This window comes from Sphingomonas sp. (assembly GCF_048595155.1).
Taxonomy (GTDB): Bacteria; Pseudomonadota; Alphaproteobacteria; order Sphingomonadales; family Sphingomonadaceae; genus Sphingomonas_I.
Genome location: NZ_JBMDXN010000005.1, coordinates 1 through 56,346 on the forward strand (window position 1 = coordinate 1; position 56,346 = coordinate 56,346).

General features: G+C 63.1%; 52 protein-coding genes and 2 tRNA genes (1 of these 54 only partly in view). 31 read left to right on the top strand and 23 right to left on the bottom strand.

Annotated features, from left to right (window positions below; genetic code table 11):
* On the top strand, positions 1-652 hold a 652-nt coding region (locus tag ACOJSI_RS00570; protein WP_420136303.1), incomplete at its 5' end, for an FAD-binding oxidoreductase.
* A gap of 121 nt (positions 653-773) precedes the next feature.
* Positions 774-1,556 carry a SapC family protein gene (locus ACOJSI_RS00575; protein WP_420136304.1) on the top strand — a complete coding sequence of 261 codons (783 nt, stop codon included), beginning with the start codon at positions 774-776 and terminating at the stop codon, positions 1,554-1,556.
* 258 nt (positions 1,557-1,814) lie between these two features.
* Here ACOJSI_RS00575 and ACOJSI_RS00580 read toward each other — a convergent pair whose 3' ends face one another.
* Positions 1,815-2,672 carry an N-formylglutamate amidohydrolase gene (locus ACOJSI_RS00580; RefSeq protein ID WP_420136305.1) on the bottom strand — a complete coding sequence of 286 codons (858 nt, stop codon included), beginning with the start codon at positions 2,670-2,672 and terminating at the stop codon, positions 1,815-1,817.
* Positions 2,673-2,867: 195 nt separating this feature from the next.
* Between ACOJSI_RS00580 and ACOJSI_RS00585 the strand changes: the two genes are divergently transcribed.
* Positions 2,868-2,942, top strand: a tRNA-Val gene (locus tag ACOJSI_RS00585).
* Positions 2,943-3,044: 102 nt separating this feature from the next.
* Here the strand turns inward: ACOJSI_RS00585 and ACOJSI_RS00590 are convergent.
* The 3 genes from ACOJSI_RS00590 to ACOJSI_RS00600 all read right to left on the bottom strand — a co-directional run bounded on the left by ACOJSI_RS00590 (position 3,045) and on the right by ACOJSI_RS00600 (position 6,401).
* Positions 3,045-4,061, bottom strand: a complete 1,017-nt coding sequence (locus tag ACOJSI_RS00590) for an LLM class flavin-dependent oxidoreductase (RefSeq protein WP_420136306.1) — start codon at positions 4,059-4,061, stop codon at positions 3,045-3,047.
* The gene (locus ACOJSI_RS00595; RefSeq protein ID WP_420136307.1) at positions 4,061-4,963 is read right to left on the bottom strand and encodes an ATP-grasp domain-containing protein; all 903 of its coding nucleotides are present in this window, start codon (positions 4,961-4,963) and stop codon (positions 4,061-4,063) included. The genes ACOJSI_RS00590 and ACOJSI_RS00595 overlap by 1 nt, the downstream gene beginning before the upstream one ends.
* A gap of 121 nt (positions 4,964-5,084) precedes the next feature.
* A complete protein-coding gene (locus ACOJSI_RS00600) occupies positions 5,085-6,401 on the bottom strand; it encodes a gluconate:H+ symporter (protein WP_420136308.1) in 1,317 nt (438 codons plus the stop codon).
* A 152-nt stretch (positions 6,402-6,553) separates the two neighbouring features.
* Between ACOJSI_RS00600 and ACOJSI_RS00605 the strand changes: the two genes are divergently transcribed.
* Positions 6,554-7,141, top strand: coding sequence for an NADPH-dependent FMN reductase (locus ACOJSI_RS00605; RefSeq protein WP_420136309.1), 588 nt, complete (start codon positions 6,554-6,556; stop codon positions 7,139-7,141).
* Here the strand turns inward: ACOJSI_RS00605 and ACOJSI_RS00610 are convergent.
* The 3 genes from ACOJSI_RS00610 to cysD are packed head-to-tail and all read right to left on the bottom strand — an operon-like array spanning position 7,130 to position 11,418.
* Positions 7,130-8,566, bottom strand: a complete 1,437-nt coding sequence (locus tag ACOJSI_RS00610) for a methyltransferase regulatory domain-containing protein (RefSeq protein WP_420136310.1) — start codon at positions 8,564-8,566, stop codon at positions 7,130-7,132. The two genes, ACOJSI_RS00605 and ACOJSI_RS00610, sit on opposite strands and share 12 nt — an antisense overlap.
* Positions 8,567-8,605: 39 nt before the next feature.
* The gene (gene cysN, locus ACOJSI_RS00615) at positions 8,606-10,513 is read right to left on the bottom strand and encodes a sulfate adenylyltransferase subunit CysN (protein WP_420136311.1); all 1,908 of its coding nucleotides are present in this window, start codon (positions 10,511-10,513) and stop codon (positions 8,606-8,608) included.
* Positions 10,513-11,418: a sulfate adenylyltransferase subunit CysD gene (gene cysD, locus ACOJSI_RS00620; protein ID WP_420136312.1), complete on the bottom strand. Its 906-nt coding sequence runs from the start codon at positions 11,416-11,418 to the stop codon at positions 10,513-10,515. The genes cysN and cysD overlap by 1 nt, the downstream gene beginning before the upstream one ends.
* An 88-nt stretch (positions 11,419-11,506) precedes the next feature.
* Here cysD and cysQ point away from each other — a divergent pair, with 88 nt between their 5' ends.
* Positions 11,507-12,337: a 3'(2'),5'-bisphosphate nucleotidase CysQ gene (gene cysQ, locus ACOJSI_RS00625; protein WP_420136313.1), complete on the top strand. Its 831-nt coding sequence runs from the start codon at positions 11,507-11,509 to the stop codon at positions 12,335-12,337.
* An 86-nt stretch (positions 12,338-12,423) separates the two neighbouring features.
* Positions 12,424-14,595, top strand: a complete 2,172-nt coding sequence (locus tag ACOJSI_RS00630; protein ID WP_420136314.1) for a histidine kinase dimerization/phosphoacceptor domain -containing protein — start codon at positions 12,424-12,426, stop codon at positions 14,593-14,595.
* On the opposite strand, the gene ACOJSI_RS00635 is transcribed toward ACOJSI_RS00630, so the two are convergent.
* From ACOJSI_RS00635 to ald, 3 genes are read right to left on the bottom strand one after another with little or no spacing between them, the layout of a single operon-like run.
* Entirely contained in the window at positions 14,592-15,110 is a 519-nt protein-coding gene (locus ACOJSI_RS00635) for a biliverdin-producing heme oxygenase (RefSeq protein WP_420136315.1), read from the bottom strand. The genes ACOJSI_RS00630 and ACOJSI_RS00635 overlap by 4 nt on opposite strands.
* 19 nt (positions 15,111-15,129) lie before the next feature.
* The gene (locus ACOJSI_RS00640; protein ID WP_420136316.1) at positions 15,130-15,342 is read right to left on the bottom strand and encodes a DUF3072 domain-containing protein; all 213 of its coding nucleotides are present in this window, start codon (positions 15,340-15,342) and stop codon (positions 15,130-15,132) included.
* A 53-nt stretch (positions 15,343-15,395) separates the two neighbouring features.
* A complete protein-coding gene (gene ald, locus ACOJSI_RS00645; RefSeq protein ID WP_420136317.1) occupies positions 15,396-16,490 on the bottom strand; it encodes an alanine dehydrogenase in 1,095 nt (364 codons plus the stop codon).
* A 165-nt stretch (positions 16,491-16,655) separates the two neighbouring features.
* Here ald and ACOJSI_RS00650 point away from each other — a divergent pair, with 165 nt between their 5' ends.
* The 4 genes from ACOJSI_RS00650 to ACOJSI_RS00665 are packed head-to-tail and all read left to right on the top strand — an operon-like array spanning position 16,656 to position 20,280.
* Positions 16,656-18,605, top strand: a complete 1,950-nt coding sequence (locus ACOJSI_RS00650; protein WP_420136318.1) for a potassium transporter Kup — start codon at positions 16,656-16,658, stop codon at positions 18,603-18,605.
* Between the two features lie 7 nt (positions 18,606-18,612).
* On the top strand, positions 18,613-19,188 hold the full coding sequence (locus tag ACOJSI_RS00655) for an NTP transferase domain-containing protein (protein WP_420136319.1): 576 nt from the start codon (positions 18,613-18,615) through the stop codon (positions 19,186-19,188).
* Between the two features lie 2 nt (positions 19,189-19,190).
* Positions 19,191-19,778, top strand: coding sequence for a PRC-barrel domain-containing protein (locus ACOJSI_RS00660; RefSeq protein ID WP_420136320.1), 588 nt, complete (start codon positions 19,191-19,193; stop codon positions 19,776-19,778).
* Entirely contained in the window at positions 19,738-20,280 is a 543-nt protein-coding gene (locus tag ACOJSI_RS00665; protein ID WP_420136321.1) for a 2'-5' RNA ligase family protein, read from the top strand. Before ACOJSI_RS00660 ends, ACOJSI_RS00665 begins: the two co-directional genes overlap by 41 nt.
* 4 nt (positions 20,281-20,284) lie before the next feature.
* Here the strand turns inward: ACOJSI_RS00665 and ACOJSI_RS00670 are convergent, their stop codons facing one another.
* A complete protein-coding gene (locus tag ACOJSI_RS00670) occupies positions 20,285-20,692 on the bottom strand; it encodes a DUF3775 domain-containing protein (RefSeq protein ID WP_420136322.1) in 408 nt (135 codons plus the stop codon).
* Between the two features lie 133 nt (positions 20,693-20,825).
* On the opposite strand from ACOJSI_RS00670, the gene ACOJSI_RS00675 reads away from it, so the two are divergent.
* Positions 20,826-20,902, top strand: a tRNA-Met gene (locus ACOJSI_RS00675).
* Positions 20,903-21,027: 125 nt separating this feature from the next.
* Complete coding sequence (gene trxB, locus ACOJSI_RS00680) at positions 21,028-22,011, top strand: thioredoxin-disulfide reductase (RefSeq protein WP_420136323.1); 984 nt, start codon at positions 21,028-21,030, stop codon at positions 22,009-22,011.
* A 189-nt stretch (positions 22,012-22,200) separates the two neighbouring features.
* On the opposite strand, the gene ACOJSI_RS00685 is transcribed toward trxB, so the two are convergent.
* The 3 genes from ACOJSI_RS00685 to fmt form a co-directional block, all read right to left on the bottom strand.
* Positions 22,201-22,638 (bottom strand): hypothetical protein, encoded by a 438-nt coding sequence (locus ACOJSI_RS00685; RefSeq protein ID WP_420136324.1) that lies wholly within the window; start codon positions 22,636-22,638, stop codon positions 22,201-22,203.
* 737 nt (positions 22,639-23,375) lie between these two features.
* Positions 23,376-24,113: a tRNA pseudouridine(38-40) synthase TruA gene (truA, locus tag ACOJSI_RS00690; protein ID WP_420136325.1), complete on the bottom strand. Its 738-nt coding sequence runs from the start codon at positions 24,111-24,113 to the stop codon at positions 23,376-23,378.
* A complete protein-coding gene (gene fmt, locus ACOJSI_RS00695) occupies positions 24,110-25,012 on the bottom strand; it encodes a methionyl-tRNA formyltransferase (protein ID WP_420136326.1) in 903 nt (300 codons plus the stop codon). The genes truA and fmt overlap by 4 nt, the downstream gene beginning before the upstream one ends.
* A 115-nt stretch (positions 25,013-25,127) precedes the next feature.
* On the opposite strand from fmt, the gene recR reads away from it, so the two are divergent.
* The 3 genes from recR (at position 25,128) to def (ending at position 26,725) form a co-directional block, all read left to right on the top strand.
* Positions 25,128-25,724 carry a recombination mediator RecR gene (gene recR / locus ACOJSI_RS00700; protein ID WP_420136327.1) on the top strand — a complete coding sequence of 199 codons (597 nt, stop codon included), beginning with the start codon at positions 25,128-25,130 and terminating at the stop codon, positions 25,722-25,724.
* An 83-nt stretch (positions 25,725-25,807) separates the two neighbouring features.
* A complete protein-coding gene (locus tag ACOJSI_RS00705; RefSeq protein WP_420136389.1) occupies positions 25,808-26,182 on the top strand; it encodes a VOC family protein in 375 nt (124 codons plus the stop codon).
* Between the two features lie 9 nt (positions 26,183-26,191).
* Entirely contained in the window at positions 26,192-26,725 is a 534-nt protein-coding gene (gene def, locus ACOJSI_RS00710; protein WP_420136328.1) for a peptide deformylase, read from the top strand.
* A 28-nt stretch (positions 26,726-26,753) separates the two neighbouring features.
* Here def and ACOJSI_RS00715 read toward each other — a convergent pair whose 3' ends face one another.
* The gene (locus ACOJSI_RS00715; protein ID WP_420136329.1) at positions 26,754-27,317 is read right to left on the bottom strand and encodes a phosphatase PAP2 family protein; all 564 of its coding nucleotides are present in this window, start codon (positions 27,315-27,317) and stop codon (positions 26,754-26,756) included.
* 189 nt (positions 27,318-27,506) lie between these two features.
* On the opposite strand from ACOJSI_RS00715, the gene ACOJSI_RS00720 reads away from it, so the two are divergent.
* The 3 genes from ACOJSI_RS00720 to ACOJSI_RS00730 are packed head-to-tail and all read left to right on the top strand — an operon-like array spanning position 27,507 to position 30,069.
* Positions 27,507-28,007, top strand: coding sequence for a PepSY domain-containing protein (locus ACOJSI_RS00720; RefSeq protein WP_420136330.1), 501 nt, complete (start codon positions 27,507-27,509; stop codon positions 28,005-28,007).
* A gap of 17 nt (positions 28,008-28,024) precedes the next feature.
* Complete coding sequence (locus ACOJSI_RS00725) at positions 28,025-28,702, top strand: response regulator transcription factor (RefSeq protein WP_420136331.1); 678 nt, start codon at positions 28,025-28,027, stop codon at positions 28,700-28,702.
* Positions 28,699-30,069: a sensor histidine kinase gene (locus ACOJSI_RS00730; RefSeq protein ID WP_420136332.1), complete on the top strand. Its 1,371-nt coding sequence runs from the start codon at positions 28,699-28,701 to the stop codon at positions 30,067-30,069. Before ACOJSI_RS00725 ends, ACOJSI_RS00730 begins: the two co-directional genes overlap by 4 nt.
* 4 nt (positions 30,070-30,073) lie before the next feature.
* Here ACOJSI_RS00730 and ACOJSI_RS00735 read toward each other — a convergent pair whose 3' ends face one another.
* A complete protein-coding gene (locus ACOJSI_RS00735) occupies positions 30,074-30,466 on the bottom strand; it encodes a four-helix bundle copper-binding protein (protein ID WP_420136333.1) in 393 nt (130 codons plus the stop codon).
* A gap of 140 nt (positions 30,467-30,606) precedes the next feature.
* Between ACOJSI_RS00735 and rmuC the strand changes: the two genes are divergently transcribed.
* Entirely contained in the window at positions 30,607-31,947 is a 1,341-nt protein-coding gene (rmuC, locus tag ACOJSI_RS00740; RefSeq protein ID WP_420136334.1) for a DNA recombination protein RmuC, read from the top strand.
* Between the two features lie 73 nt (positions 31,948-32,020).
* Here the strand turns inward: rmuC and ACOJSI_RS00745 are convergent, their stop codons facing one another.
* Positions 32,021-32,683 (bottom strand): O-methyltransferase, encoded by a 663-nt coding sequence (locus tag ACOJSI_RS00745; protein ID WP_420136335.1) that lies wholly within the window; start codon positions 32,681-32,683, stop codon positions 32,021-32,023.
* Positions 32,684-32,802: 119 nt separating this feature from the next.
* Between ACOJSI_RS00745 and ACOJSI_RS00750 the strand changes: the two genes are divergently transcribed.
* Entirely contained in the window at positions 32,803-33,411 is a 609-nt protein-coding gene (locus ACOJSI_RS00750; protein WP_420136336.1) for a TetR family transcriptional regulator, read from the top strand.
* Here ACOJSI_RS00750 and putA read toward each other — a convergent pair.
* Positions 33,408-36,506, bottom strand: coding sequence for a bifunctional proline dehydrogenase/L-glutamate gamma-semialdehyde dehydrogenase PutA (gene putA, locus ACOJSI_RS00755; protein ID WP_420136337.1), 3,099 nt, complete (start codon positions 36,504-36,506; stop codon positions 33,408-33,410). The two genes, ACOJSI_RS00750 and putA, sit on opposite strands and share 4 nt — an antisense overlap.
* Before the next feature lie 120 nt (positions 36,507-36,626).
* Between putA and ACOJSI_RS00760 the strand changes: the two genes are divergently transcribed.
* The 5 genes from ACOJSI_RS00760 to ACOJSI_RS00780 all read left to right on the top strand — a co-directional run bounded on the left by ACOJSI_RS00760 (position 36,627) and on the right by ACOJSI_RS00780 (position 46,605).
* Positions 36,627-37,079, top strand: a complete 453-nt coding sequence (locus ACOJSI_RS00760) for an Lrp/AsnC ligand binding domain-containing protein (protein WP_420136338.1) — start codon at positions 36,627-36,629, stop codon at positions 37,077-37,079.
* 235 nt (positions 37,080-37,314) lie between these two features.
* The gene (locus tag ACOJSI_RS00765; RefSeq protein ID WP_420136339.1) at positions 37,315-38,670 is read left to right on the top strand and encodes an efflux RND transporter periplasmic adaptor subunit; all 1,356 of its coding nucleotides are present in this window, start codon (positions 37,315-37,317) and stop codon (positions 38,668-38,670) included.
* A gap of 62 nt (positions 38,671-38,732) precedes the next feature.
* Positions 38,733-41,843 (top strand): efflux RND transporter permease subunit, encoded by a 3,111-nt coding sequence (locus ACOJSI_RS00770; protein WP_420136390.1) that lies wholly within the window; start codon positions 38,733-38,735, stop codon positions 41,841-41,843.
* On the top strand, positions 41,840-45,148 hold the full coding sequence (locus ACOJSI_RS00775; RefSeq protein ID WP_420136340.1) for an efflux RND transporter permease subunit: 3,309 nt from the start codon (positions 41,840-41,842) through the stop codon (positions 45,146-45,148). The genes ACOJSI_RS00770 and ACOJSI_RS00775 overlap by 4 nt, the downstream gene beginning before the upstream one ends.
* A complete protein-coding gene (locus ACOJSI_RS00780; RefSeq protein WP_420136341.1) occupies positions 45,145-46,605 on the top strand; it encodes an efflux transporter outer membrane subunit in 1,461 nt (486 codons plus the stop codon). The genes ACOJSI_RS00775 and ACOJSI_RS00780 overlap by 4 nt, the downstream gene beginning before the upstream one ends.
* Here ACOJSI_RS00780 and ACOJSI_RS00785 read toward each other — a convergent pair.
* Together ACOJSI_RS00785 and ACOJSI_RS00790 are read right to left on the bottom strand one after the other, a co-directional pair.
* On the bottom strand, positions 46,570-47,766 hold the full coding sequence (locus tag ACOJSI_RS00785) for a S41 family peptidase (RefSeq protein ID WP_420136342.1): 1,197 nt from the start codon (positions 47,764-47,766) through the stop codon (positions 46,570-46,572). The two genes, ACOJSI_RS00780 and ACOJSI_RS00785, sit on opposite strands and share 36 nt — an antisense overlap.
* Positions 47,763-48,719 (bottom strand): hypothetical protein, encoded by a 957-nt coding sequence (locus tag ACOJSI_RS00790; protein WP_420136343.1) that lies wholly within the window; start codon positions 48,717-48,719, stop codon positions 47,763-47,765. Before ACOJSI_RS00790 ends, ACOJSI_RS00785 begins: the two co-directional genes overlap by 4 nt.
* A gap of 7 nt (positions 48,720-48,726) precedes the next feature.
* On the opposite strand from ACOJSI_RS00790, the gene ACOJSI_RS00795 reads away from it, so the two are divergent.
* Together ACOJSI_RS00795 and ACOJSI_RS00800 are read left to right on the top strand one after the other, a co-directional pair.
* A complete protein-coding gene (locus ACOJSI_RS00795) occupies positions 48,727-49,734 on the top strand; it encodes an adenosine deaminase (protein ID WP_420136344.1) in 1,008 nt (335 codons plus the stop codon).
* Positions 49,734-50,255: a phosphoribosyltransferase gene (locus ACOJSI_RS00800; RefSeq protein ID WP_420136345.1), complete on the top strand. Its 522-nt coding sequence runs from the start codon at positions 49,734-49,736 to the stop codon at positions 50,253-50,255. The genes ACOJSI_RS00795 and ACOJSI_RS00800 overlap by 1 nt, the downstream gene beginning before the upstream one ends.
* Before the next feature lie 28 nt (positions 50,256-50,283).
* Here the strand turns inward: ACOJSI_RS00800 and ACOJSI_RS00805 are convergent, their stop codons facing one another.
* Positions 50,284-50,583: a hypothetical protein gene (locus ACOJSI_RS00805; protein ID WP_420136346.1), complete on the bottom strand. Its 300-nt coding sequence runs from the start codon at positions 50,581-50,583 to the stop codon at positions 50,284-50,286.
* Between the two features lie 202 nt (positions 50,584-50,785).
* Between ACOJSI_RS00805 and dinB the strand changes: the two genes are divergently transcribed.
* Positions 50,786-51,871: a DNA polymerase IV gene (gene dinB / locus ACOJSI_RS00810; protein ID WP_420136347.1), complete on the top strand. Its 1,086-nt coding sequence runs from the start codon at positions 50,786-50,788 to the stop codon at positions 51,869-51,871.
* On the opposite strand, the gene ACOJSI_RS00815 is transcribed toward dinB, so the two are convergent.
* The gene (locus ACOJSI_RS00815) at positions 51,795-52,325 is read right to left on the bottom strand and encodes a DoxX family protein (RefSeq protein ID WP_420136348.1); all 531 of its coding nucleotides are present in this window, start codon (positions 52,323-52,325) and stop codon (positions 51,795-51,797) included. The genes dinB and ACOJSI_RS00815 overlap by 77 nt on opposite strands.
* Complete coding sequence (locus ACOJSI_RS00820; RefSeq protein WP_420136349.1) at positions 52,322-53,560, bottom strand: flavin monoamine oxidase family protein; 1,239 nt, start codon at positions 53,558-53,560, stop codon at positions 52,322-52,324. The genes ACOJSI_RS00815 and ACOJSI_RS00820 overlap by 4 nt, the downstream gene beginning before the upstream one ends.
* Positions 53,561-53,637: 77 nt before the next feature.
* On the opposite strand from ACOJSI_RS00820, the gene ACOJSI_RS00825 reads away from it, so the two are divergent.
* The 3 genes in view from ACOJSI_RS00825 to ACOJSI_RS00835 are tightly spaced (at most 37 nt apart) and all read left to right on the top strand, a layout consistent with a single transcriptional unit that may run on beyond the window.
* Positions 53,638-55,170, top strand: coding sequence for an acyl-CoA carboxylase subunit beta (locus ACOJSI_RS00825; RefSeq protein WP_420136350.1), 1,533 nt, complete (start codon positions 53,638-53,640; stop codon positions 55,168-55,170).
* Between the two features lie 37 nt (positions 55,171-55,207).
* Positions 55,208-55,987, top strand: a complete 780-nt coding sequence (locus tag ACOJSI_RS00830) for a hypothetical protein (RefSeq protein ID WP_420136351.1) — start codon at positions 55,208-55,210, stop codon at positions 55,985-55,987.
* 31 nt (positions 55,988-56,018) lie between these two features.
* Positions 56,019-56,346 carry the 5' portion of a hypothetical protein gene (locus ACOJSI_RS00835; protein ID WP_420136352.1) on the top strand. Its footprint extends 248 nt past the window's final position, so 328 of the gene's 576 nt are visible here — the first part of the coding sequence; its start codon is at positions 56,019-56,021; its stop codon lies beyond the right edge, outside the window.

Genomic DNA, 56,346 nt, shown 5'->3' on the forward strand with positions numbered 1-56,346 from the left:
CAACGCGCTCGCGATGGTGCTGCGTCACATTCCCGGCACGCGGGCTCCTCTGCAAGGGGTGCATAGCTGGAACGTCCTGATCGAGGCGACGGCACCGGTGGGCGCCCCAGACCCGGCGGAGCGGCTGACCACGTTGCTCGCCGAGGCAGCGGAGGAGGGCCTGATCGAAGATGCCGCTATCGCCAGCAATGAGACCCAGGCCGAGGCATTCTGGAAATTGCGGGAAAGCATCGCCGAGGCAGAGCGGGTTGATGGACCCGCCGCCAAGCACGATATTTCAGTTCCGGTGTCCGCAATGCCCGCCTTCCTTCTGGAAGCGCGAGTAGCGGTCGAAGACCGTTTCGCAGGTTCGCGGGTTCTGGGCTTCGGCCATCTCGGCGATGGCAATATCCACTTCAACGTCCAGCCGCCGATCGATGCGGACGGGAAAAGCTGGCTCGCGGAGGAGGGGCCAAAGGTCAGCAGCTTCGTGCATGACCTCGTGGCCGCACGTGGCGGATCGATGTCGGCCGAACATGGCATCGGGCAGCTGAAGCTGGCCGAATTCGCCAGGACGATCGATCCGGTGCGGCTCCGTGCTTTACGCGCCATCAAGCAAGCCATGGATCCGCACGGCATCATGAACCCGGGCAAGCTCATCCCGCTCGATTAAGCGGCCCATCGCGAAGAGAGCCGGTCTCAAGGTTGCGCCAGCGCGCCCGAGACAATAGAGGGCGGCCTTTCCGCGGGGGCGGGCACGATCACCTCCGCTGCATCCTCAGGAGAGATCAAAGATGGCGAGTGCTCCCGGCAATTCGGGCCTTCCGATGCTGTACCAGGACCTGGTACCCCTTTCGAGCCAGGAACATGCGACCTGGAAGCTGCGTCCGATGCAGTCGCTTGAATTTATCGGGCAAGTTCACGCCATCCCGCTCACGGTAGACGAATTCCCCATCGCGCAGCGTTTCTTCCCGATCGTTTTCTCGATCGGCTCCGATCCTGTGCCGCTGGCGCTGATGGCGCTCAACGAAGGTGTGAACGTCTTCGTCAACGAAGACGGCAGCTATCGTGACAACACTTATCTGCCGGCGTTCGTCCGTCGCTATCCGTTCATGCTGGCGCGCCTGCGCAACGACAGCGACGAAATGTCGCTGTGCTTCGACCCCAGCCGCGGCGTGCTGGGCGATTATGAGGATGGTTTGCCGCTGTTCGAAAATGGCGAGCCGACCCAGGCGGTGAAGGATATGCTGGGTTTCTGCGAGCAGTTCGAGGTCGCTGCCCAACGCACCACCGCTTTCATGAAGGATCTCGTCGAAACCGGATTGCTGGAGGATGGGGAACTGAACATCCAGCATCAGTCGAGCCCCAATCCGTTTCTCTATCGCGGCTTCGGCATGGTGAATGAAGAAAAGCTGCGCGACCTGCGTGGCGACCAGCTGCGTAAGATGAGCCAGAACGGCATGCTGACTTTGCTATATGCGCATCTGTTCTCGCTCGGCCTCGTCAGCGAAATCTTCGGCCGCCAGATGGAATTGGGTAAGGTGCCGGCCCAGCAGCCGATCCTCCAGAACGTCTGATCAATACGCGGGGATGGCCAGCGGGTCGCGGGGCGGCCGGCTGGCCGCGACTCGGCAATGGTGCGAGGGATGCGACGGATTTCACGGTAAAAAATCGTAAGACCTTGAAACCCTTTTGCCGCTCACCTATTCTTATACCGATGCCCCGCCGTGTTCCCCTTTCGCGGCTCGGCATTAGCGCGCTTCGGCGCGCTTCCTCCCTGAACCTTGGCCACTCCGTGCGAAAGCACGGGGTGGCTTTTTTCTTATGGGGCCGGGTTATTCCGCCGCAATCGCCGACGGCGATTGGATAGCGTTCAGCGCGGCAGCAGCGAGCGAAGCTACCAGCTTTTGAGCGTCGGCTAATCCGGGGGACAGGCTGCGCATATCCCGCTCAAGATAGAGCGTCCGATCAATCTCGATCTGCAGGGCGTGGACATTGTCCGCCGGGCGTCCATGGCGGACGAGGCCATAGGCTCCCGCATATGGGGCGTTGAGGGCCGTGGGGTAGCCAAGCGCGCGCGCGATACGCGCCATGTCCGCCGCGACGCCTTTTCCGGCTGATCGCCCATGCTTGTCACCGATCACCACGCGCGCGGCGCGCGTTCCCGGCAGTGGCGGCATGGAGTGGCAATCGATCAGTACGGCGCAACCGAAACGGGCGCTGGCAGCTGCCAGCGCGTCTGCGATGGCCGCGGGATAGGGTTCGTGAATAAGCTCCAGTCGGGCGCTGGCCGCTGCTGGCGAGGGCAGCACCTGCCACAGATGGCGCTTGCCCAGCCGATCCGGCAGCAGGCCTAGACCCGATCGCGCACGCGCACTCGCCGCGCCGCCGCTTCCGGGCGGATCGCGCAATGCCGGATGCAGATCCTCTTCGCCGCGATTGAGATCGATGCAAGCCCGAGCGATCCGTGCCACGATCGCGACCGCGCCGCGTTCAACCGCGCCTTCGATCAGCAGATCGGCGTGGCGATCCTCCAACTGTTCCAACAGATGCAGCGGCACCGCGCTCGCGGCCACCAGGGTGGGAGGGTAATAACGTCCGGCATGGGGAACGGCGCAGACCAGGGGACTGGTCGGCTCATCCGGTCCCAGCCGTTCGAAGAGAGGCAGGCGGGTGAGGGCGGCCGCGGGCATGACGTTCCTGATAAAAGGAAAAGCGGCCGTCATGAAGCGAATTACGGACCTGGCCCTGCTCAACACCTGTCCGACGGTGTGGCGCGCACGAAATGATCGGAAGCTCGAATAGATGCGGATCGCGGGTTGCGCGATCCAAACCCCTCGGCTAACAGCCCCAAACCCCTTTCCGGGCGCGATTCATCCGCGTCCAGTGGGCGTGTAGCTCAGTGGTAGAGCACTGTGTTGACATCGCAGGGGTCGCAAGTTCAATCCTTGCCACGCCCACCAGAATTACCCCGCCAATCCAATGGGTTGGCGGGGTTTTTCGCATCTACGGACCTGGACTGTCGGGTCGGCGTTGTACGCTACCCAACGACGATGTCGCTTCGCCTAGGTCGTGCCCATTACCTGCTGCGCGAACCGCTGCATCTCTTCGGCTTGGGGGCTCATCTGCAGCAGGAGAAGGTTCAGCCCTGCCGCCTCATATTCCTCGATTCGCGCCTTCAGCTGTTCGGGTGTGCCCACCAGATTTGGCCGCAGCCCACGATTGGAGACGGAATATTCCTGGATCTTGAGCTCGCGTTCCAGCTGCGTTCCCGATAGCCACTGATCAAAATTCGCATAGCCAGCGGGCAATTCGCTGACGGTCGTGATCCGCTCCAGCTCCCGTTTCGCCTCTGCTTCGCTGTCCCGCACGATCGCATAGGCCGCCATGCCATACAGCATAGGCTGGCCGCCGGCGGCCTCCCGCCGTGCTGCCATGTCCGCGATTTTGGGCGCAATGGCGGACACCGGATCGCCATGCATCACATAGGCATCGCATTGAGCCGCGATCATCGTCTTGGCTTTCTCGCTCTCCCCGCCAGCATAGATGGTCGGGCGTTTGGCCGGTTTGGGGGCGCAGATGGCGTCCTGCGTCCGATAATAGTCGCCGGAGAAGCTGAACCGATCCTGCGTCCAAAGCCCGTCGACGACCTGGAGCCATTCCGATGTGCGGGCATAGCGATCGTCATGCTCATCGAATTGCAGGCCATATTGGCGGGCCTCATCCGCCCACCAGGAAGATACGACGTTGAGTGCCAGCCGTCCTCCGGCGATCCGGTCGATATTGGCGGCTGCCTTTGCGAACAAGGCGGGCTGGTGGAAGTTCGGGCGGACGGCAACCATCAGCTCGATCTGCTCCGTTACCGCGGCCAGCGCCGCGGCGGTCGACCAGGCATCCAGCGCGGGCTGATCGACGCCCTTGATGTCGTTGAGGTTGAGTTCCGCGATCAGCGTGAGGTCATAGCCCCAACGTTCCGCCTGCTGGGTCAAGCGTCTGGTATAATCCCAGCTGGCCTCCATGCCTTCGTCGGCGACGTTGCGCAGCCAGCCGCCGAACACAGGCGTCCAATATCCATAGCGCATCAGCGTGCGTCCTCGATCCGCGCGATCAGATAATCCACCAGCCGCTCGTGCGGATCCCAACCAAGAACGTCCAGCGGGTTGGCAACGAAGTTCGATAAGGCGTTGATATCGTAAAATCGCGCCGTCCCATCGCGGTCATCGATCATCACTTCGATGCCGCCCACGTCGAGATCCATTGCCGTTGCGATGCGCTCCGCCGCGTTTACCAAATTTGCAGTCGGGCGAACGGCGGTCATGCTGATCGACGAGCCAACCACGCAAGCATCCGCCGGGCAGAGATCGAACGCGCCGCCACCTGCAACGTCGATCGCATAGAGGAAGGCGCGATCCAGCGTTTCGATCCGCGTGATGATCCCGTCACGCGCGGGCACATAATCCTGCACCAGCAACACGCCGTCGACGCTGCTTGGCAGATCGCCGGCCGCAACCGTGTGGCGAAGTTCGTCCATGCTGTCGAACCGCATGATGCCGGCACCCGAACCGCCAATATTGGCCTTCACCACTAACGGAAAGCCGATGGTCGCGGCCGCGGCGGCCACGTCCTGCACGCGATGCACGACCCGTGTTGCTGGAATGGCCAGGCCAAGGGAGGCGATCAGGGCGAGCTGCCGCGCCTTGGAGGCGTCGATCGCCAGAACATCGGTCCCGTTGATCACATTGGCGCCAGCGCGGCGCCAATGATCCAGCAGGGCCATGGTATGGAAGATGGGATGTTCGCCGCTTCGCAGGAAGCTCGACATCGCGATACGATTGAAGATGAGAGGAGCCGGCACGTCGCGATCGGTCGGATCGAAATGGCCGTCAGGCTGCAGACGCGCATGGCGGATGCCGCGGCGGTCCAAGGCGGCGAATAGCGGCGTGAACCAGGAAGGGTGCTCATAAAGAATTGCTAATTGGGTCACGCTTTATGACTCGCGATTGAAACGGCCGCCGTGTCACGAGACGAGGACGGATGCCAGCCGAGGTCTGCTTCGCGGGCGTGAAGATAGGATTGTGGCGAGAATTGCGGGTGCGGAGGGCCTCTTATCCCACGAACAGACTGAGCATCAGCACGAATACCAGGCCGCACAGGCCGACGATGGTTTCCATCAGCGACCAGGATCGGAACGTGTCGCGCAAGCTCAGGCCGAAATATTCCTTGAACATCCAGAAGCCGGAATCATTGACGTGGCTGCACATCAAGCTGCCCGCGCCGACTGCAAGCACCATCAAATTGGGATCGACGTGGGTTGCGATCACCAGCGGGTGAACCAGGCTTGCCGCGGTCAGCCCGGCGACGGTCGCGGAGCCCAGCGCGATCCTGATTACGAAAGCTATCAACCAGCCGAGCATCAATGGCGGCAGCGGAATATCCTGCAAAAGGCCGGCAAGTTGCACGTCGGCGCCGCTGTCGATCAGCACCTGCTTGAGCGCGCCGGCGCCCCCGATGATCATCAGGATGGTGGCGATATCCCGTACCGCCGTGCCGAAGCCCTCCATGATCTCGCCGAGCGGCCGGCCGCGTGCCGTACCGAGCGCGACGGTTGCGATGACGACGGACAGTAGAAGGACGATCGTGGGATTGCCGACAAACCCGATCAGCGACTTTTGCTCCGGCGAAAGACCGGGCGAATAGGCCAGGGCGGTCGCGATGCCGATCAGGATCACCGGAAGCAGCGCGCAGACGAAGCTGTTGAACGCCCCCGGCAGATCGGTACTGCGGGTATCCGACGGCTTGAACAATGTCGAAGGCGCGCCGACGATGCCCTTCAGCGTGGTGGAAAAGAGCGGTCCTGCGATCAGCAGCGTCGGGATGCCGACAATCAGGCCGTAAATCAGCGTGGTGCCGAGATCCGCGCCGAACTGGGTGACCAGCGCCGTCGGCGAAGGGTGCGGCGGCAGAAATCCATGCGCGATGGAGAGGCCGGCGAGCAAAGGCATGCCGACATAAACGGCGGGCAATTTGGCGCGGTAGGTGATCGAGAAGATCAGCGGCACCATCAGGACGAAGCCGACATTGTAGTAAAGCGGGATGCCGACGATAAAACCGGTGAAGGTCATCGCGATCGGAAATCGTTTCTGCCCGAACAGCCGGGTCAGGCTCTCTGCAATCCGTTCGGCGGCTCCGCTATCGGCGATCAGCTTGCCGAACATGGCGCCGAGGATGATCACACCGGCAAGCGAACCGAGCAGGTCGCCGATGCCATGCTCCATGCTCGCCGGGATTTTGGCGAGCGGCATGCCCAGCATCAGGGCTGCGGCCAAGGCGGAGATGATGAACGCTACGAATGGCGGCGCCTTCAACACCGCGATCAACAGCACCAGCAGGACAACAGCGGCAATGATCGGCAGCAGGGTCATGGGGCGGGTCTATCGGCCTGGGGGAGCAGCGTCGAGGTGAGCCGGTTACGACTTTGGTCGCGATCGGGCGGAAATCAGCTGAGCCGCGCTATCTCGGCGCGGGCCGTTGCGCCGCCCGTGCCAGCTCGCTAGGCGGTCGGGAGGAGGCGCCGTTGACCCGAGACTTTTCGCCCTTGATCGTCGGAATCGGTGGGACGTCGCGTCCGCACTCCACCAGCGAGCTGGCAGTACGCTGCGCGCTGCTGGCGGCGGAGCGCTTGGGCGCACGTACGCAGTTGATCGATGGGGCGCTGATTTCCGGTTTGCCGCTCTATGTCCCGGGGCGCACCGAACGGACCGATGACGAAACCACGTTCATCAATGCCGTGCGGGAGTGCGATGGCGTAATCGTCGCCTCGGCCGGCTATCACGGCAGCATCACGGGGCCGGTCAAGAATGCGCTCGATCTACTCGAGGATTTGGCACGTGACGACCGTCCGTATCTCGACGGCTGCGCCTTTGGCGCGATCGTGAGTGCCTTTGGCTGGCTGGCGTGCGGGACAACGCTCGTCACGCTGCGGTCGATTGCGCATGCTTTGCGGGCGTGGCCAACGCCTTACGGGGCAGCCTTCGTTCCCGAAGGCAAGGTTTTTGAACAAGACGGCACCGCGCTGGATGCCAAGATCGGAGACCAGATCGGCTTGGTCGCACGGCAGGTCGTAGACTTCGCCCGCTGGCGCAAGGCCGGCTCAGGGCTCTGAGGCTGCGCGATCCGGAACAAGCAGCGCGCTGGCAGCAATCCACTGCAATGCCTTGTCCAGCGGCATCTTTCTTTCTTCGACCGCCCAGGCGCGCTTCAGCGCCTCTCGGTCGTGTGCGCCATCCAGCAGGGTGACGAGGTGCCGTAGATCCGGGTCCTGCAGCGCCATCGTCTTGTGCGCGAGCGTCGCGACCACTGGCGACCCCTGTCCAATCTGCATACGGGCCAGCGAGCTCGCTTTCGGTTTTTCGCGCAGCGAGTGTGTGAAGGTCGGCGCTGTTGTGGAGAGCGTGACGATATCCTCCAGCGCATAGTGGCGCAGAGCGGCCAGCAATTCCCGATCAAGGTTGAGGCTATCCACACGGATCACCTCCGGCTGTCTGGCGATCAGCGTTCGCAGCAAGGCGGCACGCCGGGGATCGTTGACATGAACCTTACGCTTGCCCGCCTGAAAGTCGTCGTCGCCAATGTCTTTCGTATCGGTCGTCACCCACAGCTTCGTCATGGCCTCATCCACGGCCACTCGCGAGAATTGTGCTTCTGCGTGGACGAAGAGACTCGAACGGAAGTAGCGGCCCTTGGTGTAATCCAGCGCCTGCAGACGGTCGAGCAATGCGTGCTCGCGGATTTGGGCGCGATCCGGATCAAGGAACCCCTTGTCCAAGCCACCGCCGGCGGCCTCGCCCAGATAGGCCAGGCCATGTGCCTGCGCGTCCCGCACCACCGTTAGAAACGATTGAGGAAAGTAAAAGTCGTTCATCACATCGTGGAACAGAAGCCCATCGGACGAGGCAAGGGCCGCTTCGGCTTCGCGGCGCATCGTAGCCGTGATCGGCTCGTCTCCAGGTTGCGGTGCCGCGAAGGAACGGAGCAGGGCGCGAACCGCCGCAATTTGTTGAGCGGGCGCCTCTATCGAGGCGATGTGGTGGCGGATCATCTCGCGCAATGCGATCCGGCTGTGTCCGCCGGGAAAGGTGTTATAGCTGACGAAGGCGACGCCGTTGGGCGACAATCGCCGTCGGATCAGCGGCATGACGGCGGCGCGAACGACGTCCGGAACCCAAGCATAGATGCCATGGGCACTGATATAATCGAAGGTGCCGTCGAGGCGCTCCGCCGCCTCCAAGATGTTCAGGACCAGATGACGGACATTGCTGAGGGCTGCCGCTTCGGACCAGCGGCGGCCGCGCCCAATCGGCTGTTCCGCGATATCGAAGTTGACGAACTCGGCGCGAGGATAGGCGGCCGCGAGCGCGATGGCGTCTAATCCATCGCCGCCGCCAATCTGAAGCACACGGGCCGTGTCGATCGCAGGCGGATCCAGCCCGTGCAATTTCGCGAGGACAGCCATCCGGTCGGGATGCGTCTTGCGGGATATCATCGATGGATAAGCGACCTGATCGTAAGACGTGAGGGGCGCCGTCATTCCGTGTTCCTAAAGAGGACGACAAGGCCGCGCTATGCATTAGCGGTCGAGCAGATAGTCGACGATGTGATCGGCGGCTTGCTCCGGCGATTGAGATGTCGTGTCGATCCGCAGCTCCGCCTTTTCGGGCGCTTCATACGGGCTGTCTATCCCGGTGAAGTTCTTGAGCGCGCCCGCGCGCGCCTTGGCATAGAGGCCTTTCACGTCGCGCCGTTCGGCTTCCGCTAGCGGCGTATCGATGAAGATCTCGATGAACTCGCCGTCCGGAAGCATCTGCCGCACCATTTCGCGTTCTGCCCGGAAAGGCGAGATGAAGGCAGTGATGACGATCAGGCCCGCATCGCTCATCAATCGTGCGACTTCACCGACCCGCCGTATATTCTCGATGCGGTCGGCATCGGTGAAACCCAAATCCCGATTGAGACCGTGTCGCACATTGTCGCCATCGAGCAGGAACGTATGGCGGTTCATCCGCGCCAACTTCTTCTCGACCAGATTGGCGATGGTCGATTTGCCGGCGCCTGAAAGACCGGTGAACCATAGCACGGCAGGTTTCTGACGCATCAGCGCCGCTCTGCGTTCCCGTGTGATATCCGTCGCTTGCCAATGGATGTTCTGGGCGCGACGCAGGGAGAAATGGATCATCCCGGCAGCGACGGTGGCATTCGTGAATTTGTCGATCAGAATGAAGCCACCGAGATCGCGGCTCTTCTCATAGGGCTCAAAGACCAGGGGGCGGTCGGTCGACAGGTTGGCGACGCCGATTGCGTTCAAATCCAGTGTCTTGGCAGCAAGATGCTCCAAGCTATTAACGTTGATCTGGTACTTTGGGGGCTGGACGTTTGCGGTGACGGTCTGAGTACCGAGCTTCAGCCAATATGCGCGGCCGGGAAGCATCGCTTCGTCCGCCATCCACACGATGGTGGCCTCAAACTGATCGGCGGTCTCCGGCGGGTCTCCCGCGGCCGCGATAACGTCGCCACGCGAGCAATCGATCTCATCGGCGAGCGTCAGGGTCACCGATTGGCCGGCAACCGCCCCGTCGCGATCGCCGTCAAAGGTAACGATCCGCGCGATGCGTGAGGTCCTGCCGCTCGGCAGGACACGGATCTCATCGCCGGGCGCGATGGTGCCGCCCGCGATCAGCCCGGAAAAGCCTCGAAAGTCGAGATTGGGTCGATTGACCCACTGCACTGGCATGCGGAAAGCCTTGGCGCGATCTGCGTCGGCATCCAGCGAGACGGTCTCTAGATGATCGAGCAACGTCGGGCCGTCATACCAGGGCAGATTGCGTGAAGGGGTAGTGACATTGTCGCCTGCAAAGCCCGAGATCGGCATGGCCAGGAAAGACGCAATTCCGATCGTCTCCGCAAAGCTGCGATAATCGGCGACGATCGCGTCGTAACGTGCCTGATCATAATCGATCAGGTCCATCTTGTTGATCGCAAGCACGACGTTGCGGATACCGATCAGGTGGCAAAGATAGCTGTGGCGCCGCGTCTGCGTCAGCACGCCCTTGCGCGCATCGACCAGGATCACGGCAAGGTCGGCGGTCGAAGCGCCGGTAATCATATTGCGCGTATATTGCTCATGGCCAGGCGTATCGGCGACGATGAACTTGCGCCGGTCCGTCGCGAAGAAGCGATACGCAACGTCGATCGTGATACCTTGCTCGCGTTCGGCGGCGAGACCATCGACCAGCAGGGCAAAATCGATATTCTGTCCCTGCGTGCCGACCCGGCGGCTGTCCGCCTCGAGCGCAGCCAGCTGATCCTCAAAGATCATCTTTGAATCGTACAACAAACGCCCGATAAGCGTGGATTTTCCATCGTCCACGGAGCCACAGGTAATGAAGCGCAACAGGCTCTTATGCTGGTGCCGATCGAGATAGGCGTCGATATCCTCGGCGATGAGCGCATCGGCCTGGTAAGAGGAGGCATCGGTCATTAGAAATAGCCTTCCTGCTTCTTCTTCTCCATGCCGGCCCCAGCCGCATCCTTGTCGATCGCGCGGCCCTGACGTTCGGACGTGGTGGTCAGAAGCATCTCCTGAATGACCTCGGGCAGGGTCTTGGCCTCGCTCTCGATGGCGCCTGTGAGCGGATAGCAACCGAGCGTGCGGAAACGGACCGACCGGTCGACAGGCACTTCGCCGGGCCCCAGCGGGAAGCGGTCATCGTCCACCATCAGGAGCATGCCGTCGCGCTCCACCGTGGGGCGGGGTGCGGCGAAATAAAGGGGGACGATCTCGATCTGTTCAAGGTGAATATATTGCCAGATGTCGAGCTCGGTCCAATTGGAGATCGGGAAGATACGGATGCTCTCGCCCTTGGCCTTGCGGGCATTGTAGAGATGCCAGAGCTCGGGGCGCTGGTTCTTCGGGTCCCAACGATGATTGGCTGAGCGGAAGGAAAAGATGCGCTCCTTCGCGCGGCTCTTCTCCTCATCGCGCCGCGCACCGCCGAAAGCCGCGTCGAACCCATATTGATCCAGCGCCTGCTTCAGCCCCTCCGTCTTCCACATGTCGGTGTGGAGGCTACCGTGATCAAACGGGTTGATGCCGCGCGCCTTGGCTTCCGGGTTCTGGTAGACAAGCAACTCCATGCCCGCCTCCCGCGCCGCCTTGTCGCGCAAGTCATACATGGCCTTGAACTTCCAGGTCGTGTCGACGTGGAGCAAGGGGAAGGGCGGGGGAGCCGGGTAAAAGGCTTTCCGCGCAAGATGCAGCATCACCGCCGAATCCTTGCCGACTGAATAGAGCATCACCGGCTTTTCGGTCTCCGCGACCACTTCGCGCAGGATATGGATGCTTTCGGCCTCGAGCCGTTGAAGATGAGTAAGGGATGCAGTCATGGCGTCCGGCTTCAAGCACGACACCGCTATCGATGTCGCAACATAAAATCTTTGCCCAGGCAAGCCGGGATGCCCTACCGCCCGGGCTATGAAAATCGATCGGGATGCATTGTTGGACGGACTGGTCGAGGCGTCGATCGCGGCTGGGACCGCGATTATGACGATCTATGACAGCCATTTTTCGGTAACGGTGAAGCCGGATAGCTCGCCGGTGACAGATGCGGATGCGGCAGGTGAAGCCATCATCCTTCAAGCTCTCGCAACGCTGTCACCCGAGGTTCCCGTCGTTGCTGAGGAAGAGGCCGCCGCAGGCCGCATTCCCGATACGGACGGTCACTTCTATCTCGTCGATCCGCTTGACGGCACCAAGGAATTCATCAGCCGCAACGGCGATTTCACGGTCAATATTGCGTTGATCGAAGATCATGCACCGGGGCTCGGCGTCGTTTTCGCGCCGGTCGAACGTCGCATCTTTGCGGGCGACGCCAAGCGTCTGCTGGCATGGACGGCCCTGGTGGGAGAAGATGGTATCATCGGATCCCGCCGCACAATGCGGGTCCGCGATGTTCCTGACGAAGGCCTGGCCGCGGTCGCATCGCGATCGCACAATTCGGCGGCGACCGAATCCTATCTCGATCAATTCAAGGTGGCGTCCCGGGTAACGCGCGGGTCATCGCTGAAAATCTGCATGGTCGCCTGCGGCCAAGCGGATCTGTACCCCCGTCTGGCGCCCACGATGGAATGGGATATCGCGGCAGGTGACGCTGTGTTACGTGCTGCGGGAGGAATGATATCCGCACCCGACGGTGGTGCGATGCCTTATGGGAAGCCGGGCTTTTTCAATCGCGGCTTCGTGGCAGCGGGCGGGATGAAGGCCCCGCCGATACAAGCCTTCATGCGCGATGCGCCGGCACGCTGATCTCGATCAATGGACAAAACATATCTGTCGGCCCTAATTTTACGTATGTCGCGTAACGGATCATGCAGGCGCGGAGGCTTGCGAATTTGAGCAGTCAGGTGGAGACAGCGCCGCTGGCTGTCGTGGATCCGCAGAGTTCGTCGCCGGATCTCACCGCATGCGATCGCGAACCGATTCATATTTCGGGCGCGATTCAGCCGCACGGGTTACTCCTGATCGCGGATCTGGCGAGCCTGCGGGTGGTCGCGGGCGCCGGCCAGATCGAGGATCGGCTGCGCGCGGATTGGTTGGATCAGCCATTGGCCGATTTGCTGGGTGAGCCGGTCGAGGCGGCGCTGCTTCAGGCCCAAACGATCGGCCGATCGATTGCATCGGTCGGGGTGGTGCGCGGCCGCACGGAATCGTTCGACGCGCTTCTGCACATTTCCGACGATCACGTCCTGGTCGAGCTCGAGCCGCGGCCCGACATGCCGGTGGCGGCCGTGGCGACGCTGTCCCGCCTCGATGCGTTCAGCACCAACTTCGAACGCGCCCCGGACCTGATCTCGCTCTGCGAACGTGCAGCGCTAGCCTATCGGGAATTGACTGGATTCGACCGGGTCATGGTCTATCGATTCCTGGATGATGGCGCCGGCATGGTATTGGCGGAGGAGCGCGATCCGCAGCTGCCGTCCTTCTTGAACCATCATTTTCCCGCCAGCGATATCCCGCAGCAGGCGCGGGCTTTGTATGTTCGCAACCGTGTTCGCGTGATTCCTGATGTCGGGTACGAACCCGCGGCGATACGTCCGAGCGCGGCCGGGTTGGGCGCGATCGACCTGAGCGATGCCTCGTTACGATCTGTCTCCCCGATCCACATCCAATATCTGAAGAATATGGGGGTGCAGGCTTCCGCCTCTATCTCGATCGTCAAGGACGGCCTGCTCTGGGGGCTGATTGCGTGCCATAATCATCAGCCTCGCCGCATCGGTTATGAAGCACGCATTGCCTGTCAGGCCCTGGCAGGCGGCCTTGCGCGTCAGATCCGTGCAAAAGAAGAGGCGCAGATCTACCGAGAGCGGCTACGTCTGCGTTCGGGCGAGGAGAAGCTTGTCGGTCGCCTGACCACCGAACGGCCGGGCGTGGATTGGTTCGTGGGCTATGGCGACGAATTCAGCCGGCTGTTCAACGCGGATGGATTCGCGGTGGTGCGCGATCAGCAGGTCAGTACCTCCGGTGCGGCGCCCGATGCGGATCAGATCCTGGCACTCGCCGCTTGGATTCGGACCAAGGGACTGACCGAGCCGTTCGTCAGCATGGCATTGAGCGAGCAATTTGCGCCGGCTGCTGCATATACCCGGATGGCCAGTGGTGTGCTGGCCATTAATTTGACCGGCGAATCCGATGCCCTGCTGCTGTGGTTCCGCGTCGAGCATCTGGAAACGGTGGAATGGGCCGGAAATCCGCACAAGGACGCGCAGGGCGAAGCCGGTATCCTGACGCCACGCAGTTCCTTCGCAGGCTGGCGCGAGGAGGTGCGCGGCCGGTCACGGCGCTGGACCATCGGCGAGATCGAGGCCGCATCGCGCCTGCGCCGCACGTTGACGTCGGTGCGGCAGAGCCAGCGGTTGCGGGAGCTCAATCGTCAACTGGGCCTGACCATCGCCGAAAAAGAAGCGTTGCTTGCCGAAAAGGATCATCTGCTCCGTGAGGTCAATCATCGGGTGCAGAACAGCCTTCAGCTCGTTCAGGCGTTCCTGGCGCTACAGGCGAATTCCACCAACGATGCCACGCTGATCGATCATCTTGGCGAGGCGCAGCGGCGCCTGTCCGCAGTCGCCTTGGTCCATCGGCGCCTGTATCAGGCTGACCAGCTGGAGACGGTGGATCTGTCCCGCTATCTGGAAGAACTGATTGGGGACATGATCTCCGCATCCGGTGCGGAATGGGGAGCGCAGATTCGCCTGGATCTCGCGCCCGTCCTGATTTCGGCCGATCGCGCAGTCCATGTCGGGCTGATCCTGACCGAGCTGGTCATCAACGCCAACAAATATGCCTATGGCGGCAAGCCGGGTCCGATGGCGATCGCAATCGAGGAACATGGCGGCAAGTTCCGCCTGATCGTGGCCGACAATGGCACCGGCAAGGTCCGCACGCGCGTTGGATTCGGAACGCGGATGATCGAGGCGATGGTGCAAAGCCTGGGCGGAACGCTGGAGCAGAGCGATAATCAGCCCGGTTTGCGCGTGATCGTCACCGCGCCGATCGACAAGATTTAGGATTCGCGCGCCGCGTCCGCGTACAGATCGAACGTCGCATCGGCTGCCGCGATCGCCTGATCCATCCAATCGTCGTCGCCGAGGCTGGACGCATGATCCAGCGCGTCGCCAAAGGCCCGCCATGCGCCGGCGGGGTGCACGGCGGACAGATATGCGCGCGGCAGCTCCGCCGGTACGGCACCCGCAAGTATGGAGCCGCCGAGCCGTGATCCTTCGATGACATAGAGCGCACCGAAAGCGCCGGCATCATTGGCCGGCGCGCCCATTTCGTAGGGATCCGGCATCGGCAATCCCAATGCTTCCAGATCCTGCTGCAATAACGGCGTGCGCAGGCCGAACGCGGGGAGACCTTCGCGTTGCGCCAGGGCGCGCTCCACAGCGGGAAGCGCGCGTGCGTGCGCGGTCAAAAACCGGCCGTAAGAGTTTGCGTCGCTGAGATCGAAAGCCCCGAAAGCGGCATCGATCATCTCATGTTTTTCTGCCGTGGCAGTTCTCAGGGTCTTGCGGGCAGACATCTTGCAGGCATGACGCGGCCTAATGGCCGCGTCCAGTCTCCTCTTGCAAAGCGTCGATCCGCTTGGATGCTTCCGCCTTGCTTAAATTCTCATCGAACGGCTGATGCGCTTCCTCGCTCAGCGTCTTGAGATACGAGGCCTGCGCCCCGGTCATGGGCTCGTCGCCAGTTGTCCAATCGTCGGGGTCCTTCTCCGCGTTGGACGTCGGGTGGCTTTTGGGATTGTCGATCATCGTGCGTCTCCTTGTAGCTGGAAACGCACGATGTTCCTATCATGTTCCCATGCTCAGTTAAGTGGAAGGTCCAGCGCCTCGGCGACGGCTGCATGCCGGATCTTGCCGCCCGACACGTTCAAACCGTTGGCCAGGTGCGGATCGGCGGCCATCGCCGCTTCCGCCCCCATCGTCGCGAGCCTGAGCGCGAAGGGCAGGGTGGCGTTGTTGAGCGCGAAGGCAGAGGTGCGCGCCACCGCTCCTGGCATATTCGCCACGCAATAATGAATGATCCCGTCGACCTCGAACACCGGATTGTCGTGGGTGGTGGCGTGGCTGGTCTCGAAGCAGCCACCTTGATCGATCGCGATGTCGACCAGCACCGATCCGCGCTTCATCGTCTTCAGCATGTCGCGCGTGACGAGCTTGGGCGCGGCCGCACCGGGGATCAGGACCGCACCGATTACCAGGTGGGCGCGCGCCACGGCGGCGGCGATCGCCGCGCGTGACGCATAGGCCGTCTTGATCTGGTTGGAGAAGAACATGTCCAGCTCGGCCAGGCGCGCGTTGGAAATGTCATAGATAGTGACGTCGGCCCGCATGCCGACCGCCATCTGCGCGGCATTCACGCCGGCGACGCCGCCGCCGAGGATCGCAACCCGGGCGGGTGCGACACCCGGAACGCCGCCCAAGAGCACGCCGCGACCGCCTTGCTCCTTCTCAAGATAATGTGCGCCGACCTGCACAGCCATGCGGCCGGCGACTTCGGACATCGGCTTGAGGAGTGGCAGCGAGCGATCATTGGCCGTCACCGTCTCATAAGCGATGCAGGTCGCACCGGACTTCATCAGTCCTTCCGCCTGCGGTTTGTCGGCGGCAAGATGAAGATAGGTAAACAGCAGATGGTCGGGGCGCAGCCGCGCGATCTCGATCGGCTGAGGCTCCTTAACCTTCACGATCATCTCGGCCTGCGCAAAGACCGCATCGGCATCGGGTAGGATCGAGGCGCCCGCCTCGACATAATCGGCATCTTCGAAGTCGATACCCTTGCCAGCGCCGGTCTCCACCACCACTTGGTGTCCTGCGCCCACCAACTCCGCCACGGACGGCGGCGTGAGGCCGACGCGATATTCGTGATTCTTGATCTCTTTCGGCACGCCAATGCGCATGCATCATCTCCTGGAATTTGGATGGGCAACGCATAACCGTGTGGGATGCTCCTGTCGCCCGTTGCGGGGGGATACGCGAAGTGCTATCCGCCCGCCGCTGCTACCGGAGAGGAACCCGGCGTTTTAGATCAAGCAGTCGCCTTTACTTGAGGTTTCCTCGCTTCGATGACATCCGGCATCGCCGTTCAAGAAAATGCTGACCCGCTCGAGCCTCCCTTAGGCGCGGCATCGCACGGTCATGGCAATCAGGGACTGGCCCGGCTCGCGCTGGGCGCGGTCGGTGTCGTGTTCGGCGATATAGGCACCAGCCCGCTCTATGCCTTCCGCGAAACCTTCGCAGGCCACCACACACTGGAGCCGAGCGCGGCCAATGTGCTGGGCGTCCTCAGCCTGATCTTCTGGTCGATGATGATCGTGGTGACGATCAAATATGTCGCCATCATCATGCGCGCGGATAACAAGGGGGAGGGCGGCAGCCTCGCCTTGCTGGCGCTCATCTCCCGTTCCGGTTCGACCAAGGCACGCTGGACCCGTGGGCTGGTCCTGCTGGGCGTCTTTGCGACCGCCTTGTTCTATGGCGACAGCATGATCACGCCGGCCATGTCGGTGTTGACCGCGGTCGAAGGTCTGTCGGTCGTCAATCATAATTTCGGGACGTTCGTGATCCCGATCGCCGTCGCCATCCTGGTCGGCCTGTTCGCCATCCAGTCGCGCGGAGTCGGTAAGGTCGGGCTGCTGTTCGGCCCGATCATGATGGTCTATTTCCTGGTGCTGGCGGTGCTGGGCGTCGTCAACATCGTCGCTGCGCCGGAAGTGTTCGCCGCGCTCAATCCCTATCACGCTTTCCGCTTCTTCGTGGACGATGGCATTCGGGCCTTCCTGGCGATGGGTTCGGTCGTCCTGGCGGTGACCGGCGCCGAAGCGCTCTATGCCGATATGGGCCATTTCGGGCGGCGCCCGATCGGCCTGTCCTGGCTCGTGTTCGTGCTGCCCGCGCTGATGCTGAACTATCTCGGCCAGGGCGCGATGTTTCTGTCGTCGACGCCGGAAGAGCTGTCCCACATCATCCACAACCCCTTCTTCCTGATGGCGCCGGAAAATGTCCGCCTGCCGTTGGTGATCCTGGCGACGTTGGCGACGGTCATCGCCTCTCAGGCCGTCATCTCCGGCGCCTTCTCCGTGACACAGCAGGCGATTCAGCTCGGCTTCATGCCGCGGCTGCGGATCGAGCATACCAGCGCCAGTTCGGCCGGCCAAATCTATATCCCGGCGGTCAACTGGGCGCTGATGATCATGGTCATGCTGCTGGTGCTGTTCTTCCGCACTTCGTCGAACCTCGCCGCCGCCTACGGGATCGCGGTGAGCGGAGCGATGCTGATCGACACTTGCCTGATCGCGGTGGTGCTGTTCAACCTGTGGAAGTGGAACAAGGTGCTTGCCGGCCTCGCGGTCGCCGCCTTCTTCCTGGTCGATGGCGCCTATTTCGCTGCGAACATGACCAAGGTACCGGACGGTGGCTGGTTCCCGCTGCTGATGGGCTTCATCATCTTCACGCTGCTGACGACCTGGGCGCGCGGCCGCAGCCTGATGATCGAACGGATGCGTGAAGCGGCGATCCCCGTGCCCGTCTTCGTGCGCTCGGCCGTCAATTCGGCCACGCGCGTGCCCGGGACGGCGGTGTTCATGACGTCCAGCGCGGGCGGCGTGCCCCATGCGCTGCTCCACAATCTGAAGCACAACAAGGTGCTGCACGAACGCGTGATCCTGCTGACGGTGAAGATCGAGGACGTGCCCTACGTCAATCCGATCAAGCGCATCTGGTTCGAGGATCTGGATGCGGGCTTCTACCGGCTGGTCGTGAAATATGGGTTCATGGAAGAGCCCGACGTGCCCGCCGCCTTGGCGCTTGCGACCGAATGTGGCGCCAAGTTCAAGATGATGGACACCAGTTTCTTCCTGGCGCGCCAGACGCTGATAGCCTCGTCGCGGCCCGGTATGGCGATCTGGCGTGAAAAGCTGTTCGCCTGGATGTTGCGTAACGCGGAAAGCGCCATGGAATTCTTCCGCTTGCCGACCAATCGCGTGGTCGAGCTCGGCAGCCAGGTCGAGATCTGATCGGTCGATGCGGGCCGCGATCATTCTCGCGGCGGGCGCATCGCGCCGATTCGGGCGCCAGGATAAGCTCCGGGCCCGGTTGCAGGGGCGCCCGCTGCTGGACCATGTCATAGAGCACGCACGTGCATCCGGGGCGCGTCCCATCATTGTCGTGGTCTCCCGCCGCACGACGCTGGAGGGCGTGCGGCAAGTGCGCGCGTGGAAAGCACGCGACGGCCTGTCCGTCACCCTGGCTGCCGGTTTCAAGGCGCTGCGCCCGATCGATCGTGAGGTCTTGATCTTTCTGGGCGACATGCCGTTCGCCGCAGCCCCGCCGATGCGCCTGAAACCGGGGATCGACGCCGTGCGCCCGTGGTGTTCGGGCATGCCCGGCCATCCCATGCTGGTGCGCACACGGGCGGCGCGCGAGGCGCTAACGTCCGGTGATCGCGGCCTCGCCGGCAAATTGCGGACCGCAGCGGTGCGCGGCGGACCGGCCAGCATTCTGGACGTGGACACGCAGAGGATCCTGCGGCGCGCACGATATCACGGATCGCGTGGCGCCGCGCCGCGTTGCAAGGAGGCTTTGAAAACAGGGAGATAGCGATGCTTGCGCTCGCCGGATGGATTGCGCCTGCGGCGACGATGATCGCCGCGATCATGACAGCGGCCAATCTGGGCACCCGCGTCACCGGCTGGGGCTTCGTCGTCTTCTCGATTGGCGCGGTGGCCTGGGTGATTGTCGGCTTCGGAACCGACCAGCAGAATTTGTTGCTCAGCAACGCCTTCCTGTTGATTGTTGATGTGGTCGGGGTTTGGCGCTGGCTGGGGCGCAAGGCTCGCTATGATGCCGGCGCGAGTGCAGCCACCGCGCGCAGTGCGGCAACGGCCTCGCCGACCCTGTTCGCCCTGACCAAGATCGAAGGGATGCCCGTTCGCGACGCGAAGGGCGAGGTCATTGCAACCGCCGTGGATGCGATGGCGGCATGCGACGGCGGCGGCATCAGCTATATCGTCGTCAGCGAGGGTGGTGTCGGCGGGGTAGGGGAGCGGCTGCACGCATTGGGGTGGGGTGAGGTAACGATGCGGGAAGATGGCATCACCACTCGGCTCAGCCGCGAAGCCTTGGTTGGTCGTCCGGAGCTTGGAGCCGATGCCTGGCCTGCCACGGCTGCGGCGGCCGGCATTGCCTGACACGGCACCTTTGATAGTTTCCGCGCTGTTCGGCGCGGCGGACTTTGCATGGCTGGACGGTCTGCGGCGGGCGCATTTCCCGCCAGAGCGCAACCAGCTATCCGCCCATCTCACCTTGTTCCATCATCTGCCGCCCAGCGTGGAAGAGGAGCTCAAGCACCGTCTGTCCGAGGCGGCCCGGCGGCCGCGGCCAAAAGCTGAGGCCATCGGTGTGATGAACCTGGGACGTGGCGTCGCCATAAGGATCAGCTCGCCCGACCTGAGTGCGATCCGGGAAGATCTCGCCCAGGCCTTTGCCAGCCTCCTGACCCCGCAGGATGCCGTCGGGTGGCGGCCGCACGTCACTATCCAGAACAAGGTTGGCGCGCCGGAAGCGAAAGCGCTGCACGCCGCGCTGGAAAGTGGCTTCAGGCAGTGCTTCGTCCAGATCGATGGCCTGGCGGCGTGGCGGTACCGTGGCGGCCCGTGGGAGCCGCTGTCGCGTCACATGTTCCGCGGGTGATCGGTCAGTCGAGCTGACCGATGCCCTCGCAGCTCAGATCGAATGCGGCGAGGCCCGCGTCGAGATACGCTGCCAGCGTGGGCATATCGAGCAGCTGTTCGACCGGATCCTCCGAATCGGCATCGGCGGCAGCTTCCAGCGCGTCGCTCCATTCGCTCGCATCATAGGTGCCGCGGCCGACCCAGGCTAAAGCCAGCAATTCCTGCAATTGATCGTCGCCAAGATCGTCGAGCAGGGCGACCATCTCTTCCTCGATCGCCTCATTGGCTTCGTCTTCCAGAACGGCGAACTCGTCATCCGAATCGGTCGGATCGAGCTCCTCGTCATTCTCTATCGACGGCACCTGCGCTTCGAGCTCGCGGGCCCGAATGATCAAACGGCAGATCGTTTCCAACGGCGTCAACAGGTCCATCGAACCTAACCTCCCTCATGCAAGGTCGCGAACGTGGTGGGGCGGCTCAGGTTCCTTGCAACACGAACCAACGCTGTGGTTGACCCGGCAAAGAGCGCTGCTATAGGCCGCGCCTCGCGCTGGAGCGCCGCGTGGCGGAGTAGCTCAGCTGGTTAGAGCACGGGAATCATAATCCTGGGGTCGGGGGTTCAAGTCCCTCCTCCGCTACCAGCGCGACGGAAGCGGCGACATCGTGTGCTTCAAGCCATTGGCCGGCACGACGGCACCCACGGGGTTCGGGTTGATAAGTAACCCACCCAAGCCCTATCTGATTGTCGAGAGAGTAGAGGGCTTCGATGACCGCCGTACATTCCACGCGCATGCTGATCCTGGGTTCCGGCCCGGCTGGACTTTCTGCCGCCATTTACGGCGCGCGTGCAGGGCTGGCGCCGATCGTCGTGCAGGGCATTCAGCCAGGCGGGCAGCTCACCATCACGACCGATGTGGAAAATTACCCCGGCTTTCGTGAGGTCATTCAGGGCCCGTGGCTGATGGAGGAGATGCAGGCGCAGGCCGAGCATGTCGGCGCGCAGATGATGTGGGACATGATCGTCGAGGTCGATCTGTCGGAACGGCCGTTTCGTCTGAAGGGCGACGGCGGCGCCGTCTATGTGTGCGACACGCTCGTGATTGCGACCGGCGCGCAGGCCAAGTGGCTGGGCGTTCCTGGCGAGCAGGAGCTCGGCGGCCGCGGCGTATCCGCCTGCGCGACCTGCGACGGTTTCTTCTACCGCGGCAAGAAGGTCGCGGTGATCGGCGGCGGCAATACCGCGGTCGAGGAGGCGCTCTACATGACCAATCACAGCCACGACGTGACGCTGATCCACCGCCGCGATTCGCTGCGGGCGGAAAAGATCCTGCAGGATCGGCTGTTCGCGCATCACGGCATCCACCCCTTGTGGAACAAGGAAGTGGTCCGCTTCGTCGGCGACCATGAAAGTGGCCTAGTCGGGATCGAGCTCAAGGACACAAAAAGCGGCGAAACGTCCTTGCTGGAAGTGGACGGCGGCTTCGTCGCGATTGGCCACCATCCCGCAACGGAGATGTTCGCTGGCCAACTCGAACTGGACGATGGCTATATCAAGGTCACGCCAGGCACCGCCAAGACCAGCATTCCAGGCGTGTTCGCGTGTGGCGACGTGATGGATAAACATTACCGCCAGGCAATCACCGCCGCGGGCACCGGCTGCATGGCGGCACTCGACGCTGAGCGCTTCCTGCAGGAACAGGACTTCCCGGTCGCCGAGGACGTCAAGCTTCAGTCGGTGGCGGCGGAGTAGCGCTTGTAATCGCGCCGGGCGCATCGAAACCCCGCATTTCAAGAGGTGAGATGCGGGGCTTCGACACGGCTCAATGGAAGCGTTTAAGGCGCCGGAAATCAGATCGGTGCCTGCATCGCAGGGACTTATATGCAATCGCTAGTTCGTTGCCGATGCGCTCTTATGTGGACGTTGAACGAGACGATTCAATTAGCGGCGTTGATTTAGCGGCATAGGCTTTCGAGCTGCCTGAAATCTGTCATTCAAGTTTTCTAAGCTGTCAGCGACGTCACCAGCGATCCCCACGGCGCCAGCCTTCATCCAATCCGTGGTTCCATGCCAAAGGCGACGAGCAACTCCAAATTGAGGCATGTCGCGCACCCTATGGTGGAGCCTTTGATGTTTTTCTCGGTCTAAAACCTTCAAAAATAGGGGATTGTTCTTCCAATGCTTCACATTGCGAGCGATCCCGTTCAGCTCAAATACGTGATGAACGTCTTGGAGGTTTGATGCCAGACCGAGCTTATGCATTTTCCGCTGAACTGCATAAGCCTTGGGAACCCAGGTCTTCGATGCCCGGGCTATTTTTGCGGCGCCTCTCACTGCCTTGATGCCAACTCCGATAGGAGTAACATCCGATACGGCCATTGCCGTGTTGAACGCAGCCGACCCATAATTCCCCTCCTGAAGGTCAGCGACTGCGTCCCATGCTGGTCCTATTACAGGTATAAACCCCTCCGCGAAGTTTGGCCGTGCTATTTTGGGTCCTGCCTGGAAGTCTTGAAATCTGCCGGCAATACCCAAACTGGGTCGGTGGCGCGGAGCTCCTTGCGTTAGTGTGTTTGGATTTTTATAAGCTTCTGCTCGCTGCCCCACCGAAGCGGGTTGGAAAGGCTTGAAGTGTCCGCGTATCTCCTGTGCGCGAAGGTAAGCCCCTTTTATCGGCGGCGCGTTTAGGTCAGGGAGTCGTGGTTGTGCGATATCTCGATTGGGTTGACCTCCCGGATTAGTTGCTGGCGGCAATAGAATCGGTCGTTTCATTTCGCCAAACCGCGCAAGTAATCCGCCAATCCTTTCGCGCGGTTGCTGCTGGTCCTGAAGTGGGGAAGACCGTTCCCGGATTTTGCCGTCGCCTCTGTTCCGCTTCATAGTTACTCCATCAACTGCATGCGGATGCCTCGGCTGCTCACCTGACGTGACCACCGACACAGCGCATAATGAATTATAGGGAATACCAGCCGCTCGTTTGCTCGCGACGGTCGCTTTTTGTCGCACAAAAACGCCAAAAAGTCAAGAACAAAAACAGAACAAACGCTACTGCGGAGACGGAAGTTCAGTCGCATACCTCGTCGATCGCGCATCTGCGCGGCTACGAACCAGGCAGGCTAGTAACGCGCGCCCACGAAATACAGCCCGTCCGCAGGTGCGTTAAGCCCAAGCGCGGCTCGGTCTCGGGCTTCCAGCGCTTGCCTCATGTCCTCCACACTCCATTGACCTTGGCCGACCAGGCCGAGGCACCCGACCATAGAACGGACCTGATGATGCAGGAAGGAGCGGGCGGAGGCTTCGACCAGAACATGATCGCCGTCGCGCCGCACATCGAGCCGGTCGAGCGTCTTGATCGGGCTTTCCGCTTGGCAGTGGGCTGAGCGGAACGTGGTGAAATCGTGTCGGCCGACCAGCCTTTGCGCGGCTTCGTGCATTGCCGCTGCATCAAGCGGGCGAGCGATGCGCCAGGCTCGTCCTGCTTCGAGGGTGAGCGGCGGCCGACGGTTGATGATGCGGTAGAGATAGTCGCGGCCGACGCAGGAGAAGCGGGCATGCCAATCGCCTGGCACAATCTCACAGCCAAGGATGGCGATTGGCAGCGGCTTCAACAGCCCGTTCAGCGCTTCCATTAGGCGGAAGGGCGTGAATGGCTTGGTGATGTCGAGGTGCGCCGCCATCGCCAGCGCGTGCACGCCAGCGTCGGTTCGGCCCGCCGCGAACAGGATCGGCGTCTCGCTGGTGGCGGTGGCTGCGGCATCCTCGATCGCCTGCTGGACCGATGGGCCATGCGCCTGGCGTTGCCAGCCCATGAAAGGGCGGCCATCAAATTCCACCGTCAGGCGGAAGCGCGTCATGTCAGGATGGTGCCTGCCGGTATTGCAAAACCGCGCAGTAATTCCTCCGCTGTCATCACGCCGCGGCCGGCGCGCTGAACACGTGACGGACGGATTGCGCCATCACCGCACGCAATGACCAGACCATCGAAAACCGTGCCCGGGGCAGCCGGAGCACTGGTAATCTCGGCTGCCAGGATGCGGATGCGCTCGCCCGCATGTTCGAACCAGGCGCCAGGGCCCGGCGCGAAGGCGCGGATCTGCCGCTCGACCTGAAGGGCCGGGACGGCGAAGTCGATCCGCGCCTCTGCCTTGTCGATCTTGGCGGCGTAGGTGACGCCCGCATCCGGCTGCGGCTGGGCGGGATAGGCGCCGGGATCAGCGAGCACTTCGACCATCATGGCGGCACCCATCTTGGCGAGCTCGGCCGTGAGCAAGCCCGCATCCTTTTGGCCGATTGCGGTCTTTTCCACGGCCAGCATGTCGCCCGTGTCCAGACCGGCTTCCATCGCCATGATGGTGACACCTGTCTCCGCGTCGCCGGCCAGGATCGCGCGCTGGACCGGCGCGGCCCCGCGCCAGCGTGGCAGCAGCGAGGCATGCACATTGAGGCAATCCCAAACCGGGATGTCGAGTATCTCCTGCGGCAGGATCAGGCCGTAAGCAGCGACGATAGCAACGTCTGGCTCCAGCGCGGCGAAGTCGGCCTGGGCCTCTGCGCTGCGCAACGATTGGGGTGAGCGGACCGGAATGCCCAGCGCTTCGGCGCGGAGCTGTACCGGCGAGGGGCGGTCGGCCTTGCCGCGGCCGGCGGGGCGGGGCGGCTGGGTGTAAACGGCAGCGATGTCATGCCCGGCGGCATGCAACGCGTCGAGCGTTGGCACCGCGAAATCGGGCGTTCCCATGAAGATGATGCGCATGCGGGGGGCTTCACCACAAAGCCGGGCCACTTTCTACCTTCCTCATGCCGGTCTTGGATCGCTCTCGGTAAGTTCAGGGTGACGAAGGCCCCTAGAGCCCCTATTTGTTCCTGCGATGGCTTCTCCTGAAATTGATGCGCTGACGCAGGCGCTGGCGCGGCTGCCGGGGCTGGGCCCGCGTTCGGCGCGCCGCGCCGTGCTGCATCTGCTGAAGAAACGCGAGGCGGCACTGGGCCCGCTCCAGCGCGCGCTGGAAGCGGTTAGCGAGAGGCTGGCGAGTTGCTCGACCTGCGGCAACGTCGATACGTCGGACCCTTGCGCTATCTGTGCCGATCCGCGGCGCGACACGCGCATGCTGTGCGTTGTCGAAGAAGTGGCGGACCTGTGGGCGCTGGATCGCACACGGCTTTTCCCCGGCCGCTTCCATGTGCTTGGCGGACGGCTCGCGGCGCTGGAGGGCGTACGGCCGGAAGATCTAACGATCGATCAGTTGGTCGGGCGGATCGAGCGTGGCGGCATCGACGAAGTCGTGCTGGCAATGAACGCCACACTCGAGGGACAGACTACCGCGCACTATATAGCCGAGCGAATCGAACGCTTTCCTGTGCGCGTCACACAATTGGCGCATGGCCTGCCCGTCGGCGGAGAGCTTGATTATCTGGATGAAGGTACGTTGGCGCAGGCGCTGCGCGCACGACGGCCGGTGGCTTAATCCGGCGCCCCTTAATCCGACGTCCATCTTTCGGTAAGGGATCGTGGTTCCCAGCCTCCGCTGGGATGAAGGGGGCGATAGAAATGGGCGTCACAGGAATTGGCGGCTTCTTCTTCCGGGCGCAGGATCCTGAAGCGCTCGGTGCATGGTACGCGACCCATTTAGGCGTCGGTGCTGGCGAATATGGCACGTGGGAGCCACAGGCCGGATCATCCGTCTTCTCGCCGTTCAAGGCTGACACCGATTATTTCGATCGCGATAAGCAATGGATGCTCAATTTCCGCGTCGACGATCTCGACGCGCTGGTGGCGCGCCTGCACGCCGCCGGGACCGACGTGATCACCAAGTCGGAGTGGGACATGCCTGGCGTCGGTCGTTTCGTGCGTATCCACGATCCGGAAGGTAATCCGATCGAGCTATGGCAAGCTGCGCTTGAAGGTAACGCCGACGAGGCTTAAATTGCGCAGATGGCTATTCGTCCGATCATCGAGGCGCCCGACCCCCGGCTGCGCGTGAAATCCACTCCTGTCGAAGCGGTGGATGATGATCTGCGCGCACTGATCGCCGACATGTTCGAAACGATGTACGATGCGCCCGGGATCGGCCTTGCCGCGATCCAGATCGGCGTGCCCAAGCGCGTATTGGTCATCGATCTGCAGGAGGAGGAAGGCCCGGACGGCCAGCCGATCCGCAATCCGTTGGTCTTTATCAATCCAGAACTGTCAGATCCTTCGGCCGACAATAACATCTATAATGAAGGCTGCCTGTCGGTGCCTGATCAGTTCGCCGAGGTCGAACGGCCAGCAACGATCCATGCGAAATGGCTCGACGAGAATGGCGTGGAGCATGACGAGCTGATCGAGGGGATGCTGGCGACGTGTCTCCAGCACGAGATGGACCACCTCGAGGGCATCTTGTTCATCGATCACCTGTCTCGCCTGAAGCGGGAAATGGTGCTCAAGAAACTGGAAAAAGCGCGGCGCCAAACCCGCGCCGCCTGACAAGCGCATTCAGGGTTCCCAGCGCCTCTTAAAAACGGGCGCTAAGGCTCATCCCGGCAGTTCGGCTATCGCCCCACGGCACGAGCCGGACATTCTGGTTGCGGCGTGCGGTCAGCAGAAATCCGCTGCCCGTTCCGATGGCAGCACCGGCAACGACATCATACCAATGGTGCTTGCGAGCCTCTACCCGAGCCGTCGCGACGAAGCTCGCCAGCGCAAATGCAGGCAAGCCTGCTTTCCAACCGTAGCGGTTTTCCAGGCTTGCCGCGGCAGCAAACGCCTCGGAGCTATGGCCGGAAGGGAAACTTTTCCGATCGCTGCCGTCCGGACGCCGTTCCGGAAAGAGGCGCTTCAGGCCATAGGCAGCGCCGCCCGCGAGCAAGATGCTCCCGCCGGCCTGCAGACTGCCGTTCCAATCCCCTTGCACCGCAGGTACCCCCAACGCTGCGGCCAGCAGTGCGTCGCGACCGATATCGCTCGCTTGCCCCCACCCATGCGCACCAGCCGCGGCCGGGGAGGCCAGCAGGAGCAAGCCGGATGCGCAATAGGTGCCGAAGCTGCTACGCAGGGCCGGTCGCGCTACGGCGCGCAAGTAAGTTGGGCTCGATGCAATCGGTTCCATGCCGTCACGATCTGCCGAAATTCTCCGGGCGGGGGAAGACGCATCTGTTAACGTGACAAAAATCAAATGATCTGAATATATTGGTGGGATCTGACGAAGCTATTCTGTCGGTAGCGTGCAGCGTTGCGTCTGCCCCGATAGTGCGGCTGGAGCGGTTTGGTGAGATATTTGCTGCTCGGGGCCATTGCGTTGGGAGCAGGCGCGCAGGCGCAGGTTCCGGCCCATGGGGGTGTCCGGTTGAGCAGGGCAATCGGCATCGTGGAAAGCCACGTTTCGGGACGCGCGATCGAGGCCGATGTGCAGAAGCGCGGCGGCCGCCTCGTCTATGAGATCGACGTGGTGCGTGGGCCCATATTGCACCGCGCGCTTGTCGATATCCAAAGCGGGAAGTTGATCTCTGTGACAAGGCCGCGGCTGGAAAACTGGACATTGCCCTGGCTGGACCCGGAGCGTCTGCGCGAAGGGGCCCGCGCCGTGCCGCTCGCTGAGCGTTTGGAACTGCTCGAGGAACGAAATCATGGTGAGGTCCGCGACGTGGATTTCGCGGTGGAACATGGCCGGGGCGTGTTTGAGATCGAGTTCGCGACCGCGGCCGGCATCGGCAAGGTGCGGATCGATGGCGTCTCGGGGAAACGCCTCGAGTTGGCGGAGAGCGACTAACCTGCGATAGCGCCCACGTGCATATTCTGTTGATCGAAGACGACGCCGACGTTGCCGCCCATGTCGCCAAAGGCCTGCGGGAGGCTGGTCATCTGGTCGAGCCGGCCGCGGATGGACGCGAGGGCCTGCTGAAGGCGGCGGCGGACCGCTACGACGTGATCGTGCTCGATCGCATGCTGCCGAAGATTGACGGGTTGAAGATCCTTCAGACCATCCGCGCAACCGGTGACACCACCCCGGTCATGATCCTCAGCGCTCTAGGCGATATCGACGAGCGGATCAGGGGATTGCGGGCGGGGAGCGACGATTATCTGCCCAAGCCGTTTGCGCTGTCGGAGCTGGTCGCGCGCGTCGAGGTATTGGCGCGTCGTGCGCCCCAGATCGCCCAAACGACTGAATTACATGCGGGCGACGTGGTGATTGATCTGCTGGGTCATAGCGTCACCCGCAACGGACGCCGGATCGAGCTTACCCAGCGGGAATTCCGCATCCTGGAATATCTGGTCCGTAACGCGGATCGTGTGGTCACCCGCTCCATGCTGCTGGAACATGTCTGGGATTATGCGTTCGATCCGCAGACCAACATCATCGATCAGCACGTCAGTCGGCTACGGCAGAAACTGGATCGCGATTCGGATTGGCCGTTGATCGAGACGGTGCGTGGCACGGGATATGTGGTGCGGTCGCGTCGGTGAGGCGGCTTCTCCGCAGCCTCTCGTTTCGACTCGCCATCCTCTACGCGGGCCTGTTCACGGGCTCGCTGTTGCTCCTGTTCACAGGCTATTATGCCATCGCCATCCGTCTGCCGCTGCATCGCAGCGAATTGATCGTACAGCGCGAAGCTGCGGCCCTGCAAAATTCGTACATCGTCGATGGCGCGGCCGCCCTGACGGCGCGGCTCAAGGCACGTGATCAGGTCCATGATCACAGCAAGGCGTTCCACGCCTTCATTGATCGGGACGGCAGGGTGGTGACCGCCAACTTGCCCAGCTGGCCTAAGATGGCCCGCAGCGGATGGCAGCGCATCGAGGCGGACCTGTTCGTCGATGGAGACGAAACCGACTTCGAGGCCCTGGCGATCGATCGGCGCTTTGCCGACGGTGCGCGCCTGATCGTCGGCCGCGACGTCGGCAATATCAGCGAGCGCGAGGCCGCGCTCAAATCGACCGCACTCTTCATGATCGGTGCCGCGGTGGTGCTCGGGTTGCTAGGCGGCATCTTCATGAGCCGCTCCATCGCGTACAGGCTCGACGCGGTCAGTGCGACGGCACGGCACGTGATGGCCGGCGATCTCACCCAGCGCGTGCCCTTGCAAGGCAGCGGAGATGACTTTGACCGGCTGGCGGAAACGCTCAATCTGATGCTGACGCGCATCGAAGGCGCGATGGATGCTGTCCGCCGTGTATCCGACAGCGTCGCCCACGAACTGCGAACCCCGCTGACCCGGTTGCGCAGCAAGCTGGAGGACGTGCCGGACACGGCATCACCGGCCCAGGCTCACGCGGCGGTGGACGACGCGCTGCAGGAAATTACGCGTATGGAGACGATCTTCGCCGCGGTCCTGCGTATCTCCAGGATCGAGGCGGCGCGTCACAATGCGGCCATGCAAACCGTGGCGTTGCCTGCCTTGATCGAGGATGCGGCAGACTTTTACCGGCCGCTGGCCGAGGCCAAGCAGATCGCGCTGCAAGTGAGCGCGGAACAGGGGGTGGAGGCGATCGGAGATCCCGATCTGATCTTCCAGGCGCTTACCAATCTGCTCGATAATGCGATCAAATATATCCCGGCCCGCTCCTCCATCATCATCAGCGCACATGTTTCAGAGGCGAGTGTCGTGGTCGCGGTTACGGACGATGGGCCCGGCGTCGACGATGTATATCTCGACAAGCTGACGGAACGCTTCTTCCGGGCGGCTCCGGAAGGCGTGAGCGGCATCGGCCTGGGGCTCAGCCTCGTCGCTGCCATCGCGGCATTGCACGGCGACGCGCTCCGTCTGACCAACCAGCGTCCCGGCTTATCGGCGGAAATCCGATTAAAGCGACATTTCGCCCGGCATTCCTAAGGGGTCAATTCGCCAGCGTAGCCAAAGCGCGCTGGCAATCTTCTACACATTCGCGGCACATCTCGGCGCAGCGCTTGCAATGATCGTGGTCGTGCTTCTCGCACTCCTCGGCGCACCAGGTGCAGATGTCGATGCAGGCGCGTAGCATCGCACCCAGCGCCGCGTCGTTGTTACCGGTACGACGCACCGCCATGCGCGACGTTGCGGTGCAGGCGTCCGCGGCGTCCATGCACACGCGGATGCACTCACGCATGTCCATGTCCTCAGCCGAGCAGGCGTCGGCGCACGATGTTGCGATGACAGCGCAATACATGGCATGCTTCGCCGCCTCCGCCAGCGGCTCGTTGATATGGCCGTCGGCAGAAGGGTGCGACGCGATCATCTTGCGGATGGACATAGGCTCTCTCCCGGCTTGTTCTTTCCCAACACTGCGCCGTCCTGCCTGTTCCGTCCAGACGGCATCGCGCCACCCGATCAAGTCGCTTGAGCCTCACGCCCGGTGCAGCTAGGTTCGCATTTCGTTCCGGGTGAGAAGATATGGCTGTGGCGCTGATAATTGGTTTGATGGCGTTGTTCGCCGGGTTCGCGGTCGGGTGGTTCGCCCGGTCCGGCGCGGCCGCGAAGGCGGAGGCTCAGGCAGCAGAATTGCCGCCGCTCCGCGCGCAGCTGGCGGAGCTCACTACGACGCGAGACACGGCGTTGCGAGACCTCGCCGTGGAGCGGGCCTCCATGAGCGAGCGCGCCCAGGCGTTCGAGGCGCGCCTGGCGGAATTGCGCGAAGCCAAGGATGTGCTTGCCGCTCAGTTCAACGAGGTTGGGAGCAAATTGCTGGCTGATGCCCAGCGGCAATTCCTCGAACGCGCCGATCAGCGGTTCGCGCAAGCGGGGGAGAAGAACGATGCCCAGCTCAAAGCTTTGCTGACCCCAGTTGAGACGACGCTGAAGCGCTATGAGGAAGGTCTGGCCAAGGTCGAGAAGGACCGCATCGGCAGTTACGAGGCGTTGAAGGAAGCTGTCACAAGCCTGGCGCAAGGCAATGATATCGTGCGGAAAGAGACGGCGCGTCTAACCAACGTCCTGCGGTCCAGCCCAAAACATCGCGGCCGCTGGGGCGAGCAGCAATTGCGCACCATTCTTGAATCGGCCGGCCTCGCGGAAAATGTCGATTTTGAGCTGGAGACGTCCATCACCGACGGCGATCGGCAGTTGCGCCCCGATTGTGTGATCCGGCTGCCCGGCGGACGCTGCATCGTCATCGACGTGAAATGCCCGCTGACCGCCTTCGAGCAAGCATTCGATGAGGAGGATGAGGTGCGGCGCGGCGAGTTGTTGCTCGCACATGCTGCCGCAATGCGCTCTTATGCCACGGATCTGGGGCGAAAATCCTATTGGAAGCAGTTCGATCTCTCGCCCGATTTCGTGATCATGTTCATCCCGGGCGAGCATTTCCTGTCGGCGGCGGCCGAGCGCGCGCCGGACCTGATCGAGCAGGCGTTCCGCGGCGGCGTGATCATCGCGTCGACGATCAACATGCTGGCGCTGGCGAAAGTGATGGCCGGAATGTGGCGGCAGGAAGGGCTGGCGAAGCAGGCGGAGGAGGTCGGCCGCCTCGGCAAGGAACTCTATTCCCGACTGCAGACGATGGGGCGCCATGTCGAAAAGCTCGGCCGCAACCTCAATCAGGCGACCGGCGCCTACAATGATTTCGTCGGCAGCCTGGAAAGTCAGGTGATGACCCAGGCCAAGCGCTTCGAAGCGCTCAGCGTGGAAACGGGCGGTAAGACGATCGAGCCATTGCCGATGATCGAAACCGCTGTCCGCCCGCTCGCCAAGCTCTCCACGGCGCACCACACGGATTATCCCGAGGCGGCGGAGTAGGGGTGTCTTAGCGCCGCCTCGCCGAGGTCAGGAATTGCTCGATGGCGCGCCGCCCATGCCTGTCATGATCGGCTCACCCCACCCTCATCGATAATTCCACATCCGGGCCGAAGGGAACGGACAGATAGCCGCCATTGGCCGTCCGCACCCGCGCCAGGTAATCCGGGCTGTGATCAGCGTTATCTGCAATGATCAACGCTCCGGGGCGCAGCTGGCCTTCGACCAATTTGAGAATATCGGGATAGAGGCCCTTGGCGCCATCCAGCAGCAGCATGTCGATCGCCTCAGGCACATCGTCCGCCAATGTCGCCAGCGCGTCGCCCTCGCGAAACTCAACCAGGTCGGCGAGGCCGGCCGCAACCAGATTGGCCTTGGCGCGTGTCACCTTGGACGGCTCGAATTCGGTGGTGATGAGCCGGCCGCCGCCATTGTCACGCAGTGCCGCCGCGAGGTGCAGTGTCGATACGCCGAAGGAGGTGCCGAACTCGACGATCGTCTGCGCCCCGATGCTGCGCGCGAGCATGTACAGCAACGTTCCGGTTTCGCGTGAGACCGCAAGCGGCGCGTCCTTCAGCAGGCCATAGAAACCGCGATACTCCGTCTTGCTCTGCATGAGCCGTTGGCGCTCCTCGGTCGACAGGCTGTCGATCCCCGGGATGTCGAGCCGCCATGACCGGTCCGCATCCAGCAATCCGTCAAGGATCGCGGCCACCGGCGCGTTATTCAGTGTTGTCATCGGATATCTCCCATGTCGCCAGATTGTTGCGACACCGGTAAAATGCGATTAATTCGTCACCTTTTCTAATCGCATTCCGGAAGGCTGGTATGGGCTCGCACGCAAAACCGCCGATTTCCTTGATAAAGGAACCTAAGCAGGCCCGTTCGAATGGGCTCGTCGCGGCCGTGCTGGAAGCCGCTACTCAGGTTTTGGCGGAAGAGGGCGCGCAGCGTTTCACGACGGCGCGAGTCGCCGAAAAGGCCGGTGTCAGCATCGGCTCGCTCTACCAATATTTTCCGAACAAGGCGGCGATCCTGTTCCGGCTGCAAAGCGATGAATGGCATGAGACGGCCGATATGCTGCGGTCGATCCTGGAAGACGGGTCACAGCCGCCTTTTGCCCGCGTGCGCACGCTGGTCCATGCCTTCATTCGCTCGGAATGCGCCGAAGCCGGTATGCGGACCGCACTGGCAGACGCGGCACCGCTGTATCGCGACGCGCCGGAAGCCAAGGCAGCAAAGGCGGCGAGCCGCGGGATCGTTCTTCGCTTCCTGCAGGAAGCTCTCCCCAACGTCTCGGGGACGGAGCGTGAATTGGCCGCCGACCTGATCAAGACGACGCTCAGCAGCGTCGGCGCCCACTTCTCGGCCACGCCCCGTACCGACCGCGAAATGACCCGCTATGCCGACGCGATGGCGGACATGTTCTGCGCCTATCTCGCGCGCCTCGAAGACGCAGGGCGCTAGAGGCTCAGCAAGGCCGGATCGCCACCCTGGGCCGTGATGTTGACCGAAAGCGCGCGTTCCGTGGCATAGCGCAGCAGCGAGTGCGGGCCGCCGGCCTTGGGCCCGGTGCCGGACAGGCCTTCGCCGCCGAACGGCTGCACGCCGACGACCGCCCCGATGATCGATCGGTTGACGTAGACATTGCCGGCGGGAACCAGCGCGCGCACTTCCTGCGCGAACCGTTCGATGCGGCTGTGGACGCCCAGTGTCAGGCCGTAGCCACGCGCGGCGAGCTTGCCCGCAACCGTCGCCAGATCGGCAGGGTCGTAGCGATAGATGTGCAGGATCGGCCCGAACACCTCCCGCTCCAGGAAGTCGGGTCGCGGCACTTCGGCAATGACCGGTCCGAAGAAGAAGCCGCGGCTGTTACCCGGATCCAGCCGCCACACGATCTTCGCCTCGCGCTCCAGCCGCGTGACATGGGCTTCCAGATTGGCACGCGCTTCGGCGTCGATGACCGGGCCGATATCTGTCGCCGGGTTGGCGGGATCGCCCATGGTGAGTGTGTCGAGCGCGCCCGCCAGCGTGGCGATCAGCTCGTCGGCCGAATCCTCCGGCACGAACAAAACGCGCAGGGCGGAGCAACGCTGCCCGGCTGAGCCGATTGCCGACTGGATCACATCGTCGACCACCTGCTCGCGCAGGGCGGTGGTATCGACGAACAGGCCATTGAGGCCGCCCGTCTCGGCGATGAAGGGCAGGATCGGCCCGTCGCGTTCGGCAAGGCTGCGATTGATCAGGCGCGCGGTGTCGGTGCCGCCGGTAAAGGCCACGCCGTCAACATGCGGGTGACGGACCAGGGCCGCGCCCACCGTCGCCCCGTCGCCTGGCAGCAATGCCAGCAGATCGGGATCGAGCCCCGCCTTGTGGAACAGCCGAACCGCTTCGGCCGCCACGAACGGCGTCTGCTCCGCCGGCTTGGCCAGCACCGCATTGCCGGCCGCCAGGGCGGCGGCAACCTGACCGGTGAAGATGGCGAGCGGGAAGTTCCACGGCGAAATGCAAACGAAGGTTCCGCGCCCGCGCAGCTCCAGCTGGTTGGTTTCCCCAACCGGCCCCTGCAGCGTCTCCAATCCGGTGAACTGCTTCTCCGCCAGCGTTGCGTAATAACGGCAGAAGTCGACTGCCTCGCGCACCTCCGCCACCCCGTCGTTCAGCGTCTTGCCGCCTTCGCGGGCGAGCAACGCGATCAGGCGATCCATCTCCGCCTCCAGCGCATCGCCCATGGCGCGCAGAGTACGGGCGCGCCCGGAGCCACCAAGCGCGTCCCACGCCGGCTGCGCGGCTTTGGCGCGGCGTGCCGCTTCGTCGATATCCGCAGGCAGCGCTTCCGATACGGCGCCAATCAAAATCTCGCGATCGACCGGACTTACCGCCGGCTTCGCACCTGCGCCTTTCTGTAGCCGTCCGCCCACGATCGGTCCCGCGGTCAGTGTTTCGGCGGCACTGCTGCGGCTCGCCGCGGCGGCAACTTCGCGCGCGCTGGCGATGCTGTAATCCCGCCCCAGCGGGTTCTTCCGGGCCGGCCCATAAATGTCCGCGGGCAGGGCGATGCGCGGATGGGGAAAGGGGCGGGCCTCGACTGCCGCGATGGGGTCGCGCACGACATCTTCTGCCGGCACACGATCGTTCAGCAAGGCATGGACGAAGCTGGTGTTGGCGCCATTCTCCAACAGGCGCCGTACCAGATAGGGCAGCAATTCCTCATGGCCGCCTACCGGCGCATAAGCGCGCAGCACGGCGTTAGTGGAGCCGGCAGCCTTGTACAGCACCTCGCCCATGCCGTGCAGCCGCTGGTGCTCGATCCGAACGCCGGCGCGCGCCGCCATCAGCCGCACGGCCGCCAGCGTGTGGGCATTGTGGGTCGCAAATTGCGGATACAGCGTGGGGGAGGCGGCGATGAGCGCGTCGGCACACACCAGATAGGATAGGTCCGTCGCGGGCTTGGTCGTGAAGACGGGGTAACCCGGCCGGCCGGCGATCTGCGCCTTCTTGATCTCGCTGTCCCAGTAGGCGCCTTTGACGAGCCGGACCATGATTCGCCGCCCGCTATCCTCGGCCAGCCGCTGCAGCGCCTCGATGACCGCGATGCCGCGCTTCTGATAGGCCTGCACGACCACGCCAAGGCCGGTCCAGCTGCCAAGCTCCGGCTCGCGCGCCAGGCGATCGACGAGCTTGAGGGACAGGACCAGCCGGTCCGCCTCTTCGGCGTCGATCGCGAAATTCATATTGTGGTGGGCGGCGATCAGGGCGAGCCGCTTGATGCGTGGATAGAGCTCCTCCCAGACACGCGCTTCCTGAACCGCTTCGTAGCGCGGCGACAAGGCCGACAGCTTGACCGAGACGCCATGGCCCTCTTCCGGCGCCGTCCCCGGCACACGCGCCTTGCCGACCGCCCGGATCGCCTGGGCATAGATCTTTTCGTACCGCTCCGCGTCGGCGGCGGTGCGGGCGCCTTCGCCGAGCATGTCGAACGAACAGATATAGCCTTCCTTTTTGGCGCGGGTCAGCGCCGCCTCGATGTTGCGGCCGAGCACGAATTGTTCGCCCATCATGCGCACGGCCGCGCCCACGGCTTGCCGGATCACCGGCTCGCCAACGCGTGCGGTCAATCGCTTGAGCCAGCCACCCAGGTCGGTCTTCGCCTCATCCTCGACATCCACGATCTTGCCCGTCAGCATCAGACCCCAGGTCGATGCATTGACGAACAGGCTGTCCGATTGACCTAGATGGCTTGCCCAATCGGCCGATCCGATCTTCTCGGCGATGAGGCGATCGCGCGTGTCCGCATCCGGGGTGCGCAGCAATGCCTCGGCAAGGCACATCAGCGCCAGGCCCTCACGCGTGCCCAGCGAGAATTGCTGCAGGAAACTTTCCACCACACCCTGCTTCTCGGCAGATTGGCGCGCGGCCCGCACCATTTCGGCGGCTTCGCGTTCCACCTCGCGCCGCTCGGACACGGACAGCGGCGCACGTGCGAGCAGGGCGCGACAGGCGTCTGCCTCATCCTGATACTTAAGTGCGTCGATACGATCCCAGTCGACCCGGTCGGACATGGCAAAACCCCATAGAAACTGTTCGCCCTATATGGGGAGCATGGCAGAATGTGCTTTCGTTTTCGCGATGGTGTGCCGAATATTATGGCGTCAAAGCTTGTTGGAGCCGAAGGATCATTGATGGATCAGATCGACCGCAAGATCTTGCGCGCCTTGCAGCAGGACGGACGCATCACGAATAGCGCGCTTGCCCAGCAATGCGGACTTTCCAGCGCCGCCTGCTTCGAACGCGTGCGCCGCCTGCGCGATCAGGGCGTAATCCTCGGTTACACCGCGCTGCTGGATCCAGCGAGGCTAGATCGCGCGCTGATGATCTTCATCGAAGTGTTGCTCGACAGAACCACCGATGATGCCTTTGCCGCCTTCGCCGCCCACGTGCGTAAGCTGCCCGACGTACTGGAATGTCACATGGTTGCGGGCGGGTTTGATTATCTGTTGAAGGTTCGCGTCGCGGACATGGCGGCCTATCGCGCCTTTCTCGGTGACACGCTGGTCGCGCTACCCGGTATCCGCGAAACGAGGACCTATGCGGTCTTGGAAGAAGTGAAGCTTACGAGCCGATTACCGGTATGATCGAAAAATAGCGACACGACCGACGGATTGTATAGGATCAACCGTTAGAGGGCCGACATCTGTGGGCGTTTCTGACCCGTCTGACGCTTCACGCCATCTTCCCTCCGATCGAGGAATGCACTGCATTGCTTTGGTTCACCTCGGCTAGCGTCAACGGTCCTGTCCGGCTTGTGCCAGATCAGGCCAATCGTCCGGATCGCCGCCAGCATCTATCTACCCGCGCCAGGGGAATTCGATGAGCCAAGATTATGAAGCCGCCGTCGACCCGGTCGCGCGGTCGCCGCGTTCGCGGCGGAATGCCTTGCTGGTGGTGCTGGGGCTGATCGTTATTGCCGTACTGGCATGGGCGCTGACGCGTGGTGGATCCGGGGATGGGCAGGGCGGCCCTGGCGGGCGCGGCCGATTCCGTCCGGTGGCGACCGTGGGCGTTGCCAAGGTGGTGGCAGCGGACGTGTCACAATCGCTGGATGCAATCGGTACGGTGGTGCCGGTCGTCACGGCAACCGTGCGCCCGCAATTGAGCGGCAACATTTTCACGATCAACTTCACCGAAGGGCAACTGGTCAAGAAGGGGCAGCTGCTGGCGCAGATCGACCCACGCCCTTACCAGTTGGCGCTGGCCCAGGCGCAGGCCAATCTCACGCGCGATCAATCGCAGCTCAACCTCGCCCGTGTCGATTTGCAGCGTTACCAGACGCTGCTCCAACAGGATTCGATCGCGCGCCAGCAGGTTCAGACGCAGGCCGCGACGGTCGAACAACAGAAAGGTGTCGTTGCAGCCGATCGGGCAGCAATCGGAACCGCGCGGCTCAATCTGCAATATACCTCGATTACCGCGCCCGTGTCGGGCCGGATCGGCCTGCGGCAGGCCGACATCGGCAATTACGTGACGCCGGGCGATACCAACGGTGTCGCGGTGATTACCCAGACCGATCCGATCGACGTCAGTTTCGCTGTGCCGCAAGGCAATTTGCCGGGCATTCTTGCCCGCTTGCGGAGCGGGGCCGCGCTGGCGGTCAAGGCAACGGATCAGAATGGCAGCACCGCGCTTGCTCAGGGGCGTTTCCTCGCCTTCAACAACCAGATCGATACCAACACCGGAACCGTCACCGGCAAGGCACGCTTCGCTAATCCGCGCGGTACGCTCTTCCCGAACCAGTTCGTCAATGTGACCGTGCTCGTCGACACGCTGCGCAATGCACCGACCATTCCCGTTACGGCGGTGCGCCACGGCGCGCAGGGTGATTTCGTGTTCGTGCTGCAGGACGATCATACGGTGAAGATCCAGACCGTGCAGCAAGGCCCGGCCGCCGGAACCCGCGTTGCGGTTCTGTCCGGCTTGAAGGTCGGGCAAACTGTCATCACCGAAGGCGCGGACAATCTGGAAGACGGATCCAAGGTCATGCTGCCCGGTGAGCGCCCACAGCGCATGCCCCAGCGCAAGCGTGGCTTCTTCGCGCGCCTGTTCGGTGGCGGCGGCGAAGGCGAGGGGGGCGGCTCCGGCGCGACCGCCGGCCATGGTACCGCCGATGGTAACCGCACGGGCGGGCAACGCCATCATCGGCAGCAGGGCGGCGGCAACAGCCAGTGAGCGAGGTCTCCGAAAGCGGGACCAGCCTCGGCGCAGAGGATGAGGTACTCGGCCCGGAAGGGGTGAACCCGTCGCGTCCCTTCATCATGCGCCCCGTGGCGACGACGCTGCTGATGCTGGCGATCCTGCTGGCTGGTATCGTCGCCTACCGCTTCCTGCCGCTGTCTGCTTTGCCGGAGGTGGATTATCCGACCATCCAGGTCAGCACGCTTTATCCGGGCGCCAGCCCCGACGTGATCAATCTGACGGTGACGGCGCCGCTTGAACGGCAATTCGGGCAGATGGCGGGCCTGTCCCGCATGTCGTCCATATCCTCGGCCGGGGCATCCGTGATCACGCTCCAGTTCAACCTCGATCTGACGCTGGACGTCGCGGAGCAGGAGGTTCAGGCCGCTATCAACGCCGCCAATACGCTGCTGCCGTCCGATCTGCCGGCACCGCCCATCTATGCGAAGGTCAATCCGGCGGATGCACCCGTATTGAGCCTCGGCATCACATCGAAGACGCGGCCGTTGGCGGAGGTGCAGAATCTCGTCGACCAGCGCATCGCCAACAAATTGTCGCAGATTTCCGGAGTAGGTCTTGTCTCCCTGTCCGGCGGTCAGCGCCCGGCCGTGCGGATCCAGGCCAATGTTCAGGCGCTGGCCGCGCATAATCTATCGCTGGATCAACTCCGCAGCGCGATCGCCGCCGCCAACGTCAACGGTGCCAAGGGCAGTTTCGATGGTCCCACACGCAGCTGGTCGATCGATGCGAACGATCAGCTCGCGACCGCGGATGAGTATAAGAACCTCATCATCTCCTATCGCGACAATAATCCCGTGCGATTGAGCGATGTCGCCAACGTCGTGGATTCCTCGGAGAACACCCGGCTTGGGGCATGGATGAACCGGACCCCCGCGATCGTGCTCGATGTCCAGCGCCAGCCGGGCGCCAACGTGATCGGCACCGTCAATGCGATCAAGGCGACATTACCCGATCTGGAAGCGGCGATGCCGGCCGACGTCCACGTCACGCTTCTGACCGATCGCACAACCGGCATCCGCGCGTCGGTTCACGACGTTCAGATAGAATTGGTCTTCGCGGTCGTGCTGGTGACGGTGGCGATCTTCCTGTTCCTGGGATCATGGCAGGCGACATTGATCGCCAGCCTGGCGGTTCCGCTCTCGATCGTGGGCACGTTCGCCGCGATGCATCTGCTGGGGTTCAGCCTCAACAATCTCACGCTGATGGCGCTCACGATCGCGGCCGGCTTCGTTGTCGACGATGCCATTGTCGTGACGGAGAATATCGCACGTCATTTGGAAGAGGGGAAAAGCCCGCTCGCAGCGGCGTTGCAGGGCAGCCGTGAGATCGGCTTCACGATCATTTCGTTGACGGTCAGCCTGATCGCGGTGCTGATCCCGCTGCTGTTCATGGGGGATGTGGTCGGGCGCCTGTTCCGTGAGTTCGCAATCACGCTTGCTGTCACGATCCTGATCTCCGCCGTCGTCGCGCTCACCCTTGTGCCAATGCTGTCCGCGCGCTGGCTGAAGCCGGAGGCGGAGACCCGCACCTTCCGTGTGTCCGAATGGACGATGCACAAGTTCGACAAGCTGCAGCGCGGCTACCGCTCCGCACTGGATTGGGTGTTGTTGCGCCAAGGGCTCACCCTGATCGTGTTCGCGGGATCGCTGGTGCTGACGGCGATCCTCTTCGTGGCGATCCCCAAGGGTCTGTTCCCCGAACAGGATACCGGCCAGTTGCAGGCGATCGTCTCGACCGGCCAGGGCGTGTCGTTCGGGCGCATGTCCAGCTTGCAGAATAAGCTGGCCGACGCGATCCTGCAGGATCCTGATGTCGAGAGCCTGAGCTCGAACGTTGGCGTCGACGGCAAGAATCCGGCCCTCAATCAAGGCCGAATGCTGATCAACCTCAAGGAAAAGGGCGATCGCAGCGGCAGTCAGACCGCGCTCATTCGCCGGCTGCAGAATCGTGCACGCGATATCGCGGGCGTGACCCTTTATGTGCGGCCGGTGCAGGATCTGACGATCGATGCCGAAGGCGGACCCACGCAATATCGCTTCGCGTTGCAAGGCGCCGACCAACAGGAAATCAACCTGTGGACAAGCAAGCTCCTCGAAGAGCTGAAGAGCGTCCATCAGGTCCGCAATGTCGTGTCGGATATGCAGAATCAGGGTCGCGCGGTGACGGTCAAGATCAACCGGGACGTGGCAGCACGGCTCGGCATCAGCACGGCAGCGGTCGATAGCGCGCTCTACAATGCGTTCGGACAGCGGATCATCTCCACCATCTTCACGCAGACCACGCAATATCGTGTGATCCTGGAAAGCGCGCCGGGGATGCTCACCAACCCCCAGGCGCTGAACCAGCTCTACGTTCAAACATCCTCCGGCGCCTCCGTGCCGCTTTCGACGGTGGCGACCTTTGTGGAGGGGCAGGCGCCGCTCCAGATCACGCGTGTCGCACAATTCCCCGCGTCGACCGTCGGCTTTGATCTGGCGCAAGATCAGTCGCTCGGGGGTGCGGTCAGTGCGATCCAGGCTGCGGAGAAGCGGATCGGGCTGCCCGATGGCATCACCACCACGTTCCTGGGCGCGGCCAATGCGTTCCGCGCAAGCCTTTCCAACGAGGTCTGGCTGATCCTGGCGGCGATCGTGGTGGTCTACATCGTTCTGGGCGTGCTCTATGAGAGCTTCATCCATCCGATCACTATCCTGTCGACCTTGCCGTCGGCGGGCGTGGGCGCGCTGCTTGCGCTGCTGCTGACGGGCAATGATCTGGGCGTCATCGGCATCATCGGGATCGTGCTGCTGATCGGTATCGTCAAAAAGAATGCGATCATGATGATCGACTTCGCGATCGATGCGCAACGGACCGATGGCAAGGATGCCGATACCGCGATCCGCGAGGCGGCTCTGCTGCGCTTCCGGCCGATCATGATGACCACCTTCGCGGCCCTGTTCGCCGCGCTGCCGCTGATCCTGGGAAGCGGGATGGGTGCGGAGCTGCGGCGGCCGCTGGGTCTCGCCATTGCCGGCGGTCTGATCGTCAGCCAGGCGCTTACCCTATTCACGACCCCGGTAATCTTCCTCGGCTTCGAACGGCTGTCGGCACGCGTGCGCCGCAAGCGGGAAGAGGAGCCGCAACTGCCCTTGCAGCAGCCAACATGAACCTGTCGGCGCCCTTTATCCGCCGCCCGATCGGGACGTTGCTGCTGACGATCGGCCTGATGCTCGCGGGCATCGCGTCCTTCTTCGTGATGCCGGTAGCACCGCTGCCGCAGGTCGATTTTCCGACCATCAGCGTGTCGGCCAGCTTGCCCGGAGCGAGCCCCACGACCATGGCGACGAGCGTCGCGTCGCCGCTCGAGCGCCGCATGGCGACGATCGCCGGGGTAACGGAGCTAACCTCCCAGTCCGGCATCGCCTCCACCCGGATCACGGCGCAGTTTGACTTGAGCCGCAATATCGATGGTGCTGCACGGGACGTGCAGGCGGCGATTAACGCCGCACGCGCCGATCTTCCGCCCACGCTTCGCAGCAACCCCAGCTATCGCAAGATCAATCCGGCCGATGCGCCGATCATGATCCTTGCCCTGACGAGCGACACGCGCAGTTCGGCCGACATCTACAATTCCGTGTCCAACGTGGTGCAGCAGCGCCTGCTGCAGGTGCAGGGCGTCGGCGATGTGGAACTGGGCGGCGCAGCCTTGCCGGCCGTGCGCATCGATCTCAATCCGCTCGCGCTCTCCCGCTACGGCATCCCGTTGGAGGATGTTCGTACCGCCTTGGCGTCGACCAACGCCAATCGGCCGCGTGGCGTGATCGAGAATGGCGCCACCGCCTGGCAGATATACGGCGATATCCCCGGCTTGAAGGCAGCGGATTATAGCGGCCTGATCGTGGCCTGGCGCAACGGCGTGGCCGTGCGCCTGTCCGATGTCGCGAGCGTCTATGATGGGCCCGAAGACGTGCGCACCATGGGTCTGTTCAACGGGCGCCGGGCCGTGACGATCATCCTCAGCCGTCAGCCTGGCGCCAACATCATCGCAACGGTCGATGCGGTGAAAGCCCAGTTGCCCGGATTGCAGGCGGCTATCCCCAGCGACATCAAGCTTTCGGTGGCGTCGGACCGCACGACCACCATCCGCGCGTCGCTCCACGAAGTCGAAGTGACACTTGTCATTGCCACCTTGTTGGTGGTGATCGTGGTGTCGATCTTCCTGCGATCGTTGCGCGCCACCATCGTTCCCGCCGTGGCGGTCGTTGCCTCGCTGCTCGGCACGATCGGTGTCATGTATCTGCTGGGTTTCAGCCTCAACAATCTGTCGTTGATGGCGCTGACGGTGGCGACCGGCTTCGTGGTCGATGACGCGATTGTGGTGCTGGAAAATATCAGCCGTCATATCGAGGAAGGCATGAAGCCCTTCGATGCGGCCATGCGCGGCGCGCGTGAGGTCGGCTTTACCGTGCTCTCAATCTCGATCAGCCTCGTCGCGGTCTTCATCCCCTTGCTGTTCATGGCGGGCATTGTCGGCCGTCTGTTCCGCGAATTCGCCATCACGATGACGGTGGCCGTGATGATCAGCCTACTCATATCGCTGACGACGACGCCCATGATCGCCGCTCTGGTGTTGAAGGAGCGGGAAGCGCAGAAGGAAAATCGTTTTTCGCGCTTCGCCGAACGGCAATTTCAGCGGTTGCAGGCGCGCTACGAACGCAGCCTTGATTGGGCGCTCGCCAATCGTGGAGCGACCTTGTTGCTGCTCGCGGGCACGGTGGCGCTCAACATTTTCCTGCTCGTGACTATCCAGAAAGGCTTCTTCCCCGAACAGGATACGGGATCGCTGCAGGGCGGGTTGCGCGCCGACCAGAGCATTTCCTTTCAGGATATGCAGACCAAGCTCACGCAGATCGTGAAGATCATCAAGCGGGATCCCGCAATCGAGAATGTCGTGGCGTTTACCGGCGGGTCGCGGGCAGGGGGCGGCTTCCTCTTTGCGACCATGAAGCCCAAGAGCCAGCGGGATTCCGTGCGGGATGTGATCACCCGCCTGCGCCCGAAATTGGCGCGTGTCACCGGCGTGGCGGCCTTCCTGAGCCCGGTGCAGGATATGCGCGTTGGCGGGCGGGGCGGTAACAGCAGCTATCAATATACGCTGAAGGCGGACGATCCGGAGGTGCTCGCCAAGGCTGGCCCCGCACTGGCCGATGCGCTCAAGAAATATCCTGAGCTGACCGACGTTGATGTCGACGAGGCGGATGGCGGCGCCGAGGTCTATGTGAAGGTCAATCACGACGCCGCGACACGGATCGGCGTGACGCCGCAAGCTGTAGATAATGCCCTGTATGACGCTTTTGGTCAGCGCCAGGTGGCCACCATCTATAGCGGCCTCAATCAATATCATGTGGTGATGGGCGTGGCGCCCGAATTCACTGGTTCGCCCGAGGCGCTGCGCAACGTCTATGTTCCGACGGCGTCGACCACGTCAGCAGCCACCACGACCGCAGCCAGCACCGCCACAACGTCGGCCGCGCCGATCGGCGTACAGCCCGCCAACGCAACGTCGGGCACGGCGGCCACCCCTGCGGGTGCTGGGACAAATGCGACCGTGACCGGATCCACGCCAACCTCCACGACGGGCTCAAGCCGCGATGCCGCATCCGGTGCCGCCATCAACACGTCCGCCTCGACGATGACACCCCTGTCGACCATCGCGAGCTGGTCGACCCGGTCGACCGCCGCCCAGATTAACCATCAGGATGCGGCGCCGGCCGCGACGATCAGCTTCTCGACCGGCAATGGCTTCGCCCTCAGCGATGCTATCGCCCGCATCCGACAGGTCCAGACGAGCCTGAACTTCCCGACGCAGGTCCATGGCGAGGCATCGGGGACGGCACAGGTATTCCAGCAATCCACCCAGTCCAATCCGATCCTGATCCTTTCGGCATTGGTCGTGATCTACATCGTGCTCGGCATCCTGTATGAGAGCGTGATCCACCCGCTGACGGTGTTGTCCACGCTGCCCTCGGCCGGCGTCGGCGCGGTTATCGCGCTGATGGTAACAGGCTCGCAATATGATCTGATCGCGCTGATCGGGCTCATCCTCCTGATCGGCATCGTCAAGAAGAATGCCATCCTGATCATCGACTTCGCGCTGGATGCCGAACGCTCGCGCGGGTTGAGCCCGATGGCGGCCATCCGCGAGGCGAGCCTGTTGCGGTTCCGGCCGATCCTGATGACGACCATGGCCGCCGCCTTCGGCGCGCTGCCGCTGGCGATCGGCTTTGGAGAAGGCGCGGAATTGCGGCGTCCGCTGGGCATCGCGATCATGGGCGGACTGATCGCGAGCCAGTTCCTGACGCTGCTGACCACGCCGGTCGTCTATCTGGCACTCGACCGTTTCCGCCGCCGCTCCTCCCGCGAGAAGATGCTGGCGCGTCAGGCCGCAACCCAAGGAATCCAGCCCGTATGATAAAGCTTCGTGCCCTTGTCCTCATGCCGGCGATGCTGGCGGTGGTCGGGTGCAACCTGGCGCCGGCATATCGCCCGCCGACGGCGAGCATTCCGGCGGGCTTCAAGGAAGCGCCGGGCTGGCGCGCCGCCGCGCCCGCCGATGCCGTTGCCAAGGGGCAATGGTGGCTGCTGTTCGACGATCCGATCCTGAACCAGCTGGAAGCGCGCGTCGCGATCAACAACCAGAATGTCGCCGCCTCCGCCGCTGCTTATGCGCAGGCGCGCGCCGCCGTGCGGGAAGCGCGTGCGTCTTTTTTCCCTACGATCGATCTGTCAACCGGCGCCACCCGGGCGGGATCGTTCGGTGGTGGAACGACCACCATCATCGGCGGCGGGACGACGATCAACTCTAGCAATGGCAGCCGGCGCTATTCGGTGTCGATCGGGGCAAGCTGGGAGCCGGATCTGTGGGGCCGGATCGGCAATACGGTCAGCCAGCAGCGCGCTTTAGCAGAGGCTAGTCAGGGCGATTTGGCCAATGCCTCGCTCTCCGCACAGGGCGAATTGGCGCTCAATTACGTGCAATTGCGCGGCCTCGAGCAGCAGAAGGTCATTCTCGACGGCACCGTAGCGGCCTATCAACGCGCGCTTACCATCACCACAAACCGCTATAATCAGGGCGTTGTCGCCCGAATTGACGTGCTGCAGGCGCAAAGCCAGCTCGATAGTGCGCGCGCAAATGCGGCGGATCTCGTGCGTCAACGTGCGGTTCTGGAGCATGCGATCGCGGTTCTGGTGGGGGAAAATCCCTCCACTTTCGTGCTCGCAGACGCGCCGTGGCGGCCAAAAGTCCCCGACGTTCCGGGTGTCATTCCGTCGATAATGCTGGAACGCCGCCCCGATATTGCCGCCGCGGAACGACGGGTGGCAGCCGCTAACGCCGCGATCGGCATCGAACGATCCGCATTTTTCCCTACCCTCGGGCTGACCGGCGACGTGGGTTCGCAGACCGGCCGGCTCGGATCGCTCTTCAGCGCGGCCAGCAGTATCTGGTCGCTGGGCCTGAGCGGAGCGCTGACGTTGCTGGACTTCGGCGCGCGCTCATCGCGTGTGGCGCAGGCGCGTGCCGCCTATGATCAGGCGGTTGCCAATTACCGCCAGACTGTTCTGGTCGCCTTCCAACAGGTCGAGGATGAACTGGCGGGTGCACGGATCCTGTCCTACGTCGCGCAACAGCGAACCACGGCGGCTGCGGCGGCCAACCGGGTCGAGGCGCTGACCCAGAACCAATATCTGGCGGGCGAGATCGCATATTCCGACGTGATCGTCGCGCAGACGACAGCGCTACAGGCAAGGCAAACGGAGGCGACCGCGATCGTCGATCGTCAGGCGGCCGCCATCAGCCTGATCCAGGCGATCGGCGGGAGTTGGCAGGGACCATTACCCGCCGATGCCCAGATGCCGCCCAGCCGCTAACTGGCCGTTACGGAGCGCGACCAGCGCGCGATCCAGGACGGGATCGCGACCGGCGCGCAGATCGGCGAGGCTGGCCTTGACGGCGATCTGCGGCTGCAGCCCGACGCCTTCCAGCCGGCGTCCGTCGGGCGTACGGATATCGAATTCCGCGACTGAAAGCTCGCCACCGTCCGGCAGAGGAAATTCCGCTGCGCCGGTGAGCGCGCCGGCCGTGCGCTCACCGACAGTCGTGCCGCGCCCGCTTTCGTCGACCAGGGCGGCGATGGCCTCCGCGCCACTCGCACTGTCGGGTCCGACGAGGACCGCCAAGGGACCGAGATAGGCGCGTGCGCCGGTGCCGCGGACCTTCTGCACGTTTTCACGCCGTTCAATGCGCCGCACCAACGGCCGGTCTTCGGCGAAGAAGAGCCCCGCCACCTTGGCAATGACGTCGGCATCGCCCCCATCATTGCCCCGCAGATCCAGGATGACCCCGCGCAATGGCGGACCATCGGCCATCTGTCGCGCGAGCCAGCGATCGGCGCCCGGGTCGAAGCCATCCAGGCCGACGAGCAGGATGTCGCCCGGAAGGCGGGTGGCGCGCCGCACGGGGCGGGCAGCTTCGGGCGCGGCCGTGAGCGCCAGCGCATGGTACGTGCCATGCTCATCGGCGAAGTCGAAGGTCGCGCGATCGCCCTCATGCGGCTGATAATCGATATCGACGGGCTTACCGTTGACGCTCTTCACCTCCCATCCGATCTGCACGCCCGCCTGCGCTGCGGCCGAACCAGGATTGACCCGGGTGACTAGCCAGCGTCCGTCGTCATTGGGCAGCATCGACAGGCCGAAACCCTGCTCGGACCGGCCCGCATCGCGCGCTTTTCCGATCGCGATCTGGACCGGATCGATGGCGTAGACATGGCTGTCCCCCAAGGATGCCAGCATCTCCCCCAACACCGTATAGAAGGCCGGCCGGCCTTGCGCCGCAATGGCGAGCGGACGGAAGTGGTCGCGCGCATCTGCCCAGCTTTCGCCGGTCCGGCTGCGATCCCAGTAATGTTTGTTGACCAAGCTCCAAGCGCGATCGAACACGCGTGCCTGCAAGTCCGGTGTGTAGGCGGGGGGAGCGGCCTGAAGAGGAAGAGCGAGCAGGCCGACAAGAGCAACAAGCTGTTTTCTCATGACGGATCGAACGCGCAACGCAGCGTCAGGGTGCGCGGCAAAGCGGTATATGTAAGTTCCGCACAGCGTGAGAGATGCTCAAGGCCCAGGGTGATCGCTGGCCAAGCCTGCTGCCGCTGCAGATGCCGCGTAATGACGACGTCGCGAGGGTCGACCGGATCGGTGGGCAATTGTTCCCCGCCTGCAAAATCGGACGTGCGCACCAGCAGCGAGTCGAACCGGAAGCCGGCAAGACGAACGGGCGTGTCGAACGCAATCTCCCGCGCGGGCCGGGATATGCCGAATGCGAGCGTAACGCGCCCGGCATCGCCATTCCAATGACCACCGCGATTCCGGGACAAGATCGCGCCGGCCGCGGCGGTACCGACCGTGTGCTGTTGCGTCAGCGCGAAGCGCAGCCGAAGCTTGGATGTCTCCGCCTCGGCCGACAAGCCCGTCATGGCGTTATCGGCGATCGGATAGGAGCGTGAGCCAGTGGGCGGAAGCGCATCGGGGCGCCGCCACCGCACCGTGGCAAAGGGCAGGAGATTGGGGCCGATCGCGCCATCCGATCCCTGGCAGCAATCGCGCCCATGTTGGGAAACCTGAATGGGGAATTCCCGCGACCCAACTCGGAGCATGGCGTGGGCTGTCTTGCCGGGCAGGCGGACGCGTCCCACATCCATTTCCATACCATCCTCCCACGCGACCGGCAGCCGAGCCGCAACAGCCGGGTTGAGCTCGACGCTATTCTGCTGATCGAGATCGACGCGCAAGCGCACGCTGATATCCGCGATCTGGACCATGATGACCGGATTGGAGGCATCGAGCACCAATTCGCCCGAAGGCTGCGGAGGCCTGGCCGCTGCAGCGAGCATGAAGACGGCGGGCGTCAGGAGAAAGGCGCGCTTGAACGCCGCGATGCCGACTAACGGATTTATCCGGCGCGCCGGGCAAACGAGTGCTGCTATCATGCCGGCCATGGCGATTCCCGACGCGTTCATCACAGGTCTGCCCAAGGCGGAACTCCACCTCCACATCGAGGGTAGCCTTGAGCCTGAACAGATGTTCGACTTCGCACGGCGCAATCGCATCCAGATCCCTTTTCAGTCCGTGGAAGAACTTCGCGCGGCCTATAATTTTTCGCAACTCCAGGATTTCCTGGACATCTATTATCGCGGCGCCGACGTGCTGCGCACCGAAGCCGACTTCCATGATCTGGCCCTTGCCTATTTTGCGAGAGCCCATGCCGATGGCGTGGTTCACGCGGAAATCTTCTTCGATCCCCAGACACACACCGATCGCGGGCTGCCGTTCCAGGTCGTGGCGGATGGCCTACTGGCGGGGATGAAGGCTGCGGAGGCGCGTTATGGCATCACCTCCAGACTGATCCTGTGTTTCCTGCGCCATCTGGACGAAGCCGCCGCCTTTGCCACGCTGCAAGCCGCAGAACCGTGGCTGGATCGGATCGCGGCCGTTGGGCTGGATTCCTCCGAGGTCGGACATCCGCCGTCGAAATTCGCGCGCGTGTTTGCGGCGGCAGGTTCCGCGGGTCTCAAGCGGGTCGCGCATGCCGGCGAGGAGGGTCCACCTGACTATGTCGCCGAAGCGCTCGACCTGCTGAAGATAGACCGGCTCGACCATGGCAATCGTGCCTTGGAAGCGCCTGAACTGGTCACGCGCCTGGCGCGCAGCGGCATGGCCCTGACCGTCTGCCCGCTGTCCAACCTGAAGCTGTGCGTGGTGGGCGATGTGGCCGATCATCCTATCCCAACGATGCTGAAGCGGGGTCTGCGCGCGACCATCAACTCGGACGATCCGGCCTATTTCGGCGGCTATGTCGCTGACAATTACCGGGCGGTGGCACCTTATCTGGAGCGCGAAGATCTGATTACGCTGGCACGCAACAGCTTCCTTGGTTCGTTTTTGCCGGATGATGCCGTGACCCGTCATCTTGCCGCCATCGACACGTTCGCCGGTCGATCCTGATGGCGCAGCCTGATCTCTGCTACATCCCCTACGATGCGTTCGTCGCGGACGTTCAGGAGGTAGCGTCGGCGATCGAGCAGCAGGGCTGGGCGCCGGATCATATTGTCGGCATCGGTCGTGGCGGGCTGGTCCCGGCGGCTTATCTGTCGCACCGGACCGGTATTTCACTGTTGTCGGTTGACTATAGTTCGGGCGTGCCCAGCTTCGCCGACGAGTTGATGGCGAAGCTGGCGACCGCCACCGCCGAAGGGCGCAAGATCCTGATCGTCGACGATATCAATGACAGTGGCGGCACGATCGAAGCCTTGCGCAAATCGCTGCTCGATCATGGTGCGATGGCGCAGAATGTGCGCGTCGCCGTGTTGGTCGATAATCTGCGTTCGGCCGCAAAGGTAGATTATCGATCCCGCACGATCGACCGATCGCATGACAAGCGCTGGTTCGTCTTTCCTTGGGAAGCGATGGCCGAACCGCGCACCTTGGCGGAAGAAGCGGCTGCGGTTCCGGAGCGGCTTGCCTAGCAACAGGATCGAACCATCATCCGGCGCGTTATCTTTTATGTTCATACACTTGAACGACATAGGAGAGTGTGATGCGCAAGATCCTCCTCATCGCGGCCGCGGCATGTGCGCTGCCGGCCTTCGCGCAGACGCCGGGAACCGCACCCGGAACGATGAGCACTGGCGCCGCAACGACCGGCGCGCCAGCCGCGGCTAATCCGGCGCTGCCGGGCGCCTCGACGCCCGCAACGGGAACAACCACGAGCACAAGTCCCAGTGGCACCGATATGTCGGTCGGCGCTACCGGCACGACGACCACAACCCGCAGCCCAACGAGCACTCCGGACATGGGGCCGACGACCGGGCAGACGACAACCGCCCCCGGGCGATAGAGGCCATGGCGGACGCCACCGCGCGCAGAGCAATGGCAGCACGACCACCGGAACAACCCCGGACAGCGCCACCAATCCGACGCCGCATTAAAGATGGGCGCCGCTTGGGCTTTGCCGGGTGGCGTTCACTTCCTGTTCCGATCGCGCTAAACTGCTCCCATGGACGGGGAGGAGCAGCCCATACGCAAGATCATCCATATCGATATGGATGCCTTCTATGCGTCGGTCGAACAGCGCGACAATCCGGACCTGCGCGGCAAGCCCGTGGCGGTCGGGGGCACGCGCGAACGTGGTGTCGTCGCTGCGGCAAGTTATGAGGCACGCGTCTATGGCATACGATCGGCGATGGCGTCGGTCACTGCACGCCGCCGCTGCCCCGACCTGATTTTCGTCAAGCCGCGTTTCGAGGTCTATTCCGCCATCAGCCGGCAGATCCGCGCCATTTTCGCCGACTATACCGAAGCGATCGAACCCCTCTCGCTGGACGAGGCCTATCTCGACGTATCGGGCGCGGCGTCGGCGCGGGCGATCGCGCAGGAGATACGGGCGCGGATCAAGGCGGACGTCGGCCTAACGGCGTCGGCGGGCGTGTCGTACAACAAGTTCATCGCCAAGCTGGCGTCGGACCAGAACAAACCGGACGGATGCTGCGTCATTCCGCCCGAACGCGGGCCGCTATTTGTCGAGAGCCTTCCCGTCAAACGCTTCCACGGCGTGGGGCCGAAAACGGCGGAAAAGATGGGGCGCCTGGGCATCGAAACGGGCGCGGACCTGAAAGCGCAGACCCTGCAATTCCTGGAAGCTCAATTCGGCAGTTTCGCGGCCTACCTCTATGGGGCTGCACGCGGGATCGATCATCGCCCGGTGCGATCCAATCGTATCCGCAAATCCGTCGGGGCCGAACGCACCTTCTTCGAGGATATCAGCGACCCGGCAGAACTTGCGACAGCATTGGAGACCGTGCTGGATGCGCTGATGGAAAGGATCGCGCGGGCGGGGTCAGTCGGGCGGACGGTGACGCTGAAGGTAAAATATTCCGACTTCCATCAGATCACCCGCGCACGGAGCTTCACGGTTCCGATCAGTGAACGCAGCGCAATCAGTGCGGCCGGGCAGGGGCTGCTGTCCGCCTTGTGCCCCGTACCACGCGGTGTGCGGCTGTTGGGCCTTACCCTGTCCGCTCTGGTCGAGGATGAGGGCGAGGACGACCCGTTGAGCAAGGCGCAGCTTGGCCTTTCGCTGTGAAAGGCCAGTCGATCACATTGCCTGCGAAAAGGCAGCACCAGACGATCACCGGCTGAAAGAGCAGCCGCGGCCCGTGGTACAGCCAGCCGGCCCAGCCGCTGCCACGCTCGGCGAAGATCAGGGCATGCTGGATGTTGGCCGGAAAAACGCACACCGAGTAGAGCGCAAGCATGATCCCGGCGAGACGGCGCATGGGCGGTAGGAGAAGACCGGCTGCGCCGAGCAGCTCGCACACGCCCGTTACGAAGATAATTATTTCGGGCGCCGGCACCCAATGCGGCGTGATGCGCAAAAAGGGCGCGGGATGCGCGATGTGGAAATAACCGGCTAGCGCGAATGCGACGACCAGCAGGGAGCGCACCAGGGTTCGTGAACGTGAGTTCGCTACAGATGGAGGGGCGCTATCCGAGCTATCGTGCCGGGCCCGATCAGAGACGTCATCGCGAGCGGTCATCCGTGCAGGCCGGCACCTTTCAGCGCCGCCTCGACGCGGTCGGCGGCATCGAGCCCGCTTTGCCAGGCGCCGTGGACGGTCGAGAAATCGTGCGGCGAGCAGGCCTCCCCGGCAAAGTGCAGCCGCTCGCTTGGCGGCTTTGCCAGGATTGCCCGCTTGTCCGCATGACCCGGCAGCGCATGGCTATAAGCGCCCCCGATCGTCGCTTCGCGGTGCCACCAACTGCCTGCCATCGGGTGCAGGCGCGCGGTGATGTCGCTTCCCAGCAGCTTGCCCAGCTCTTCCAGGGCGAATGCCACGCGGCCGGCGTCGCCAGCTTCTTCCATGGCGCGAGCGGCAACCCCGCCGAAGAAGCATTCGATCACGGGATAACCGAGAGGCCTCAAATAATAGCTGCCGGTCAATGCGCTATGTGGGTTGCCCAACAGGTGGCTTTCCGGGGGTACGTCCTCCGGATGCTCCATCGCCAGGAACAATTTGTCGACGCGGCCGAGCGGCAGGCAGGCGGCGGCGTGGAGATGATCGTCCACCGGCCGCGGGAACGCAATGTCGCCGCGCGCGAGAATGTCGGTGGGAACGGCAATGATCACCGCGTCGGCACGGATTGGGCCCTGCTCGCAATCAAGCTGCACCATTCCCCCGGTGTCGTCGATGCGCGTGACGCGCATGTTCAGCCGAACCCTCAGCGGCGCGGCGGCCTGCGCGATCAGCGTGCCATAGCCTTCCGGGAGGCGCCAATTCAGCTCCGACGCATGATCGTCGTAAGCGAGCAGATCCCGTGCGGAGACATGATCCAGCTCCGCGCCGTTGAGCGCGCCGCTGACCATATCGAGATAGCCGCGCCAAGGATCATCGCGCGCAACGACGTTGCCCGCGCAATCGCCCGCCACATCGCCATGAAGCCGTTCTTCAAAGGCGTCATACGCCTGTTGCGCCGCGCGTTGCTCCGATGCGCTGAAGCCGACGTTGCGAAGCTGATTACGCCACGCGCCCTCAGACCTGTCGAGCGTGGCACCGAATGCCGCGGCAAGATCGACGAGCGGATTTCGTTCGGCCGAATGAAGCCAACCGCAGCCAAGATCGAGCGGTACGCCCTGCACGACCCGGGTATGGGCACGACCGCCCGGCCGTTCCATTGCTTCAAGGATCAGCACGCGCCGACCACGATCCTGCAGACGCCGCGCCGCTGCAATTCCTGCCGCCCCGGCACCGACGATAACGACCTCTGGCTCCACGTCCTGATCCTCGATCCGGCTTGACCTTGGGCCAAAGCAGTTTCAGGCGTTACGTTCCGTCGCGACGAGAGGACTGAATGCTGGCAATCCTGCAGAAGCTGGAAGAAAAGCGTGCCCAGGCAAAAATGGGCGGCGGGCAAAAGCGCATCGACGCCCAACATGCCAAGGGACGACTAACCGCACGCGAGCGGCTGGACGTCTTGCTGGATCCCGGTTCGTTCGAAGAACTCGACATGTATGTCGAGCATAATTGCGTCGATTTCGGCATGGCCGATCAGGTCGTACCGGGCGATGGCGTGGTGACCGGATCGGGCACGATCAACGGCCGCCTGGTATTCGTGTTCAGCCAGGACTTCACCGTTTTCGGTGTCTCGCTGTCCGAACGGCATGCTCAGAAGATCTGCAAGGTGATGGATATGGGCTTGAAGGTTGGCGCCCCTGTTATCGGCCTCAACGATTCGGGCGGGGCGCGCATCCAGGAAGGCGTGGCCAGCCTGGGCGGCTATGCCGAGGTCTTTCAGCGCAATGTGCTCGCGTCGGGCGTGGTGCCGCAGATCAGCCTGATCATGGGGCCGTGCGCCGGCGGTGCGGTCTATTCGCCGGCGATGACCGACTTCATCTTCATGGTGAAGGACAGCTCCTACATGTTCGTGACCGGTCCGGAGGTCGTAAAGACGGTCACGAACGAAGTGGTGACGCAGGAAGAGCTGGGCGGCGCGGTGACACATACGGCCAAATCCGGCGTGGCGGATGTCGCGTTCGAGAACGATATCGAGGCGTTGCTGGCAACGCGCGCTTTCTTCGATTTTCTGCCTCTATCGAACCGCCACGATCTTCCGGAACGGCCGACGGAGGACCGGTGGGACCGGACCGATCCCAGCCTGGACACGCTCATCCCGGACAGCGCCAACAAGCCCTATGACATGAAGGAGCTAATCGCGAAGGTCGTCGATGAGGGCGACTTCTTCGAGGTGCAGCCGACCCATGCCGGCAATATCCTGATCGGCTTCGGCCGGATCGAGGGACGCACGATCGGCATCGTCGCCAATCAGCCGATGGTGCTGGCGGGCGTGCTGGACATCAATTCGTCGAAGAAGGCGGCGCGGTTCGTGCGCTTCTGCGACGCCTTCGAAATACCGATCGTGACGTTCGTCGACGTACCGGGTTTCCTGCCGGGCGTGGCGCAGGAGCATAACGGCATCATCAAACATGGCGCCAAGCTGCTCTTTGCTTATGGCGAGGCGACCGTGCCCAAGATCACGGTGATTACCCGCAAGGCGTATGGCGGCGCCTATGACGTCATGGCGTCCAAGCATCTGCGCGGAGACCTCAATTATGCTTGGCCGACCGCGGAGATCGCGGTGATGGGCGCGAAGGGGGCGGTGGAGATCATCTTCCGCCAAGAGGCAAAGGATCCGGAGAAGCTCGCGCAGCGCACAGCCGAATATGAGGCAAGGTTCGCCAATCCGTTCGTTGCGGCGAGCAAGGGCTTCATCGACGAAGTGATCATGCCCCGTTCGACCCGGCGTCGCATCGCGCTTGGGCTGCGGAAGCTGCGGAATAAGCAGCTCGATAACCCTTGGAAGAAGCACGACAATATTCCGTTGTAGGCGTCTCTGTTCGACGCTTAACAGGGCAGCGTAAGCGATGGCAAAGTCGAAACCAACGATCATCATCGCCGTGATCATCGGGGCATTGATTGGCGGCTGGATCACCAGAAACGGCTTCGATGCCCAGAGGGACACGGCCGTCTTGCTTGCACTGGTGATGCCTTTAGCGCTGGGCATCGGGATCTATAATCTCATCGTCAACGCGCAGCGGCGGAACCGCAAAGTGGATCTACGCAGCGACGCCGAGCGGCGTTACCTTTTGGCCGATCGACCCAGTTCCGGTGCGCGAGTGCTCATCTACCGAGAAGGGTTCATCGCGAAGATGTCGGGGTTCGATATAGCGATTGACGGCGTGCTTCGCGCACAGCTCCAGAGCCCTCAGGCGGTCGCGATCGATCTACCGCCTGGAGGGCATGTTTTGATGGTGGGCGTTCCCCATCGCAAGCCGCAGTCCTTCTCGTTCACGCTTGCGTTCGGCGAAATCGCTGTGATCCGGATAGCGATGCGGACCGCCATCACCGGCTGCCAGATAGCGAGCCAGCCGTTGAACGAGGCGCTCCCTAGCTTGCGGACGTACCGATGGTGCAGCCGATTGCGATGGCTTGAGGTACGGACGGCAACCGACGTGTGGGAGGCTTGTTGCCAGAACTCAGGACCCTTCGGAACAAATAGCGCGAAAAGCCCTAAAAGAAGTACAGCAATATCCCGCTTAGGAAGCTCACCGGGGCGCGTGTGCGACCGCGTGGGCCTATCGCCGGATCTTGGCAGCTTACTGCGATTTTTGGAGGAAGGAACGGCCGGACCGGCTCTTTGTTGATCATGGGTCAGAATGCAAAAGGGGACGATCAATGATGAAATCCAAGCCCGTAATCATTGTCATGGCCATCCTGGGCGCGATTATCGGCGTCTGGGCCGGTTCGCATGTAGGCGATTCCGGTTTTGCGCAGCTGCTGATGCTCGGCATCTTTGGATTGCTGGCCTATTTGATTTTCAATGGACTGCGGCGAAATCGCAAGCTTGAGGTGGTCAGCGCGGCGGACCGCAATCGCATCCTCGGCGATCAGCCAAGTGGGGCGCGTGCCATTGTCTACCGCGAGGGCTTCGTGGCAAAATTGTCCGGCTTCGACATTGCCATCGATGGCGTGGATCATGCGCAGCTCAAGAGCCCGCAATCGG

Bases quoted from the DNA above. Each gene is read 5' to 3' on its own strand.
- ACOJSI_RS00575 (WP_420136304.1), top strand. From the start codon at position 774: ATGGCGAGTGCTCCCGGCAATTCGGGCCTTCCGATGCTGTACCAGGAC.
- ACOJSI_RS00580 (WP_420136305.1), bottom strand. From the start codon at position 2,672: ATGCCCGCGGCCGCCCTCACCCGCCTGCCTCTCTTCGAACGGCTGGGA.
- ACOJSI_RS00590 (WP_420136306.1), bottom strand. From the start codon at position 4,061: ATGCGCTATGGATATTGGACGCCTGTGTTCGGCGGCTGGCTGCGCAAC.
- ACOJSI_RS00600 (WP_420136308.1), bottom strand. From the start codon at position 6,401: ATGACCCTGCTGCCGATCATTGCCGCTGTTGTCCTGCTGGTGCTGTTG.
- ACOJSI_RS00610 (WP_420136310.1), bottom strand. From the start codon at position 8,566: ATGACGGCGCCCCTCACGTCTTACGATCAGGTCGCTTATCCATCGATG.
- cysN (WP_420136311.1), bottom strand. From the start codon at position 10,513: ATGACCGATGCCTCCTCTTACCAGGCCGATGCGCTCATCGCCGAGGAT.
- cysD (WP_420136312.1), bottom strand. From the start codon at position 11,418: ATGACTGCATCCCTTACTCATCTTCAACGGCTCGAGGCCGAAAGCATC.
- cysQ (WP_420136313.1), top strand. From the start codon at position 11,507: ATGAAAATCGATCGGGATGCATTGTTGGACGGACTGGTCGAGGCGTCG.
- ACOJSI_RS00635 (WP_420136315.1), bottom strand. From the start codon at position 15,110: ATGTCTGCCCGCAAGACCCTGAGAACTGCCACGGCAGAAAAACATGAG.
- ACOJSI_RS00640 (WP_420136316.1), bottom strand. From the start codon at position 15,342: ATGATCGACAATCCCAAAAGCCACCCGACGTCCAACGCGGAGAAGGAC.
- ald (WP_420136317.1), bottom strand. From the start codon at position 16,490: ATGCGCATTGGCGTGCCGAAAGAGATCAAGAATCACGAATATCGCGTC.
- ACOJSI_RS00650 (WP_420136318.1), top strand. From the start codon at position 16,656: ATGACATCCGGCATCGCCGTTCAAGAAAATGCTGACCCGCTCGAGCCT.
- ACOJSI_RS00655 (WP_420136319.1), top strand. From the start codon at position 18,613: ATGCGGGCCGCGATCATTCTCGCGGCGGGCGCATCGCGCCGATTCGGG.
- ACOJSI_RS00660 (WP_420136320.1), top strand. From the start codon at position 19,191: ATGCTTGCGCTCGCCGGATGGATTGCGCCTGCGGCGACGATGATCGCC.
- ACOJSI_RS00665 (WP_420136321.1), top strand. From the start codon at position 19,738: ATGCCTGGCCTGCCACGGCTGCGGCGGCCGGCATTGCCTGACACGGCA.
- ACOJSI_RS00670 (WP_420136322.1), bottom strand. From the start codon at position 20,692: ATGGACCTGTTGACGCCGTTGGAAACGATCTGCCGTTTGATCATTCGG.
- trxB (WP_420136323.1), top strand. From the start codon at position 21,028: ATGACCGCCGTACATTCCACGCGCATGCTGATCCTGGGTTCCGGCCCG.
- ACOJSI_RS00685 (WP_420136324.1), bottom strand. From the start codon at position 22,638: ATGGCCGTATCGGATGTTACTCCTATCGGAGTTGGCATCAAGGCAGTG.
- truA (WP_420136325.1), bottom strand. From the start codon at position 24,113: ATGACGCGCTTCCGCCTGACGGTGGAATTTGATGGCCGCCCTTTCATG.
- fmt (WP_420136326.1), bottom strand. From the start codon at position 25,012: ATGCGCATCATCTTCATGGGAACGCCCGATTTCGCGGTGCCAACGCTC.
- recR (WP_420136327.1), top strand. From the start codon at position 25,128: ATGGCTTCTCCTGAAATTGATGCGCTGACGCAGGCGCTGGCGCGGCTG.
- ACOJSI_RS00705 (WP_420136389.1), top strand. From the start codon at position 25,808: ATGGGCGTCACAGGAATTGGCGGCTTCTTCTTCCGGGCGCAGGATCCT.
- def (WP_420136328.1), top strand. From the start codon at position 26,192: ATGGCTATTCGTCCGATCATCGAGGCGCCCGACCCCCGGCTGCGCGTG.
- ACOJSI_RS00735 (WP_420136333.1), bottom strand. From the start codon at position 30,466: ATGTCCATCCGCAAGATGATCGCGTCGCACCCTTCTGCCGACGGCCAT.
- rmuC (WP_420136334.1), top strand. From the start codon at position 30,607: ATGGCTGTGGCGCTGATAATTGGTTTGATGGCGTTGTTCGCCGGGTTC.
- ACOJSI_RS00745 (WP_420136335.1), bottom strand. From the start codon at position 32,683: ATGACAACACTGAATAACGCGCCGGTGGCCGCGATCCTTGACGGATTG.
- putA (WP_420136337.1), bottom strand. From the start codon at position 36,506: ATGTCCGACCGGGTCGACTGGGATCGTATCGACGCACTTAAGTATCAG.
- ACOJSI_RS00760 (WP_420136338.1), top strand. From the start codon at position 36,627: ATGGATCAGATCGACCGCAAGATCTTGCGCGCCTTGCAGCAGGACGGA.
- ACOJSI_RS00765 (WP_420136339.1), top strand. From the start codon at position 37,315: ATGAGCCAAGATTATGAAGCCGCCGTCGACCCGGTCGCGCGGTCGCCG.
- ACOJSI_RS00775 (WP_420136340.1), top strand. From the start codon at position 41,840: ATGAACCTGTCGGCGCCCTTTATCCGCCGCCCGATCGGGACGTTGCTG.
- ACOJSI_RS00780 (WP_420136341.1), top strand. From the start codon at position 45,145: ATGATAAAGCTTCGTGCCCTTGTCCTCATGCCGGCGATGCTGGCGGTG.
- ACOJSI_RS00785 (WP_420136342.1), bottom strand. From the start codon at position 47,766: ATGAGAAAACAGCTTGTTGCTCTTGTCGGCCTGCTCGCTCTTCCTCTT.
- ACOJSI_RS00790 (WP_420136343.1), bottom strand. From the start codon at position 48,719: ATGATAGCAGCACTCGTTTGCCCGGCGCGCCGGATAAATCCGTTAGTC.
- ACOJSI_RS00795 (WP_420136344.1), top strand. From the start codon at position 48,727: ATGGCGATTCCCGACGCGTTCATCACAGGTCTGCCCAAGGCGGAACTC.
- ACOJSI_RS00800 (WP_420136345.1), top strand. From the start codon at position 49,734: ATGGCGCAGCCTGATCTCTGCTACATCCCCTACGATGCGTTCGTCGCG.
- ACOJSI_RS00805 (WP_420136346.1), bottom strand. From the start codon at position 50,583: ATGTCCGGAGTGCTCGTTGGGCTGCGGGTTGTGGTCGTCGTGCCGGTA.
- dinB (WP_420136347.1), top strand. From the start codon at position 50,786: ATGGACGGGGAGGAGCAGCCCATACGCAAGATCATCCATATCGATATG.
- ACOJSI_RS00815 (WP_420136348.1), bottom strand. From the start codon at position 52,325: ATGACCGCTCGCGATGACGTCTCTGATCGGGCCCGGCACGATAGCTCG.
- ACOJSI_RS00825 (WP_420136350.1), top strand. From the start codon at position 53,638: ATGCTGGCAATCCTGCAGAAGCTGGAAGAAAAGCGTGCCCAGGCAAAA.
- ACOJSI_RS00830 (WP_420136351.1), top strand. From the start codon at position 55,208: ATGGCAAAGTCGAAACCAACGATCATCATCGCCGTGATCATCGGGGCA.